This window comes from Streptomyces sp. Qhu_M48, from assembly GCF_051305195.1.
GTDB lineage: Bacteria > Actinomycetota > Actinomycetes > Streptomycetales > Streptomycetaceae > Streptomyces.
Genome location: NZ_CP195432.1, coordinates 2,702,643 through 2,757,861, shown reverse-complemented (window position 1 = coordinate 2,757,861; position 55,219 = coordinate 2,702,643). Strand labels below are relative to the sequence as shown.

Annotated in this window: 52 protein-coding genes, 1 pseudogene and 1 riboswitch (2 of these 54 only partly in view); of the genes and pseudogenes, 31 read left to right on the top strand and 22 right to left on the bottom strand. The window is 74.0% G+C overall.

Annotation, left to right across the window (positions count from 1 at the left end):
* The 4 genes from ACRRSS_RS12800 to ACRRSS_RS12785 form a co-directional block, all read left to right on the top strand.
* Positions 1 to 534, top strand: partial view of a type 1 glutamine amidotransferase gene (locus ACRRSS_RS12800; RefSeq protein WP_435971320.1) — the 3' portion only. Its footprint begins 195 nt before the window's first position; only the last 534 of its 729 coding nucleotides appear in the window; its start codon lies off the left edge, out of view; it ends in the stop codon at positions 532 to 534.
* 158 nt (positions 535 to 692) lie between these two features.
* On the top strand, positions 693 to 1,718 hold the full coding sequence (locus ACRRSS_RS12795) for a 6-phosphofructokinase (RefSeq protein ID WP_435971319.1): 1,026 nt from the start codon (positions 693 to 695) through the stop codon (positions 1,716 to 1,718).
* 104 nt (positions 1,719 to 1,822) lie between these two features.
* Positions 1,823 to 2,773 (top strand): cytochrome c oxidase assembly protein, encoded by a 951-nt coding sequence (locus ACRRSS_RS12790; RefSeq protein ID WP_435971318.1) that lies wholly within the window; start codon positions 1,823 to 1,825, stop codon positions 2,771 to 2,773.
* Between the two features lie 164 nt (positions 2,774 to 2,937).
* A complete protein-coding gene (locus ACRRSS_RS12785; RefSeq protein WP_435975521.1) occupies positions 2,938 to 3,147 on the top strand; it encodes a hypothetical protein in 210 nt (69 codons plus the stop codon).
* A gap of 43 nt (positions 3,148 to 3,190) precedes the next feature.
* Here ACRRSS_RS12785 and ACRRSS_RS12780 read toward each other — a convergent pair whose 3' ends face one another.
* A complete protein-coding gene (locus tag ACRRSS_RS12780; protein ID WP_435971317.1) occupies positions 3,191 to 4,240 on the bottom strand; it encodes a DUF3048 domain-containing protein in 1,050 nt (349 codons plus the stop codon).
* 79 nt (positions 4,241 to 4,319) lie between these two features.
* On the opposite strand from ACRRSS_RS12780, the gene ACRRSS_RS12775 reads away from it, so the two are divergent.
* Both ACRRSS_RS12775 and ACRRSS_RS12770 read left to right on the top strand, forming a co-directional pair.
* Positions 4,320 to 5,045: a lysophospholipid acyltransferase family protein gene (locus ACRRSS_RS12775; RefSeq protein ID WP_435975314.1), complete on the top strand. Its 726-nt coding sequence runs from the start codon at positions 4,320 to 4,322 to the stop codon at positions 5,043 to 5,045.
* Positions 5,046 to 5,109: 64 nt separating this feature from the next.
* Positions 5,110 to 6,144: an NAD-dependent epimerase/dehydratase family protein gene (locus ACRRSS_RS12770; RefSeq protein ID WP_435971316.1), complete on the top strand. Its 1,035-nt coding sequence runs from the start codon at positions 5,110 to 5,112 to the stop codon at positions 6,142 to 6,144.
* A gap of 55 nt (positions 6,145 to 6,199) precedes the next feature.
* Here ACRRSS_RS12770 and ACRRSS_RS12765 read toward each other — a convergent pair whose 3' ends face one another.
* From ACRRSS_RS12765 to ACRRSS_RS12725, 9 genes are all read right to left on the bottom strand, one after another.
* Positions 6,200 to 7,780 carry an alpha/beta hydrolase gene (locus ACRRSS_RS12765; RefSeq protein ID WP_435971315.1) on the bottom strand — a complete coding sequence of 527 codons (1,581 nt, stop codon included), beginning with the start codon at positions 7,778 to 7,780 and terminating at the stop codon, positions 6,200 to 6,202.
* Between the two features lie 202 nt (positions 7,781 to 7,982).
* Complete coding sequence (locus tag ACRRSS_RS12760) at positions 7,983 to 8,726, bottom strand: urease accessory protein UreD (RefSeq protein ID WP_435975313.1); 744 nt, start codon at positions 8,724 to 8,726, stop codon at positions 7,983 to 7,985.
* Positions 8,723 to 9,400 carry an urease accessory protein UreG gene (gene ureG, locus ACRRSS_RS12755; protein ID WP_435971314.1) on the bottom strand — a complete coding sequence of 226 codons (678 nt, stop codon included), beginning with the start codon at positions 9,398 to 9,400 and terminating at the stop codon, positions 8,723 to 8,725. Before ureG ends, ACRRSS_RS12760 begins: the two co-directional genes overlap by 4 nt.
* 36 nt (positions 9,401 to 9,436) lie before the next feature.
* The gene (locus ACRRSS_RS12750) at positions 9,437 to 10,099 is read right to left on the bottom strand and encodes an urease accessory protein UreF (protein WP_435971313.1); all 663 of its coding nucleotides are present in this window, start codon (positions 10,097 to 10,099) and stop codon (positions 9,437 to 9,439) included.
* 13 nt (positions 10,100 to 10,112) lie between these two features.
* Complete coding sequence (locus ACRRSS_RS12745) at positions 10,113 to 11,834, bottom strand: urease subunit alpha (protein WP_435971312.1); 1,722 nt, start codon at positions 11,832 to 11,834, stop codon at positions 10,113 to 10,115.
* Positions 11,827 to 12,216: an urease subunit beta gene (locus ACRRSS_RS12740; protein ID WP_435971311.1), complete on the bottom strand. Its 390-nt coding sequence runs from the start codon at positions 12,214 to 12,216 to the stop codon at positions 11,827 to 11,829. The genes ACRRSS_RS12745 and ACRRSS_RS12740 overlap by 8 nt, the downstream gene beginning before the upstream one ends.
* 14 nt (positions 12,217 to 12,230) lie before the next feature.
* Positions 12,231 to 12,533: an urease subunit gamma gene (locus ACRRSS_RS12735; RefSeq protein WP_351897893.1), complete on the bottom strand. Its 303-nt coding sequence runs from the start codon at positions 12,531 to 12,533 to the stop codon at positions 12,231 to 12,233.
* Between the two features lie 163 nt (positions 12,534 to 12,696).
* Entirely contained in the window at positions 12,697 to 13,041 is a 345-nt protein-coding gene (locus ACRRSS_RS12730; RefSeq protein ID WP_435971310.1) for a hypothetical protein, read from the bottom strand.
* Between the two features lie 302 nt (positions 13,042 to 13,343).
* Positions 13,344 to 13,622 carry a type II toxin-antitoxin system Phd/YefM family antitoxin gene (locus ACRRSS_RS12725; RefSeq protein WP_435971309.1) on the bottom strand — a complete coding sequence of 93 codons (279 nt, stop codon included), beginning with the start codon at positions 13,620 to 13,622 and terminating at the stop codon, positions 13,344 to 13,346.
* Positions 13,623 to 13,687: 65 nt separating this feature from the next.
* Here ACRRSS_RS12725 and ACRRSS_RS12720 point away from each other — a divergent pair, with 65 nt between their 5' ends.
* The 3 genes from ACRRSS_RS12720 to ACRRSS_RS12710 all read left to right on the top strand — a co-directional run bounded on the left by ACRRSS_RS12720 (position 13,688) and on the right by ACRRSS_RS12710 (position 15,625).
* Positions 13,688 to 14,311 (top strand): ClpP family protease, encoded by a 624-nt coding sequence (locus tag ACRRSS_RS12720; RefSeq protein WP_435971308.1) that lies wholly within the window; start codon positions 13,688 to 13,690, stop codon positions 14,309 to 14,311.
* Positions 14,312 to 14,318: 7 nt separating this feature from the next.
* A complete protein-coding gene (locus tag ACRRSS_RS12715) occupies positions 14,319 to 14,624 on the top strand; it encodes a hypothetical protein (RefSeq protein ID WP_435971307.1) in 306 nt (101 codons plus the stop codon).
* Between the two features lie 390 nt (positions 14,625 to 15,014).
* A riboswitch (cyclic di-AMP (ydaO/yuaA leader) is annotated at positions 15,015 to 15,145 on the top strand.
* Between the two features lie 3 nt (positions 15,146 to 15,148).
* Positions 15,149 to 15,625 (top strand): C40 family peptidase, encoded by a 477-nt coding sequence (locus tag ACRRSS_RS12710; RefSeq protein WP_351897909.1) that lies wholly within the window; start codon positions 15,149 to 15,151, stop codon positions 15,623 to 15,625.
* Between the two features lie 69 nt (positions 15,626 to 15,694).
* Here ACRRSS_RS12710 and ACRRSS_RS12705 read toward each other — a convergent pair whose 3' ends face one another.
* Positions 15,695 to 16,132: an ATP-binding protein gene (locus ACRRSS_RS12705; RefSeq protein WP_435971306.1), complete on the bottom strand. Its 438-nt coding sequence runs from the start codon at positions 16,130 to 16,132 to the stop codon at positions 15,695 to 15,697.
* Positions 16,133 to 16,459: 327 nt separating this feature from the next.
* Positions 16,460 to 17,647, bottom strand: a complete 1,188-nt coding sequence (locus tag ACRRSS_RS12700) for an 8-amino-7-oxononanoate synthase (RefSeq protein ID WP_435971305.1) — start codon at positions 17,645 to 17,647, stop codon at positions 16,460 to 16,462.
* Between the two features lie 143 nt (positions 17,648 to 17,790).
* On the opposite strand from ACRRSS_RS12700, the gene bioB reads away from it, so the two are divergent.
* From bioB to mug, 11 genes are all read left to right on the top strand, one after another.
* Positions 17,791 to 19,053, top strand: a complete 1,263-nt coding sequence (gene bioB, locus ACRRSS_RS12695; protein WP_435971304.1) for a biotin synthase BioB — start codon at positions 17,791 to 17,793, stop codon at positions 19,051 to 19,053.
* 65 nt (positions 19,054 to 19,118) lie between these two features.
* A complete protein-coding gene (locus tag ACRRSS_RS12690) occupies positions 19,119 to 20,339 on the top strand; it encodes an adenosylmethionine--8-amino-7-oxononanoate transaminase (protein WP_435975312.1) in 1,221 nt (406 codons plus the stop codon).
* A 20-nt stretch (positions 20,340 to 20,359) separates the two neighbouring features.
* Positions 20,360 to 21,160: a dethiobiotin synthase gene (bioD, locus tag ACRRSS_RS12685; protein ID WP_435971303.1), complete on the top strand. Its 801-nt coding sequence runs from the start codon at positions 20,360 to 20,362 to the stop codon at positions 21,158 to 21,160.
* A 9-nt stretch (positions 21,161 to 21,169) separates the two neighbouring features.
* Positions 21,170 to 21,514: a VOC family protein gene (locus ACRRSS_RS12680; protein WP_435971302.1), complete on the top strand. Its 345-nt coding sequence runs from the start codon at positions 21,170 to 21,172 to the stop codon at positions 21,512 to 21,514.
* An 11-nt stretch (positions 21,515 to 21,525) separates the two neighbouring features.
* Positions 21,526 to 22,197: a class I SAM-dependent methyltransferase gene (locus ACRRSS_RS12675; RefSeq protein ID WP_435971301.1), complete on the top strand. Its 672-nt coding sequence runs from the start codon at positions 21,526 to 21,528 to the stop codon at positions 22,195 to 22,197.
* Positions 22,198 to 22,274: 77 nt separating this feature from the next.
* Complete coding sequence (locus ACRRSS_RS12670) at positions 22,275 to 22,700, top strand: GNAT family N-acetyltransferase (RefSeq protein ID WP_435971300.1); 426 nt, start codon at positions 22,275 to 22,277, stop codon at positions 22,698 to 22,700.
* A 285-nt stretch (positions 22,701 to 22,985) separates the two neighbouring features.
* The gene (locus tag ACRRSS_RS12665) at positions 22,986 to 24,329 is read left to right on the top strand and encodes a hemolysin family protein (protein ID WP_435971299.1); all 1,344 of its coding nucleotides are present in this window, start codon (positions 22,986 to 22,988) and stop codon (positions 24,327 to 24,329) included.
* The gene (locus ACRRSS_RS12660; protein WP_435971298.1) at positions 24,326 to 25,345 is read left to right on the top strand and encodes a hemolysin family protein; all 1,020 of its coding nucleotides are present in this window, start codon (positions 24,326 to 24,328) and stop codon (positions 25,343 to 25,345) included. Before ACRRSS_RS12665 ends, ACRRSS_RS12660 begins: the two co-directional genes overlap by 4 nt.
* 108 nt (positions 25,346 to 25,453) lie before the next feature.
* Positions 25,454 to 26,236: an SGNH/GDSL hydrolase family protein gene (locus ACRRSS_RS12655; RefSeq protein WP_435975311.1), complete on the top strand. Its 783-nt coding sequence runs from the start codon at positions 25,454 to 25,456 to the stop codon at positions 26,234 to 26,236.
* Positions 26,237 to 26,343: 107 nt separating this feature from the next.
* On the top strand, positions 26,344 to 27,786 hold the full coding sequence (gene purB / locus ACRRSS_RS12650; protein ID WP_435971297.1) for an adenylosuccinate lyase: 1,443 nt from the start codon (positions 26,344 to 26,346) through the stop codon (positions 27,784 to 27,786).
* Between the two features lie 62 nt (positions 27,787 to 27,848).
* Positions 27,849 to 28,346, top strand: coding sequence for a G/U mismatch-specific DNA glycosylase (gene mug / locus ACRRSS_RS12645; protein WP_435971296.1), 498 nt, complete (start codon positions 27,849 to 27,851; stop codon positions 28,344 to 28,346).
* A gap of 66 nt (positions 28,347 to 28,412) precedes the next feature.
* On the opposite strand, the gene ACRRSS_RS12640 is transcribed toward mug, so the two are convergent.
* Complete coding sequence (locus ACRRSS_RS12640) at positions 28,413 to 28,823, bottom strand: hypothetical protein (protein WP_435971295.1); 411 nt, start codon at positions 28,821 to 28,823, stop codon at positions 28,413 to 28,415.
* 186 nt (positions 28,824 to 29,009) lie between these two features.
* Between ACRRSS_RS12640 and ACRRSS_RS12635 the strand changes: the two genes are divergently transcribed.
* Positions 29,010 to 30,167: an ROK family transcriptional regulator gene (locus ACRRSS_RS12635; RefSeq protein WP_435971294.1), complete on the top strand. Its 1,158-nt coding sequence runs from the start codon at positions 29,010 to 29,012 to the stop codon at positions 30,165 to 30,167.
* Between the two features lie 93 nt (positions 30,168 to 30,260).
* Here the strand turns inward: ACRRSS_RS12635 and ACRRSS_RS12630 are convergent, their stop codons facing one another.
* Both ACRRSS_RS12630 and ACRRSS_RS12625 read right to left on the bottom strand, forming a co-directional pair.
* Entirely contained in the window at positions 30,261 to 31,001 is a 741-nt protein-coding gene (locus ACRRSS_RS12630; protein WP_435971293.1) for a GntR family transcriptional regulator, read from the bottom strand.
* Between the two features lie 305 nt (positions 31,002 to 31,306).
* Positions 31,307 to 32,212, bottom strand: a complete 906-nt coding sequence (locus ACRRSS_RS12625; RefSeq protein ID WP_435971292.1) for an RNA polymerase sigma-70 factor — start codon at positions 32,210 to 32,212, stop codon at positions 31,307 to 31,309.
* Between the two features lie 135 nt (positions 32,213 to 32,347).
* Between ACRRSS_RS12625 and ACRRSS_RS12620 the strand changes: the two genes are divergently transcribed.
* Positions 32,348 to 33,178, top strand: coding sequence for an alpha/beta fold hydrolase (locus ACRRSS_RS12620; RefSeq protein ID WP_435971291.1), 831 nt, complete (start codon positions 32,348 to 32,350; stop codon positions 33,176 to 33,178).
* Between the two features lie 45 nt (positions 33,179 to 33,223).
* Here the strand turns inward: ACRRSS_RS12620 and ACRRSS_RS12615 are convergent.
* Positions 33,224 to 34,060, bottom strand: a pseudogene (locus tag ACRRSS_RS12615) (EamA family transporter); the annotation flags it as partial.
* A gap of 48 nt (positions 34,061 to 34,108) precedes the next feature.
* Positions 34,109 to 35,113: a helix-turn-helix domain-containing protein gene (locus tag ACRRSS_RS12610; protein ID WP_435971290.1), complete on the bottom strand. Its 1,005-nt coding sequence runs from the start codon at positions 35,111 to 35,113 to the stop codon at positions 34,109 to 34,111.
* A gap of 113 nt (positions 35,114 to 35,226) precedes the next feature.
* Between ACRRSS_RS12610 and ACRRSS_RS12605 the strand changes: the two genes are divergently transcribed.
* From ACRRSS_RS12605 to ACRRSS_RS12580, 6 genes are all read left to right on the top strand, one after another.
* Positions 35,227 to 36,354 carry a saccharopine dehydrogenase family protein gene (locus tag ACRRSS_RS12605; RefSeq protein ID WP_435971289.1) on the top strand — a complete coding sequence of 376 codons (1,128 nt, stop codon included), beginning with the start codon at positions 35,227 to 35,229 and terminating at the stop codon, positions 36,352 to 36,354.
* On the top strand, positions 36,351 to 37,979 hold the full coding sequence (locus ACRRSS_RS12600) for a PLP-dependent aminotransferase family protein (RefSeq protein ID WP_435971288.1): 1,629 nt from the start codon (positions 36,351 to 36,353) through the stop codon (positions 37,977 to 37,979). Before ACRRSS_RS12605 ends, ACRRSS_RS12600 begins: the two co-directional genes overlap by 4 nt.
* 110 nt (positions 37,980 to 38,089) lie before the next feature.
* Positions 38,090 to 39,679: an alkaline phosphatase D family protein gene (locus ACRRSS_RS12595; RefSeq protein ID WP_435971287.1), complete on the top strand. Its 1,590-nt coding sequence runs from the start codon at positions 38,090 to 38,092 to the stop codon at positions 39,677 to 39,679.
* A gap of 70 nt (positions 39,680 to 39,749) precedes the next feature.
* The gene (locus ACRRSS_RS12590; RefSeq protein WP_435971286.1) at positions 39,750 to 41,183 is read left to right on the top strand and encodes an SWIM zinc finger family protein; all 1,434 of its coding nucleotides are present in this window, start codon (positions 39,750 to 39,752) and stop codon (positions 41,181 to 41,183) included.
* Positions 41,180 to 43,972: a DUF7824 domain-containing protein gene (locus tag ACRRSS_RS12585; RefSeq protein WP_435971285.1), complete on the top strand. Its 2,793-nt coding sequence runs from the start codon at positions 41,180 to 41,182 to the stop codon at positions 43,970 to 43,972. The genes ACRRSS_RS12590 and ACRRSS_RS12585 overlap by 4 nt, the downstream gene beginning before the upstream one ends.
* Positions 43,973 to 44,060: 88 nt before the next feature.
* Positions 44,061 to 45,503 (top strand): GNAT family N-acetyltransferase, encoded by a 1,443-nt coding sequence (locus ACRRSS_RS12580; RefSeq protein ID WP_435971284.1) that lies wholly within the window; start codon positions 44,061 to 44,063, stop codon positions 45,501 to 45,503.
* Here ACRRSS_RS12580 and ACRRSS_RS12575 read toward each other — a convergent pair.
* The gene (locus ACRRSS_RS12575) at positions 45,415 to 46,641 is read right to left on the bottom strand and encodes a trans-sulfuration enzyme family protein (protein ID WP_435971283.1); all 1,227 of its coding nucleotides are present in this window, start codon (positions 46,639 to 46,641) and stop codon (positions 45,415 to 45,417) included. The two genes, ACRRSS_RS12580 and ACRRSS_RS12575, sit on opposite strands and share 89 nt — an antisense overlap.
* 59 nt (positions 46,642 to 46,700) lie before the next feature.
* On the opposite strand from ACRRSS_RS12575, the gene ACRRSS_RS12570 reads away from it, so the two are divergent.
* The 3 genes from ACRRSS_RS12570 to ACRRSS_RS12560 all read left to right on the top strand — a co-directional run bounded on the left by ACRRSS_RS12570 (position 46,701) and on the right by ACRRSS_RS12560 (position 49,490).
* Positions 46,701 to 47,198, top strand: a complete 498-nt coding sequence (locus ACRRSS_RS12570; RefSeq protein WP_435971282.1) for an Lrp/AsnC family transcriptional regulator — start codon at positions 46,701 to 46,703, stop codon at positions 47,196 to 47,198.
* A 49-nt stretch (positions 47,199 to 47,247) separates the two neighbouring features.
* The gene (locus ACRRSS_RS12565) at positions 47,248 to 48,951 is read left to right on the top strand and encodes a DUF885 domain-containing protein (RefSeq protein ID WP_435971281.1); all 1,704 of its coding nucleotides are present in this window, start codon (positions 47,248 to 47,250) and stop codon (positions 48,949 to 48,951) included.
* 89 nt (positions 48,952 to 49,040) lie between these two features.
* Positions 49,041 to 49,490: an Lrp/AsnC family transcriptional regulator gene (locus ACRRSS_RS12560; protein WP_435971280.1), complete on the top strand. Its 450-nt coding sequence runs from the start codon at positions 49,041 to 49,043 to the stop codon at positions 49,488 to 49,490.
* A 27-nt stretch (positions 49,491 to 49,517) separates the two neighbouring features.
* Here the strand turns inward: ACRRSS_RS12560 and ACRRSS_RS12555 are convergent, their stop codons facing one another.
* The 4 genes from ACRRSS_RS12555 to ACRRSS_RS12540 form a co-directional block, all read right to left on the bottom strand.
* A complete protein-coding gene (locus ACRRSS_RS12555) occupies positions 49,518 to 52,598 on the bottom strand; it encodes an AAA family ATPase (RefSeq protein ID WP_435971279.1) in 3,081 nt (1,026 codons plus the stop codon).
* The gene (locus ACRRSS_RS12550; RefSeq protein ID WP_435971278.1) at positions 52,595 to 53,779 is read right to left on the bottom strand and encodes an exonuclease SbcCD subunit D; all 1,185 of its coding nucleotides are present in this window, start codon (positions 53,777 to 53,779) and stop codon (positions 52,595 to 52,597) included. The genes ACRRSS_RS12555 and ACRRSS_RS12550 overlap by 4 nt, the downstream gene beginning before the upstream one ends.
* A 189-nt stretch (positions 53,780 to 53,968) precedes the next feature.
* On the bottom strand, positions 53,969 to 54,595 hold the full coding sequence (locus ACRRSS_RS12545; RefSeq protein ID WP_435971277.1) for a YigZ family protein: 627 nt from the start codon (positions 54,593 to 54,595) through the stop codon (positions 53,969 to 53,971).
* Between the two features lie 134 nt (positions 54,596 to 54,729).
* A protein-coding gene (locus ACRRSS_RS12540; protein ID WP_435971276.1) for a helix-turn-helix domain-containing protein crosses the window boundary here: on the bottom strand, positions 54,730 to 55,219 show its end. The gene runs 974 nt beyond the window's last position; only the last 490 of its 1,464 coding nucleotides appear in the window; the start codon falls outside the window, past its right edge; its stop codon occupies positions 54,730 to 54,732.

Genomic DNA, 55,219 nt, shown 5'->3' with positions numbered 1-55,219 from the left:
CCGCAGCGGCTCGCCGCCGAGCGGCTGCGGCGGGACGGCGGCCTGAGCCGCGCCGCCTCCAACGGCGCGATCATCTTCTCGGTCTGCGCCGGCTACCAGATCCTGGGCCACGAGTTCATCAACGACCTCGGCGAGCGGGAGGCCGGCCTCGGCCTCATCGACGTGATCTCGACCCGCGGCGAGGGCGAGCGGTGCGTCGGCGACGTCCTCGCGGACATCGACCCGCGGCTCGGCCTGCCCCAGCTGACGGGCTTCGAGAACCACCAGGGCATCACCCATCTCGGCCCGACGGCCCGGCCGTTCGCCCGGACCGTCCTCGGCAAGGGCAACGGCACCGGCGACGGCACCGAGGGCGCGTACAACGACACCGTCTTCGGTACGTACATGCACGGCCCCGTCATGGCCCGCAACCCGCAGATCGCGGACCTGCTCCTGAAGCTGGCCCTCGACGTGAACGCGCTGCCGCCGACCGACGACCGCTGGTACGAGGCGCTGCGCGCCGAGCGCATCGCGTCCGCCACGCAGCCCGCCTGAGACAACACACGCACCGCCGTTGGTCCCTCGTACGAACGTACGTTGTCCACTGTGCGGACATCCGGTTCGGCCCCGCCACCCTGCACCGATAGGGTGGCGGGAATCCAGCCGGACGACGTGGTCCGGGAGTCGGCCCACGTTGCAAAGGTTTTTGGGCTATGCGCATTGGCGTGCTCACCTCCGGCGGAGACTGCCCCGGTCTGAACGCTGTCATCCGTTCCGTCGTGCACCGCGCCGTCGTCGACCACGGCGACGAGGTCATCGGCTTCCTCGACGGGTGGAAGGGCCTCCTGGAGTGCGACTACCGCAAGCTCGATCTCGAGGCGGTCGGCGGCATCCTGGCCCGGGGCGGCACCATCCTCGGCTCCTCGCGGGTCCAGCCCGCGCACCTGGTCGACGGCGTCGAGCGCGCCCGCGGCCACGTGGCCGACCTGGGACTCGACGCGATCATCCCGATCGGCGGCGAGGGCACCCTGAAGGCGGCGAACCTGCTCTCCGAGGCGGGTCTCCCGATCGTCGGCGTCCCGAAGACCATCGACAACGACATCGCCTCCACCGACGTCACCTTCGGCTTCGACACCGCCGTGACCGTCGCCACCGAGGCCCTCGACCGGCTGAAGACCACCGCCGAGTCCCACCAGCGGGTCCTCGTCGTCGAGGTCATGGGCCGTCACACCGGCTGGATAGCGCTGCACTCCGGCATGGCCGCCGGCGCGCACGCCGTCGTCGTCCCGGAGCGCCCCTTCGACATGGACGAGCTGACCGCCCGGGTCGGCGCCCGCTTCGAGGACGGCAAGCGCTTCGCGATCGTCGTGGTCGCCGAGGGCGCGAAGCCGCGCGAGGGCTCGATGGAGTTCAAGACCGCCGGCACCGACATCTACGGCCACGAGCGCTTCACCGGCGTCGCCAACCAGCTCTCCGTGGAGCTGGAGCGCCGGCTCGGCAAGGAGGCCCGCCCGGTCATCCTCGGCCACGTCCAGCGCGGCGGCACGCCGACCGCGTACGACCGCGTCCTCGCCACCCGCTTCGGCTGGCACGCGGTCGAGGCGGCGCACCGCGGCCAGTTCGGCATGCTGACGGCGCTGCGCGGCACGGACATCACGATGGTCCCGCTGGCCGAGGCCGTGGAGACCCTCAAGACGGTCCCGGCCGACCGCTACGCCGAGGCCGAGTGCGTGCTCTGACGCACCCCGTCGCCCGACACCCGCCCCCGGTCGCGATCGCGACCGGGGGCGGTTCTAGTCTGGTGCGGACAACAAGCGCGAATCGGGCTCCAGGAGTGCACACGATGGATCACAGCGGGCACGGCATGACCACGGATCTGCCGCCGTTCACGCTGGGGCGGGGCCTGGAGTTCTCTCCCGACCTCTTCTTCCTGATCGGCTGCCTCACGGCGCTCGGTCTGTACGGCTGGGGCGTGGCTCGGCTGCGGCGGCGCGGGGACGCGTGGCCGGTGAGCCGGACGGTGTTCTTCACGGTCGGCGTGCTGACCATCGCGCTCGTCACGTGCACCAAGCTCAACGACTACGGCATGGTCATGTTCAGCGTGCACATGGTGCAGCACATGGTGATCTCCATGCTGTCGCCGATCCTGCTGCTGCTCGGCGCGCCGATCACGCTGGCGCTGCGGGCGCTGCCGGTGGCGGGCCGGGGCTCGACCGGGCCGCGCGAGCTGCTCCTGAAGCTGCTGCACAGCCGGTACATGAAGGTGATCACGCACCCCGGCTTCACGATCCCGATGTTCATCGCGAGCCTGTACGCGCTCTACTTCACGCCACTCTTCGACTTCCTGATGGGTTCGAAGCCCGGCCACCTCGGGATGATGGTCCACTTCCTGATGGTGGGCGTGGTCTTCTTCTGGCCGATCATGGGCGTGGACCCGGGCCCGCACCGGCCGGGGTACGTGATGCGGATGCTGGAGCTGTTCGCGGGCATGCCGTTCCACGCCTTCTTCGGCATCGCCCTGATGATGGCGTCGGAGCCGATGGTGCAGTCGTACGCGAGCCCCCCGGCGTCGCTGGGGATCGACGCGCTCACCGATCAGAACGCGGCGGGCGGCATCGCCTGGGCGTTCAGCGAGATCCCGTCCGTGCTGGTGCTGATCGCGCTGGTCTACCAGTGGTACCACTCCGAGCAGCGGCAGGCGGTCCGCATGGACCGCGCCGCCGACCGGGACGGCGACAAGGAGCTGGAGGCGTACAACGCGTACCTGGCCTCGCTCCGGACCGGGAGCGGGTGACGCTCCACGCGCCCCCCCTTCCGGGCCCCGCGCCGATCACGGCGCGGGGCCCGGTTCCCGTTCCGGCGCTCGCCGGAGCGTCCTGGGAGTAGCGCGCGCCCCCCTCGGGGGGTCACGATGGGCTGGACGGCTTCCGCGAGGTCGGTCGGGAGGAGGGCGGACTGATGTCCGGTCCCACGAAGACGATGGCGGTGCTCACCTGCGCCGCGCTGGTGATGACGACGGCGTACACGGTGGCACTCGGCAGCAGCGGCTGGCTCTGGTTCGGCTGGATCGTGCTGGGGGTGGTGACGATCGGCATGGCCGCCTCGGACAGCGCCGCCGCCGGTCCGCGCCGCCGCCCACCGACGGGCCCGGGCGCCGCGCGCCCCTGAGCGCCCCTGAGCCCCGCAAGGTCCTCAGGCGGCAGCCCGGACTCTAGGCCCGGGGCGCCAGCACCACCCAGACCTGCCCCGGCGCGAAGGCCAGCGGCGCTCCGCCCGGGGTCGTGAACGCGGTGCCCTCCGTCGCCGCCGGCCGGGACCAGCGTGCCTCGTGGGCGCGCCCGTCGCGCAGGACGACCGCGGTGCCGCTCCCGACGCTCTCCGTGTACGGCGAGACGCTGCCGAGGAAGTCGTGGAAGCGCGACGGGCGGATGTCGACGTACTGGATCACGACGGTCGCGGGCTTCAGCGGCCCGGTGTCGGTGGTACGGGCGGGCCGTCCGTCCATGGCGACCCGCCAGGCCTTGTCCGGGGCGGACCAGGTGAAGGCGTACCGGGCAGCGGGGTAGCGGACCGTGCGCTCGCGGACCGGGGTGCCGCCCTCGGGAGCGGGTCCGAAGCGGAAGCCGATGTCCTGGGCGGGGCCGGTGCCCGGGGCCGCCGCGAGGGCCCGTCCGGGGAGCAGGTACAGGTTGTGGGGCGCGGCGCGGGCGGCGCTGCGGACGAAGGCCCTGGGGGCGTCCTCCTGCGGCAGGGCGTGCAGGGGCGCGGCCCTGAGCAGCGGCTTCAGGGCGGTCTGGGAGCCGGAGTAGGCGAGCGCCGGGTCGCCGAACTGGGTGAGCAGCTCGATGTCGGACTCACGGGCGCTGCGGACGGGTCCGACGCGGTCCGGCAGCCGGGACGAGTAGACGGCGAGGAGCCGGGTCTGGCCGGCCTCGACCTGTTCGACGTAGATCAGGTCGGCGGCGCCGAGGCCGGTGTGCGGCCGGGCGGGCCCCACGTTGTCGATCTTGACGGCGAGGACCGGCGCCGGGCGGGCGGGCAGCCCGGTGAAGGGCGAGCGCGCGGGAGGCGTGGGCGCGGGCGTCGTGGGCAGACGGGTGGTGGGAGCGGGAACGCTCGGGGTGGCGGGCGCGGGAGTCGGCGTGGGTGCCGGTTCCGGCGGGCCCGGGTCGGAGCAGCCGTACAGCCCGGCCGCCGTCAGCACGCACAACAGCGCGGTGAGGAAACGGCCGGGACGCCTGACTCCGCGCTCGCCGGTCATGGTGACGCTCCCCCACCAGTGGACCACGGGCCCGCGCACGGATACAACGGGCTTGACGGACGACGAACGGGGGCCGCGGGTGTTCTACCACCTGATGAAGTACGTACTGCTCGGACCGCTCCTCAAGCTGCTGTTCCGGCCGCGGATCGAGGGTCTGGAGCACATCCCGGAGGAGGGCGCGGCGATCGTCGCGGGCAATCACCTCTCCTTCTCCGACCACTTCCTGATGCCGGTCGTGCTCGACCGGCGGATCACGTTCCTGGCGAAACAGGAGTACTTCACGGGGCCCGGGATCAAGGGCCGGCTGACGGCCGCGTTCTTCCGGGCCGCCGGACAGATCCCGGTCGACCGCTCGGGGAAGGAGGCCGGGAAGGCGGCGATCCGCGAGGGGCTCGGGGTGCTGTCGAAGGGCGAGCTGCTCGGCATCTACCCGGAGGGGACGCGGTCGCCCGACGGCCGGCTCTACAAGGGGAAGGTGGGGGTGGCGGTGATGGCCCTGACGGCCGGGGTGCCGGTGGTGCCCTGCGCGATGGTGGGGACCTTCGAGATCCAGCCGCCCGGGAAGGTGGTGCCGAGGATCCGCCGGGTCACCATCCGGTTCGGGGCGCCGCTGGACTTCTCCCGGTTCGCGGGGTCGGCGGGCGAGCGGGCGGTGGTCCGCGCGGTGACGGACGAGATCATGTACGAGATCCTGCGGCTCTCCGGGCAGGAGTACGTGGACGACTACGCGGCCGCGGTGAAGGCCGCGGAGGCGGAGGGCGGGGGCGGGGCATCCGAGCGGGAGTTCCCCCGAGGGGAACGCTGAGGGCGGATCCGCGCACGGCGCAATCCCATGGGACACCGGGCGGGAGCGCCGTAGCGTCGCGCCCATGACCAAGGGAAACGCGTTCGTGCTGGGTGCGTCGGGACAGGTGGGGCGGGCGGCCGTGAGGGCCCTCGTCGCGGACGGCTGGGAGGTGACGGCCGCCTCGCGGGGCGGCGGCAGGGACGGGAGGTGGCCGGACGGGGTCCGGTCGGTGGCGCTCGACCGGACCGAGGAGGGCGCGCTCGCGGCGGGCCTGAGCGACGGGTGCGACGTGCTCGTCGACATCGTCGCGTACGACCGCGGGCACGGCAGGCAGCTGACCGGGCTCGCCGACCGGATCGGTTCGGCGGTGGTGGTGTCGAGCGGCGCCGTCTACGAGGACGAGGCGGGCCGCGGCTTCGACACCCAGGACCGGCCGGACGGCTTCCCCGCGTACCCGGTGCCGATCCCGGAAGGGTGGCGGACGGTCGCGCCGGGCGACGGCACGTACGGCACGCGGAAGATCGCCCTGGAGCGGGAGTTGCTCGCGGCGGGCGACGCGCTGCCGACGACCCTGCTGCGCGCGGGCGCGATCCACGGACCGTACAGCCCGGGACCGCGCGAGCTGTGGTTCGTGAAGCGGGCCCTCGACGGACGGCCGGTGCGCCTCCTCTCGTACGGTGGCGCCTCACGGTTCCACCCCGTGCACGTGGACAACCTCGCGGAGCTGGTCCGGCTCGCGGCGGCGAACCCGGGCAGCCGGGTGCTCAACGGGGGCGACCCGGAGGCGCCGACCGTGGCGGAGATCGGGGCGGCGATCGACGCGGTCCTGGGCGTCGAGAGCGAGACGGTGCTGCTCGAAGGGGCGCCCGAGGGCACCGTGGGACTCACCCCGTGGACGGCTGCGCATCCCATCGTCTACGACATGACGGCGGCGGAGCGGGAGTTGGGGTACCGGCCGGTGGTCTCGTACGCGGAGTCGCTGCCGGAGACGGTCGCCTGGCTGAGGGAGCGGGCGGCCGGACGGGAGTGGCGGGAGGCCTTCCCGGGGCTCGCGAAGTACGGGGTGGACCTCTTCGACTACGCGGCGGAGGACGCCTGGCTCGCGTCGCGGGCGTGACATCCGGTGAGGGGAGGGGCGGTTCGCCCCTCCCCTCACCGGCCCGCCGGCGCCGTTACGGCTGCGGCGTGGCGTGCGGGGCGCAGGTCTGGTCCCTGGCGTCCAGCTTCCCGGTCAGCAGGTAGGCCTCGACCTTGGTGTTGAGGCAGGGGTTGACCAGGTTGGTGATGCCGTGCGAACCGGCGCCCTTCTCCGTGATCAGGCGCGAGCCCTTGAACCGCTTGTGCAGTTCGACGGCGCCGGCGTACGGGGTGGCGGCGTCGCGCTCGGCCTGGGTGATGAGCACCGGCGGCAGACCCTTGCCGGTCCTCACCTCGGTCGGACGCTGGCGCGGGGTGGACCAGGTGGCGCAGGGGAGGTTCATCCACGCGTTGGCCCAGGTCATGAAGGGGTACTGCTGGTGGAGCCGGCTGTTGTCCCGGTCCCAGGTCTTCCAGCTGGTCGGCCAGGGGGCGTCGGCGCACTCGACCGCTGTGTAGACGGCGTTGCCGTTCTCCGAGGCGGCGTTGCCGGCGGTGTCGGTGGGGTCGGCGGCGGCCGAGTCGATCAGCGGTCGCGGGTCACCGGCGGCGTAGGCGCTCCAGGCCTCGGCCACCGGGGCCCACATGGAGTCGTAGTAGGGGGCGTTCTGGAAGAAGCCGACGAGCTCGGCCGGACCGACCTTGCCGCCGAGGGGTGCCTTCTTGGCGGCGGCGCGCAGGGTCGTCCACTGCTGCCGGACCTCCGCGTAGGTGTCACCGAGGTGGTAGGTGGCGTCGTGCTGGGCGACCCAGGTCATCCAGTCCTTGAGGCGGCCCTCGAAGGCGATGTCCTGGTCGAGGTTGACCTCGTACCAGATCTTGCGCGTCGACGGGTTGACGACGCTGTCGAGGACCATGCGGCGGACGTGGGTCGGGAAGAGGGTGCCGTAGACCGCGCCGAGGTAGGTGCCGTAGGAGACGCCGACGAAGTTGAGCTTCCTCTCGCCGAGGGCGGCGCGGACGACGTCGAGGTCACGCGCGGTGTTGAGGGTGTTGATGTACGGCAGGATGTCGCCGCTCTTCTCGGCGCAGCCCTTGGCGTACTCGGCGGCGAGCTTGCGCTGCGCGCGCTTGTCGGCCTCGCTGTCGGGGACCGGGTCGGGCTTGGGGCCCGTGACGAACTCGGTCGGGTCGACGCAGGAGATGGGGGCGGACCTGCCGACGCCGCGCGGGTCGAAGCCCACGAAGTCGTAGGCCTTGGCGGCGCTCGCCCAGATCGCGTTGCCGGTGGTGACCCGGCGCGGGAAGCGCAGGCCGGAGCCGCCGGGGCCGCCCGGGTTGTAGAGGAGCGCGCCCTGGCGCTCGTCGGGGGTGCCGGTGGCGTCGATCCGGTCGACGGCGATCCTGATCTTCTTGCCGTGGGGCTTCGCGTAGTCGACGGGGACGGTGACCCAGCCGCACTGGATCGGCTTCTCCAGGCCCCAGTCGGCCGGACAGTCCTTCCAGTCGATGCCCGCCCGCGCGGCCCGCGCCGCGGCGACGGTGACGCCGACCGACTCGGCGTCGCGCAGGTGACGGGTGCTGTCGGCGTTCGCCGCCGGGGCCGCGAGCGCGCCCGCGACGAGCGTGCCCGCTATCAGGGTGCCGGCCGAGCCGAGCACTGCCGTACGTCTCACGTGTCCTACCCCCTGTGGGGGCGCCACCCCCCGTGGCGGCGCCGTGTGTTGGCTGTCCGGGAGATCCTTCCGTCACGGCGGCTTCCGACGAAAGGGCGTACACGTGTTTCTTTGCCGAACCAATAACCGGTGAGGGTGTACCGCTGAGCGGTGACCTCGTGGAGCGGTACGGGTCCGGTCTCAGAACGGGGCGGGTTCGGTCTCAGAACGGGGCGAGTTCGGCGAGGGCCGTGTCGAGGAGCCGTCGCACCGTGAGCGCGTCCGGGGCGACGACGGTGACGAGGGCCGCCGGCCCCGCGAGCGGGGTGACGGCGGCGTGCTCGCCGAGCAGCCGCGTCTCCACCGGCTTCCCGGCGAACGCCGGGTCGACGAGGAGGAGTTGGCCGGTGGCCCGGTGCCCGCCGAGGACCGCGCCGCCGTCCCAGCCGCCGGGGGCGCCCGGGCCGAAGGCAAGCTCCTGGTCGAGGAGGGGGCGCCCGGCCCGGCGGACGGTGAGGCGGGTGGTGAGGGTGCCGGGCGCTTCGCCGTGCCGGCCGAGGATCTGCTCCTCGCGGAGGACAAGCCGTGCCGTGGCGGCGAGTTCGACGACCGTACGCGTCCGCAGGTCCGAGCCGTGCACGGAGACCAGCTGTTCGGGCAGCCAGCGCAGCACGCCCTCCTCGCCGACGGTGATCCGGACGTCGTACGCGGCGGGCGCGGCGCTCCTGCCCGGGAGGGCGAGGGTGGCGGCGGCCGAGTCGACCAGGAGCCGGGCCCCGTCCCGTACCTCCGTCTCGATCGCGAGCCGGTCACCGCCGAGCGGGGCGCTCATCGCCCCGACGACGGTGACCCGCGTGTACGGTCCCGCGGCCCTGGTGCGGCGCAGGGCGAGCGGCCCGTCGCTCACCAGGAGGGGCAGGCCGCCGTCGGCGTCCGCGGTGATCCGGGCGGTGGCGCGCAGGCTCACGCGGTCCATGCCCCGAGCTGGGCCCTGACCCAGTCGGCGACCGGGCCGACGCCGTTCTCGGCACGCAGGGAGGTGAAGGCGACGGGTAGTTCGCCGCGCTGCTCCTCGGCGTCGCGGGCCATCCGCTCCAGGTCCGAGCCCACGTAGGGGGCGAGGTCGGTCTTGTTGACGACGAGGAGGTCGGCGGTGGTGACGCCGGGGCCGCCCTTGCGCGGGATGTCGTCGCCGCCGGCCACGTCGATGACGAAGATCTGGGCGTCGACGAGCCCCTTGGAGAAGGTGGCGGTGAGGTTGTCGCCGCCGGACTCGACGAGGATGAGGTCGAGCGGGCCCACCGTGTCCTCCAGTTCCTCGACGGCTTCGAGGTTGGCGGAGATGTCGTCGCGGATGGCGGTGTGCGGGCAGGCGCCGGTCTCCACGGCCTGGATGCGCTCGGGCGGCAGGACGGCGTTGCGGAGCAGGAACTCGGCGTCCTCGCGGGTGTAGATGTCGTTGGTGACGACCGCGAGGGAGAGCGTGTCGCGCAGGACCCGGCAGAGGGCGGCGACGGTGGCGGTCTTACCGGAGCCGACCGGTCCGCCGAGCCCGATGCGCAGCGCGCGGCGGGTCCCGTCGGGGCGCTGGGCGTCGGCGGAGACGGCTCCGTGGTGGTCGTGGTCGTGTCCGAGGTGCATGGAGCGGCTCCCGTGGTTCGTGGGGCGGAAGGGGCGTCAGGAGGCGAAGAGGCGGACCGGCCAGGCCGCGTGCTGTTCGGCCGTGAGGTCGAGCAGCGGCGCGGAGGCCGCGGGCAGGGCGTCGATCCCCTGCCGGGCCGCCGCCGCCGCACGCTCGGCCACCTGGTCCATCTCCGGTGCGAGGCGGGCGAGGACGGCGGTGGCGCGGTAGGGGTCGAGGCCGAGGAGACGTACGACGGCGGTGGCGGGGCCGCCGACCGTCTCGTACGCGACGCAGTACGCGGCGTCCTCGGGTCCGAGGCCGGCGGCGAGGGCGGTGGTGCCGAGGACGACGGGCTGGTGGGCGCCGCGCGGGAACCGGGCGGCCAGCGCGTCGAGCCGGGGGTCCGGCCAGGTGGAGCGGGCCGCCCGCATCATCTGGCGGCCGAGCCTGCGGGCGGCGGCGCGCAGGGCGGGTGAGGGCGTGCGGGCGTCGGCGGCCGCGTCGAGATCGTCCGGGTCGAGTCCGTACGCGGCTCCGGCGGCGAGTGCGGCGGAGGTGAGGCCGGTGGTGTGCAGCCGGCCCCGGCAGAAGGATTCGAGTCCGGCGGCGTCCTTGACGCGGCCGGCCCGGACGGCGGCCTCGGCGCCGCCGGAGTGGGCGTGCCCGCCGGCGGGGAAGCGCCCGTCGGCGAGCACGAGGAGTGCGGAGCGTGTCATCGGAGCGGCGCCGTTAGAAGAGGAAGTAGCGCTGGGCCATGGGCAGTTCGGCGGCCGGGGCGGGTTCGACCGCCTCGCCGTCGATGGTCACCGTGAAGGTGTCGGCGTCGACCTCGACCCGGGGCAGGGCGTCGTTCTCCCGCATGTCGGCCTTGGTGACGCGCCGGGTGGAGCCGATGGCGGCGAACTCCTTGTGCAGACCGAGCCTCGTCGGCAGGTCGTCCTCGATCGCCGCCCGCGCGACGAAGTTGACCGATCCGGCCGCCGCCGCCCTGCCGAGCGCGCCGAACATCGGCCGGGGAAGCACGGGTTGGGGGGTGGGGATGGAGGCGTTGGCGTCGCCCATCTGCGCGTACGCGATCTGACCGCCCTTGAGGACGGTGAGCGGCTTCACCCCGAAGAAGGCGGGCTCCCAGAGGACCAGGTCCGCGAGTTTGCCCGGTTCGACGGAGCCGATGAGGTGGTCCATGCCCTGGGCTACGGCCGGGTTGATCGTGTACTTGGCGACGTAGCGGCGCGCGCGGTGGTTGTCGGCGCGGCCGTCCCCGGGCAGGGCGCCGCGTCTCTTCTTCATGACGTGGGCGGTCTGCCAGGTGCGCATGATCACCTCTCCGATCCGGCCCATGGCCTGGGAGTCGGAGGAGATGATCGAGATCGCGCCCAGGTCGTGGAGGACGTCCTCGGCGGCGATGGTGGAGGGCCGGATGCGGGACTCCGCGAAGGCGAGGTCCTCGGGGACGGCCGGGTTGAGGTGGTGGCAGACCATCAGCATGTCGAGGTGTTCCTCGATGGTGTTGACGGTGTGCGGCCGGGTCGGGTTGGTGGAGCTGGGCAGGATGTACGGCTCCGAGACCACCGTGATGATGTCGGGGGCGTGCCCGCCTCCGGCGCCCTCCGTGTGGTACGCGTGGACCGTGCGTCCGGCGATGGCCGCGAGGGTGTCGCCGACGAAGCCCGCCTCGTTCAGGGTGTCCGTGTGGAGGGCGAGCTGGGCGCCCGTCTCCTCGCACACGCCCAGGCAGGCGTCGATGACGGCCGGGGTGGCGCCCCAGTCCTCGTGGATCTTGAATCCGAGGGCCCCGCCGCGCAGTTGGGAGTACATGGCCTCCCGGGACATGGTGTTGCCCTTGCCGAGCAGACCGATGTTGACGGGGAAGGTGTCCAGGGCCTCGAACATCCGGGCCGTGTGCCAGGGGCCGGGGGTGACCGTGGTCGCCTTGGTGCCCTCGGCCGGCCCCGTGCCCCCGCCGACGAGGGTGGTGACGCCGGTGGCGAGGGCCTGCTCGACGACGGTGGGCGAGATGAAGTGGACGTGGGCGTCGACGGCTCCGGCGGTGACGATCCGGCCGTTGCCCACGATGATCTCGGTCTCGGGGCCGATCACGAGGGCCGGGTGGACGCCGTCCATGGTGTCGGGGTTTCCGGCCTTGCCGAGGGCCGTGACGCGGCCGTCCCGGATGCCGATGTCGGCCTTGACGATCCCCCAGTGGTCGATGATCACGGCGCCGGTGATCACCGTGTCGGGGGCGCCCTCGGCGCGGGTGGTGCGGGCCTGGCCCATGGACTCGCGGATGACCTTGCCGCCGCCGAAGACCGCCTCGTCGCCGGCGCGGCCGGGGCCGCCGCTGCGGTCCTCCTCGATCTCGACGAGGAGGTCGGTGTCGGCGAGCCGGATACGGTCTCCGGTGGTGGGGCCGAACAGGTCGGCGTAGACGGCGCGGTGCAGCTCAGGCACGGGGGTCTCCGTTCACGTCCGGTGCGGCGGCGGGGGCGGGCTCGGCGGCCGGGCCGGACGCGGGGGCGGGGGCTCCGTCCAGGGGACCCGCCGTCTCGCCGCGCAGGCCGGGGACGACGCGGCGGCCGGCGAGCGGGACGAGTTCGACCTCGACGGGGATGCCGGGTTCGAAGCGGACGGCGGTGCCGGCCGCGATGTGCAGCCGCAGCCCGTGGGCGGCGGCGCGGTCGAACTCGAGGCCGGGGTTGACCTCGGCGAAGTGGTAGTGGGAGCCGACCTGGACGGGCCGGTCGGCGGCGTTGAGCACGGTCAGGCGGGTGACGGGCCGCCCCTCGTTGAGGGCGACGGGGCCGTCCGCGTACAGGATCTCTCCGGGGATCATCGGCGGCGGCCCGTTCAGTGGATGGGCTCGTGGACGGTGACGAGCTTGGTGCCGTCCGGGAAGGTGGCCTCGACCTGGACGTCGTGGATCATCTCGGGGATGCCGTCCATGACCTCGTCGCGGGTGAGCACCTTGCGCCCGGAGGCCATCAGCTCGGCGACGGTCCGGCCGTCGCGGGCTCCTTCGAGGATGTGGGAGGTGAGGAGGGCGACGGCCTCGGGGTGGTTGAGCCTCAGGCCCCGGGCCCGGCGCTTCTCGGCGACGTCCGCCGCCACATGGATGAGCAGGCGTTCCTGTTCGTGCGGGCTCAGTTGCACTCTTCCACCTCACAGTCGTCGACCGGGACGGCACCCGGACAGCTGCGGACCCTACCGACCGTCAACACTCTGTTGAGCTGCGGAGAAGCGGCGCGCGGCCAGACATTGCACGTTAGGGCGGAAGTTTTTCCGGCTCGTTAACTACGGCTTTGCGTTTCCATGATCATCCGACCGGATCGACGGATATGGACAGCGGACTGCGGAGCCCGTCCTCCCGGACGTCCATGACGACGTCGCCGAAGAGGGCCCGCTGGCCGATGAAGCCCCGCGCGACCGCGATCAGGGTGCGGGCCACGTGGTCGGCGGGGACGTCCCCGCGCGGCAGACCGCTCGCCCGGTGGGCCGTGACGAGGTCCGTCCAGGCGGCCCGCATCCCCCGGTAGCGCTCGGTAGCCCTCGGCGAGGGTCTTCGCCGCTCCTCGTTCCGCAGGATCTCGGTCCACACCTGGACGATCATTCGCGCGAAGGCCTGCCGGTCGCCGCCGAGGAGCGGGGGCTCACCCGCCACGGCGGGCCTTCGGGGTCCACCGCTCCGCGGACGCCACCGCTGCCCGCGCCGCGATAGCGGACCGGGATGTATACGGATCGGGCCTCGGGCTCGGACCGCCCCGGGAATGACGGACAGATCCGCCCGGGAGGCACGACCCCCAGGAGGCAGGGCCCCCGGGCGTGAGGACGGACCACCCGGCACAGAAGGCGGCCGCGTGCCCCGCTGCAGCGGACGGGGCATGCGGGTCTTCCGTTTCCGGGGGGCGCACGGGTTCCGCGAGGGCCTGGGAGACGCCGGGGGCGCTCGGGGGCCGCGAGGTCTCAGGAGACGCCGGGGTCGCGGTGGTGGGCGGCGATGCCGAAGCGGCGCTGTTCGCCCGTGGCGGAGTCGAGCGGCCGGAGCCCGGAGACCGAGCTGATCACCTGTTCGTCGACGGGCTTCTCCGCCGCTTCGAGTTCTTCCAGGTCAGCGGCGGAGACCAGGGCGACCAGCGGTTTCCCGTGGCGGGTGACGACGACGCGCTCACCGCCGTACACGACGCGGTTGATGAGGTCGGCGAGCTCAGCCCGCGCTTGCGTCACCGGGATCTCGTAGGTCATGCTCCCCATCTTACGGGCTGTACGTCCTGTACATTTTTGACAGATGGCAGATGGAGGTACCCGCCATGGACGCTCGCCACGTCCTGCCCGAGTTCACCGAGCGGACCAGCTACGGAAGCCGGACCCTCGACCCCTACTCGAAGCTCCTCGAATCCCGGATCGTCTTCCTCGGCGCCCCGATCGACGAGACGTCGGCCAACGACGTCATCGCCCAACTCCTCCACCTGGACCACGCGGCACCGGACCGGGACATCGCGCTCTATCTCAACTCCCCCGGCGGATCCGTCGACGCGATGACCGCGATCTACGACACGATGCGCTCGCTCCACTGCGACGTGGGGACCACCTGCCTGGGCCAGGCCGCGTCCACCGCCGCCGTCCTGCTCGCCGCCGGCACCCCGGGCAAGCGCATGATGCTGCCCGGCGCCCGCGTCACCCTCCAGCAGCCGGCCATGGACGAGCCGCTCCGGGGCCAGCCCAGCGACCTCGACCTCCAGGCGCGCGAACTGCTCCGGCTCCGCTCGCTGGTGGCCCGGCTGCTCGCCGAGGACACGGGCCGGGACCGGGACCGGATCGACGCCGACCTCGACCGCCTCACGGTCCTGGACGCGCCGGCGGCACTCGCGTACGGCCTGGTGGACCACGTGATCGCCGGCCGGGGCGCGGCCGCCGACGGCCCGGCACGGTGAGCGGGCCGTGGTTCCCGAGCTGCCGCCGCTGCCCGCCCTGACCCGGGCCGAGGGTCAACTCGTCGACGCCTACCTCGAAGTGGTCGACCTCCTCGGGAAGATCAATCCATCCAGGGGCACGCATACCTATGGCGCCCTGCGCGCGGCCCAGGCCCTGCTGGGGCGCGCCGAGGCGCTGCGCGAGGCCCTGACGCTCATGCACGAGCGGGGCGAGAGCGAGGTGCACGCGGACACGCTGGCGCGCGCCCTGCGGGTGCTCGACGGAGAGCGCAGATGCGGCCGCGTCACCATCGCGCGAGCCCGGGCGAGTTGACATTCCGGCGTGTCGTGTCCAGGTCCGGACGGCCGACGCGCACCGCAGAATCGCTCCCCCGTTCGGCGTAGTCGACGAGTCGACATATGTGCGGGGCGAGTTGCGCAACAGGTGTACACATCTAGCGGAATCGAGCGTTCCATCGCTGGTGCGGGGCTCGTCGGCCAAACCTCCGAAGATCACAAAGACTGCCTGTCCACCTGAATGGATCAGTCGTGAGGAGCCTCACATATCGCCGTTTCAGCTCGGATTTCGCCCCTGGTGTGGGTCAAGATCCCTGTCGACGACAAGCCCCCGCCACCACGGCGGGGCGGTCCGGGCGGACGCCGAGTCCTGCCGCTGTCCCGGACGTCTGGTCGACAGGAGTGGATCGGCAGGAGTGGAGGACCCGATTTTTACGGGACGAACGCGCTGTTTCGGCAGCGGGTCCGTTCCTTGGGGTGAAGCCGCGTCAGCGGCCGGGCATCTTCGCCAGCCCGAACCCGACAGGTCATCCTTCGCAGGCGGCTGACGAAGGGTTGCGCATGACTGCGCAGATGCATGTCCCGTCCCTGCTGTCCCGGGCCGGAGCCGTCTCGGCTCTCACCCTCGCCGCCGTCGGCGGCACGCTGTTCGCACCCGGTGCGGCGTCGGAGGCCCAGGCAGCGACCACACACGCGAACAAGGCACTGAGCGTCGCCGCGGCCAAGAAGGGAGCTCCGTACCGGTACGGGAGCACGGGACCCTCCAGGTTCGACTGCTCCGGTCTGACGCTCTACGCGTACAAGAAGGCGGGCAAGTCGCTGCCCCGCACCGCGCAGCAGCAGTACAACAAGACCCGGCACATCTCCGCCTCCAGCAGGCAGAAGGGGGACCTGGTCTTCTTCCACTCCGGCGGAAGCGTCTACCACGTGGGCATCTACGCCGGCAGCGGGAAGATCTGGCACTCGCCCAAGAGGGGGTCCTGGGTGAAGCTCGACAAGATCTGGTCGTCGAAGGTCTACTACGGCCGCGTCCGCTGATCGGGCGGCGGTGACGGTCCGTTCGTGAGGGGTGCGGTGGCACCGCCGCACCCCCTCACGCGTCCCGGGCTAACAGCTGGGGACCGGGGCCGCGCACCACGGGACCGTGATCCAGACCGTCTTGCCACCGTCCTCGGTCGGGGTGACGGAGAGGCGCCCACCGGCCTCCGCCGCCAGGACACGGATGATGACCAGGCCGCGGCCGTTGTCCTGCTGGACCGCGGCCGGAAGGCGGCGTGGCCGGCGGGGGTGGCTGTCGGTGACGCCGATGTGGAGCCGCTCCTCGCGCTCCAGACGGACCTCGACCGTGAACGTGGGCGACTGGCCGAGGGTGTGGAGCACGGCGTTGGTGGCCAGTTCGGAGACCACCATGCGGATCGAGTCGGCGAGGTCCGCGGCGTCGTCGAGGCCCCATCCGGCCAGGACCTCCGCGACGAACCGCCGGGCCGTGGGGACCGAGGCGGGGTCGCTCGGCAGCGTGACGGATGCTTCCTGGTGATCTGCCATGGCGACGCTGTCCCTTTCCCGCCGGGGCGGCTGCCCCGGATTGCGCTTCGCGTCAGAGTGCCACCGATCGTGCCGCCCCGGGTGGCGTTCCACCAAGATATGTCCCCATCTGTCGCTCGAAGCGGTGAACTCTGCTGCCCGGGAACGCTCTTGGGCCGCACGGGACGATCGAGGGAGCGGGCGGGCGAGGGAGCGGGCGTGCGGGGCGGGCGAGGGAGCGGGCGGGCGAGTGGGGGTGGCCGTGCGAAGGCGGCGGCGTCGGGGTGGCTGCGCGGGCGGCCGTGCCCGGGCGACCGTGCGGGGCGGTCAGCGACCGCCCCGTTCCCCTCACCCCCGCCGGGCGGCGGGCGCGGTGCGCAGGATCGTCTCCACGGCGTGCCCGATCTGCGCGTCCGTCAGGTCGGCGCGGGCCGTCAGGCGCAGCCGCGAGATGCCGTCGGGCACGGACGGGGGCCGGAAGCAGCCGACCACCAGGCCCTGCTCCCTGCAGTCCGCCGCCCAGCGCAGGGCCGCCTCCGGGGAGGGGGCGCGCACCGAGACGACGGCCGCGTCGGGGCGGGCCGCGGTGAGGCCCGCCTCCGTGAGCAGCCGGTGGAGCGTGGTGGCGACGGTCCGGGCCCGCCCGGCGAGGCCCGGCTCGGCCGCGAGCAGGCGCAGGCTCGCGAGCGCGCCGCCCGCGGCGGCAGGCGCGAGTCCGGTGTCGAAGATGAAGGTGCGGGCCGCGTTCACCAGGTGCTCGATCACCCGGGCGGGGCCGAGGACGGCGCCGCCCTGGCTGCCCAGGGACTTGGAGAGGGTCAGGGTGGCGACGACGTCCTCGTCGCCCGCGAGCCCGGCCTCGTGGAGGGCGCCCCGGCCCCCGTCGCCGAGGACGCCGAGGCCGTGGGCGTCGTCGACGACGAGTCCGGCGCCGTGCGCGCGGCAGGCGGCGGCGAGCTCGGGCAGCGGGGCCTTGTCGCCGTCGACGGAGAAGACGGAGTCGCTGACGACGAGGGCCCGCCGTCCGCGGTGCGCGTCGAGGGTCTTGCGTACGGCCTCGGGGTCGGTGTGCGGCACCACGGCGGTCTCGGCGCGCGCGAGGCGGCAGCCGTCGACGATGGAGGCGTGGTTGGAGGCGTCGGAGACGACGAGGGAGTCCCGGCCGCCGAGCGCGGTGAGCGCCGCCAGGTTGGCGGTGTAGCCGGAGGAGAAGACGAGGGCCGCCTCGAAACCGCAGAACTCGGCGAGTTCGCGCTCCAGGCGGGTGTGCAGCCGCGTGGTGCCGGTGACGAGCCGGGAGCCGGTGGAGCCGGCGCCCCAGCGCCTGGCCGCCTCGGCCGCCGCCTCGGTGACCTCCGTACGGCGGGTGAGGCCGAGGTAGTCGTTGCTCGCCAGGTCGAGGAGCTCGGACTCGGCGGCCCGGGGGCGCAGCGTGCGGACGAGACCGGCGTCGGCCCGGCGGCGTGCCTCGGCGTCGGTCCAGTCGAACGCGGTACGGCGCGGGCCCGCGGCCCGCACGTCGTCGGCCTGTGGCATGCGGCGATCCTTTTGTAGGCAGCGCACAGACCCTAACCGGAGGACGCCGAGGTCGGGATGTGGTCATCCACACACCTCCATCGGAGGCGTTTGTTCGGATCCTCCTTGGCCCGGGGGTGCGCGGTAGGCAAGGATCAGCGGTTATGGACCTGCTGAACACGCTCGTGGAGAAGGGGCTGCGGCGCGAGCTGCCGACCCGCGAAGAAGCGCTCGCCGTCCTGGCGACGTCCGACGACGAACTGCTCGATGTGGTGGCGGCGGCCGGCAAGGTGCGCCGTCAGTGGTTCGGGCGCCGGGTGAAGCTCAACTACCTGGTGAACCTGAAGTCGGGGCTGTGCCCCGAGGACTGCTCGTACTGCTCGCAGCGACTCGGCTCCAAGGCCGAGATCCTCAAGTACACCTGGCTGAAGCCGGACGAGGCCTCCCAGGCCGCCGCGGCGGGTGTCGCGGGCGGGGCCAAGCGGGTCTGTCTGGTGGCGAGCGGCCGCGGTCCGACGGACCGGGACGTCGAGCGGGTCGGCAGGACCATCGAGGCCATCAAGGAGCAGAACGAGGGCGTCGAGGTCTGTGCCTGCCTCGGTCTGCTCTCGGACGGCCAGGCGGAGCGGCTGAAGGACGCCGGCGCCGACGCGTACAACCACAACCTGAACACGTCCGAGGCGACGTACGAGGGGATCACCAAGACCCACACGTACGCGGACCGGGTGGACACCGTGCAGAAGGCGCACGCCGCCGGTCTGTCGGCCTGCTCGGGCCTGATCGCGGGCATGGGCGAGACCGACGAGGACCTCGTCGACGTCGTCTACGCGCTGCGCGAGCTGGACTCCGACTCGGTGCCGGTCAACTTCCTCATCCCCTTCGAGGGGACGCCGCTCGCCAAGGAGTGGAACCTCACCCCGCAGCGCTGCCTGCGGATCCTGGCGATGGTGCGGTTCGTCTGCCCCGACGTCGAGGTCCGGATCGCCGGCGGCCGTGAGGTGCACCTGCGGTCGATGCAGCCGCTGGCGCTGAACATCGCGAACTCGATCTTCCTCGGCGACTACCTGACCAGCGAGGGCCAGGCCGGTCAGGCCGACCTCGACATGATCGCGGACGCGGGCTTCGAGGTGGAGGGCGCGGGCACGACCACGCTGCCGAAGCACCGCGCGGACGCGCTCGCCGCGGCCGGTGCGACGGGCGGCTGCGGCTCCGGTGCCTCGGCGGGCTGCGGCTCGCACGGGTCGGACGAGGGCGCGGGCTGCGGTGCGCACGCGGAGGCGGGCGGGGGCTGCGGTCCCTGCGGCGGTCACGCGGTGCCCGCGCCGGCCGAGGCGCCGGAGGCCGGGGCCGGCCCGAACCAGGCGCGTACGGACCTGGTCGCGGTGCGGCGCCGGGGTGCCGGCACGGACCTGGCCCCCAACGCGTGACGGCCGTGCGTACCGACGAACTCGTCGCCCTGGACCGGGCCCACGTCTGGCATCCGTACGGCCCCATGCCGGGCCGTACGGACCCGCTGGTCGTGGAGTCCGCCTCCGGTGTGCGGCTCCGGCTCGCCGAACCCTCCGAGGGACAGGGCGAGTTGATCGACGGCATGTCCTCCTGGTGGTCGGCGGTCCACGGCTACAACCACCCGGTGCTCAACGAGGCGGTCCGCGACCAGCTGGGCCGGATGAGCCACGTCATGTTCGGCGGGCTCACCCACGAGCCCGCCGTGCGGCTCGCCGCACGGCTCGTCGAGATCACCCCCGAGCCGCTCCGGCACGTCTTCCTGAGCGACTCGGGCTCCGTCTCCGTCGAGGTCGCGGTCAAGATGTGCCTGCAGTACTGGCGCTCGCTGGGCCGCCCCGAGAAGCAGCGGATGTTCACCTGGCGCGGCGGGTACCACGGGGACACCTGGCAGCCGATGTCGGTGTGCGACCCGGACGGCGGGATGCACGAGCTGTGGGCGGGGGTGCTCCAGCCGCAGGTCTTCGTGGACGCCCCGCCGGCCACGTACGAGGAGTCGTACGCGGAGCTGCTGCGGACCGCGATCGCGGAGCACGCGCACGAACTGGCCGCGGTGATCGTGGAGCCGGTGGTGCAGGGCGCCGGCGGCATGCGGTTCCACGCCCCGGAGTACCTGCGGGTGCTGCGCGAGGCCTGCGACGCGCACGACGTGCTGCTCGTGTTCGACGAGATCGCCACCGGGTTCGGCCGTACGGGCACGCTGTTCGCCGCCGACCAGGTGGGCGTCTCCCCCGATGTGATGTGCCTGGGCAAGGCGCTGACGGGCGGCTATCTGTCGATGGCGGCGACGCTCTGCACGAGCCGGGTCGCCGACGGGATCTCGCGGGGGGAGGTCCCGGTGCTCGCGCACGGGCCGACCTTCATGGGCAACCCGCTGGCGTCGGCGGTGGCCTGCGCCTCGATCGACCTGCTGCTCTCGCAGGACTGGCAGGTCGAGGTCAAGCGGATCGAGGCGGGACTGCGGGAGGGGCTCGCGCCCGCCGCCGAACTGCCCGGCGTCCGCGAGGTGCGGGTGCTCGGCGCGATCGGTGTCGTCCAGCTCGACCACCCGGTCGACATGGCGGCGGCGACACGGGCCGCTGTCCGGGAGGGCGTGTGGGTACGCCCGTTCCGCGACCTCATCTACACGATGCCGCCGTACGTGACGGGCGACGAGGACCTGGCCCGGATCTGCGCCGCGGTACGCGCGGCGGCGGCCGCGGGCTGACCGGAAGAGCGAGGACAGCAGTGGGAATCATCGTCGTCAGCGGTACGGGCACGGAGATCGGCAAGACGGTCGTGACCGCGGCGGTGGCCGCCGTGGCCACGGCCGCGGGCCGGTCGGTCGCCGTGCTGAAGCCGGCGCAGACGGGTGTCGGCCCCGAGGAGCGCGGGGACGCGGACGAGGTCGTCCGGCTCTCGGGCGCCGTGGGCTCGGCCGAACTGGGCCGTTTCCCGGAGCCGCTGGCCCCGGGCACGGCGGCCCGGCGGGCCGGGCTCGCCCCGGTCGGACCCGGCGAGGTCGCCGAGGCAGCCAGGAAGCTGGCCGCCGCGTACGACCTGGTCCTCGTGGAGGGAGCGGGCGGACTGCTCGTCCGCTTCGACGAGGAGGGCGGCACGCTCGCGGACGCGGCGGCGCTGCTCGGCGCACCGGTCCTGGTGGTCGTCCCGGCCGGCCTGGGGACGCTCAACACGACGACCCTGACGGCGGAGGCGCTGCGGGCGCGCGGGATCGAGCAGCTGGGTGTGGTGATCGGAAGCTGGCCGGACGCGCCGGACCTGGCGATGCGCTGCAACCTGGCGGACCTGCCGGAGGCGGCGGGCGCGCCGCTCCTCGGGGCCGTACCGGAGAGGTCGGGGGCTCTGGACCCGGCGGAGTTCCGGGCGGCGGCGGGCGGCTGGCTGGGCCCGGCCCTGGGCGGCGACTGGGACGCGGGGGCGTTCGAGGAGCGGTTCGCGGAGCGGTACGTCGCGCCTGCCACGGCCGACGTCACGGAGCAGGCCGCGCCCGTCATGGCCGGGAGCACGGACGGGGCGGCGACTCCGTAGGCTGGGGGCATGCGCGCTCACGTTCAGGAGATCGTCCTCGACTGTGCCGATCCGGCCGCACTCGTCCGCTTCTGGGCCGGGCTCCTCGGGGGTACGCCGGTCGACCGGAGCGGTGACTGGTCGTACGTCGACCCGCCGGAGTCCGTCCGTCTCGCCTTCCAGCGGGTGGCGGAGGGCAAGACGGTGAAGAACCGGGTCCATCTCGATCTGGCGGTGGCCGATCCGGACGCGGCCGCCCGGGAGGCGGTGGGTTCGGGCGCGGCCCGGGTCGGTGACGTGGTCACCGACGAGCAGGGCTCCTTCCAGGTCATGAGGGACCCGGAGGGCAACGAGTTCTGCTTCGTGACGGGCTGAGGTGGAGCACGATGACACCCTCGCGCCCGGTCCGGCCGGAAGCCTCGTCGCCCCGTGTCCACCATCCGCTGTTCGCCCGCTTCTACGCCCGGTTCAGTGTGTCCGCCGACACCAGGGGCGGTCTCGGGGAGCTGCGGGAGGAGCTGCTCGCCGGGCTCTCCGGCCGGGTGCTGGAGATCGGGGCCGGGAACGGTCTGAACTTCTCGCACTACCCGGCCGGGGTCACCGAGGTGGTCGCCCTCGAACCCGAGGCCCGGCTGCGCCGGCTCGCCCAGGAGGCCGCGCCGGGAGCTCCCGTGCCGGTGACGGTGCTGCCGGACACGGCCGAGGCGCTGCCGCTGGAGGACGCCTCCTTCGACGCGGCGGTGGCCTCGCTCGTGCTGTGTACGGTGCGGAGCCTGCCGCAGGCCCTCGCCGAGCTGCACCGGGTACTGCGCCCCGGCGGCGAGCTGCGGTTCTTCGAGCACGGCCTGGCGCGGACCCCCGGCCTGGCGCGCGTGCAGCGGGGTCTCGACCGGACGGTGTGGCCGCGGCTCTTCGGCGGCTGCCACACCTCCCGCGCGCCGCTCGCGGCGATCGAGGCGGCCGGGTTCACCCTCGGCCCCTACCGCTCCTTCGACGTCCCCGAGAAGGGGCCTCGGCTGCCGTCCTCCCCGTGTGTGCTCGGTGTGGCGCGGCGGTAGCCCGCGGCGGGCGGCGTCCGTCCCGGCACCTGGAACTCCGTGGCACCGGCTCGGCCCCGCGTGATGGGATTCCGGCCATGATCGAGCTACGGATACGCACCGCCTCCCCCGACGAGGCCGAGGCCGTCCTGGCCTTCTGGAAGGAGTCCGCCGAGGGGACGTCCGTATCGGACGACGTGCACGGGGTGACCCGGCTCATCGCACGTGACCCCGAGGCGCTCCTGCTCGCCGTCGCCGACGGTCTGATCGTGGGGTCCGTGATCGCGGGCTGGGACGGCTGGCGCGCCTGCCTCTACCGGCTCGCGGTCCTCCCCTCGTACCGTCGCCGGGGCATCTCGACCGCGCTCCTGCGGGCGGCCGAGGAACGGTTCGCCGCCCTCGGCGGGCGGCGGGCGGACGCGATGGTCCTGGAGGCCAACGAGAGCGGACAGCGGCTGTGGACGGCCGCCGGGTACGCGCGCGAGGAGCGCTGGCGCCGGTGGGTGAAGCCGCTCACGGATTGATCCCCCGTTACCGGGTACAACGGTCTCGGGGTGCTCCCCGGCGCCGGGTACGCCCGTCTCGGGGTTCCCCCACCACCGGGTCCGACAGCCCCGGGGCGATCACCCGCCTCGGAGCACAGCACCTCCGGGGCCGAGCGTGACCTGCTTTGCCCATCCTTTACCATGGTTCTTCATTCCGACGACCGAAAGGTGTGAGCGTCCGCCCATGGGCGAGCCTCCCAGTAGCACTGGTTCCAAGCGAGCGATCCTCTTCCCCCTGGCTGATCATGGGACGGAGGTGAACCGATGACCGAAGTGCTTCTGCTCCTCCTGGCGCTCCTCCTCTCCGTGGCGTGCGGCGCCTTCGTCGCGGCCGAGTTCTCGCTGACGACGGTCGAGCGCGGCGAGCTCGAAGCCGCCGTGGACCGCGGCGAACGCGGCGCGGCGGGAGCGCTCAAGGCGGTCAGGTCGCTGACCTTCCAGCTCTCCGGCGCGCAGCTCGGCATCACCGTCACCAACCTGGTCGTCGGCATGCTCTCCGAGCCGTCGATCGCCAAGCTGATCCGGGGCCCCCTGGAGGACCTCGGCATCTCCTCCTCGGTCGCCTCGTCGGTGGCCCTCGTCCTCGGCACCGCCCTGTCGACCGTCGTCCTGATGGTGGTCGGCGAGCTGGTCCCCAAGAACTGGGCGATCTCCTCGCCCCTCGCGGTCGCGAAGGTGGTCGCCACCCCGCAGCGGGTTTTCACCGCCGCCTTCAAGCCACTGATCAGCCACCTCAACAACACCGCCAACCGGATCCTGCGCCGCCTCGGCATGGAGCCGACCGAGGAGCTCGCCTCCGCGCGCTCCCCGCAGGAACTGGTGGCGCTCGCCCGGCACTCCGCCAAGGAGGGCGCCCTGGAGGCGGACACGGCCGAGCTGTTCGTCCGTACCCTCAACCTGGCCGAGCTGACCGCGGAGAACGTGATGACGCCCCGCGTGCAGGTCACGGCCCTGGAGGTGCAGGCCACGGCCGAGGACGTCGCCAACGCGACCCGTGCGACCGGCCTGTCCCGCTTCCCCGTCTACCGGGGCAGCCTCGACGCCGTCGTCGGCATCGCCCACATCAAGGACGTCCTGGCCATACCGGCCGAGGAGCGGCCCCACCGGCGGATCGCCGAGCTGATGCGCGAGCCGCTGCTCGTCCCCGAGACGCTGACCGTGGACCGGCTCCTGGACCGGCTGTCCGGGAAGCAGACGATGGCCGTCGTCATCGACGAGTACGGCGGTACCGCCGGGGTCGCGACCCTGGAGGACATCGTCGAGGAGGTCGTCGGCGAGGTACGCGACGAGCACGACCCGCACGAGACGCCGGACCTGGCGCGGGCGGGCGAGGACGCGGACGGGCGTGAGCTCTGGTCCGCGGACGGCGCGGCCCGTACCGACCAGGTGGAGGCGATCGGCCTCCGCGTGCCGGACGGACCGTACGAGACGCTCGCCGGCTTCGTCGCCCACGAGCTGGGCCGTATCCCGGCCGTCGGCGACAGCGTGGAGCCGGCCGGCTGGCGTCTGGACGTCGTGGACGCCTCGGGCCGCCGCGCCGCGCGCGTGCTGATGCACGCCCCCGTCGCCCAGCACGCGGAGAACGAGACCGGGGAGGCCGGCCGATGATCGCCGTCCAGCTGTTGATCGGGTTCCTCACCCTGGTCGTGAACGCCTTCTTCGTCGGCGCCGAGTTCGCCCTGATCTCGGTCCGCCGGAGCCAGATCGAGCCGCTGGCCGAGTCCGGCGACCGCCGGGCGCGCAGCGTCATATGGGGCCTGGAGCACGTCTCCGCACTCCTCGCCGCCGCCCAGCTCGGCATCACGCTCTGCACCCTGGTGCTCGGCATCGTCGCCGAGCCCGCGATCGCGCACCTCCTGGAGCCGGTCTTCGACGCGGTGGGCGTGCCGCACGGCCTGGTCCACCCGATCTCGTTCGTGATCGCGCTGTCCGTGGCCACGTACCTGCACATGCTCCTCGGCGAGATGGTGCCGAAGAACATCGCGCTCGCCGAGCCGACGCGCACCGCGCTGCTGCTCGGTCCGCCCCTGGTGACGATCGCGCGGGCGCTGCGGCCGGTGATCTTCACGATCAACGCCTTCGCCAACACCCTGCTCAAGCTGTTGCGGGTGGAGGTCAAGGACGAGGTCTCGGCGACCTTCTCGGACGACGAGCTGGCCCGCATGGTCACGGACGCGGGCGACGCCGGTCTCCTGGACGACCGGGCCGCCGAGCGGCTGCACGACGCCCTGGAGCTGGGCCGGCGTCCCGTACGGGATGTCGTCATGCCGGTGGAGAAGGTGGTGTACGCGCAGGTCGGCACCACTCCCGAGGAGCTGGAGGCGCTGGCGGCGCGGACCGGTTACTCGCGTTTCCCGGTGGTCGACGAGGAGCGGCGGATCCTGGGCTATCTGCACGTCAAGGACGCCCTGGACGTCTTCCCGCGCGATCTGCCGTTCCCGGTGTCGTCGCTGCGGCCGATCGCCCGGGTCCGGGCGGCCGCGCCGCTGGACGACGTCCTGACGGCGATGCGCCGCAGCCGGACCCATCTGGCGGCGGTCCTCGACGAGGGCGACAAGCCGAGCGGGCTCGTGACGATGGAGGACGTGCTGCGGGAGCTGGTGGGGCGCCCGGCTGCGCCCTAGCGGCCGCGCACGGAGCAGAACGGAACAGGAGGGGCCCCGGGTGTTCCCGGGGCCCCTCCCCGTGCTCCACGGGGCCCGCCCATACCGCGCGGTATGATCTCTTCCGCCATGGAGATCAATGCTACGTACAACAGTTTCGTCGCTCTGGGCGACAGCTTCACCGAGGGCATGTCGGACCTGAGGCCCGACGGTTCCTACCGGGGCTGGGCCGATGTCCTCGCCGACCGGCTGGCCGCCCGCACCCCCGACTTCCGCTACGCCAACCTCGCCGTGCGCGGCAAGCTCATCGGCCAGATCGTCGAGGAGCAGGTCGAGACCGCGGCCGCGATGAAGGCGGACGTGGTGACCCTCGTCGGCGGACTCAACGACACCCTGCGGCCCAAGGTCGACATGGGCCGGGTGCGCGGACTGCTCACCGAGGCCGTCGAGCGGCTCGCGCCCTCCTGCGGCCGGCTGGTCCTGATGCGCAGCCCCGGCCGCAACGGCCCCGTCATGCAGCGCTTCCGCCCCCGGATGGAGGAGCTCTTCGCGCACATCGACGAGCTCGCCGCCCGGCACGGCGCACTGGTCGTCGACCTGTACGGCGCCCCGTCGCTCGGCGACCCCCGGCTCTGGGACGTGGACCGGCTCCACCTGACCGCCGACGGGCACCGGCGGGTCGCCGAGGCCGTCTGGCAGGCGCTCGGCCTGACCGCCGAGGAGGACTGGCGGACGCCGCTGCCCCCGTCCGCGCCGCCCGGCTGGGCCAGCCGCCGGGCCGCCGACGCCCGCTTCGCCAGGGAGCACCTGGGCCCGTGGATCGGGCGGCGCCTCACCGGCCGCTCGTCGGGCGACGGCCGCACCCCGAAGCGCCCCGAGCTGCTGCCGTACGAGCCGTCCGCGGGGCGCTAGCCGGTGCGGGGCGCCGCCGCCCGGCCCCGCGTGAGCTGCGTCTCGTAGCAAGCTCCACACGGGGCCGTGGCGCTGGCCTGCAGAAACCACCAGTAGAATTCATCCACGTGACTGCTGTGACTGCGAAGCCCCGCATCCCCAACGTTCTGGCCGGCCGCTACGCCTCCGCGGAGCTCGCCGTCCTCTGGTCCCCCGAGCAGAAGGTGAAGCTGGAGCGTCAGCTGTGGCTCGCCGTGCTGCGTGCGCAGAAGGACCTCGGGATCGAGGTTCCGGAGGACGCCCTCGCCGACTACGAGCGCGTCCTCGACCAGGTCGACCTCGGCTCCATCGCCGAGCGCGAGAAGGTCACCCGGCACGACGTGAAGGCCCGGATCGAGGAGTTCAACGCCCTCGCCGGCCACGAGCACGTCCACAAGGGCATGACCTCGCGCGACCTCACCGAGAACGTCGAGCAGCTGCAGATCCGGCTCTCCCTCGAGCTGATGCGGGACCGTACGGTCGCCGTCCTCGGCCGTCTCGGCAAGCTCTCCGCCGAGTACGCCGAGCTGGTCATGGCCGGCCGCTCGCACAACGTGGCCGCCCAGGCGACCACCCTCGGCAAGCGCTTCGCGACCGCCGCGGACGAGCTGCTCGTGGCGTACGCCCGGCTGGAGGAGCTCCTCGGCCGCTACCCGCTGCGCGGCATCAAGGGCCCGGTCGGCACCGCGCAGGACATGCTGGACCTGCTCGGCGGCGACGCCGGCAAGCTCGCCGACCTGGAGCGGCGGATCGCCGGTCACCTCGGCTTCGCGCACGCCTTCACCTCGGTCGGCCAGGTCTACCCGCGCTCCCTCGACTACGACGTGGTCACCTCGCTGGTGCAGCTGGCCGCCGCCCCGTCGTCGATCGCCAAGACGATCCGCCTGATGGCGGGCCACGAGCTGGTCACCGAGGGCTTCAAGCCGGGCCAGGTCGGTTCCTCGGCGATGCCGCACAAGATGAACACCCGCTCCTGCGAGCGCGTCAACGGCCTCATGGTCATCCTGCGCGGCTACGCGTCGATGACCGGCGAGCTGGCCGGCGACCAGTGGAACGAGGGCGACGTGTCCTGCTCCGTGGTCCGCCGGGTCGCGCTGCCCGACGCGTTCTTCGCGCTCGACGGTCTCCTGGAGACCTTCCTCACCGTGCTCGACGAGTTCGGCGCCTTCCCGGCCGTCGTGGCCCGCGAGCTCGACCGCTACCTCCCCTTCCTGGCGACCACCAAGGTCCTCATGGGCGCCGTGCGCGCCGGAGTGGGCCGTGAGGTCGCCCACGAGGCGATCAAGGAGAACGCCGTCGCCTCCGCCCTCGCCATGCGCGAGCAGGGCGCCGAGCGCAACGAGCTGCTCGACAAGCTGGCCGCCGACGAGCGCATCCCGCTGGACCGGGCGCAGCTCGACGAGCTGATGGCGGACAAGCTGTCCTTCACCGGCGCCGCCGCCGACCAGGTCGCGTCCGTGGTCTCCCGTGTCGAGGAGATCCTCAAGCAGCATCCGGAGGCCGCCGCCTACGCCCCCGGGGCGATCCTCTGACCGGGAGCCCCCGGTTCACCAAGGAGCAGCTGGAGGCCGCCCGTGACCGCGTCGTTCCCGACGTGGTGGCGGGCGGCCTCTCGGTGTTGTTCTGCGGGATCAACCCGGGTCTCATGACGGCGGCGACGGGCCACCACTTCGCCCGCCCCGGCAACCGCTTCTGGCCGGTGCTCCACCTGTCCGGGTTCACGCCGAGGCAGCTGCGGCCGGACGAGCAGGAGGAGCTCCTGACGTACGGCCTCGGGATCACGAACGTGGTGGCGCGGCCGACCGCCGGGGCCGACGAACTGAGCCGGGAGGAGTACGTCGAGGGCGGCCGGATCCTGGCCGCGAAGGTGGAGCTGCTCGCGCCCCGCTGGCTCGCGGTCGTCGGTGTCACCGCGTACCGCACGGCCTTCGGCGAGCCGAAGGCCGTCATCGGGCCGCAGGAGCGCGTGATCGGGTCCACCCGGGTCTGGGCGCTGCCCAACCCGAGCGGGCTCAACGCGCACTGGACGGCGGCGACGATGGCCGCGGAGTACGCCCGTCTCCGGGAGGCAGCCGAGAACCCCCGGGGGTGAGCGGGCCGTGCGCCGCGTGGGGGACCACCGGCGTTCCGGCCGGATGCCCGGTGGGCGGGTGGGCCGTCACGTCGGCGGTTCGACCGGGGTGAGGACGGCGAGCAGCTGGAACGGCAGTTCCTTGTCCCACTGGGAGACGCCGAGGCCGATCCACAGCCCGTCGGCCCGCCACAGGCGCAGGTCGGGGGTGTGGCAGCTGAGGGTGGACCAGGGCTCGGGTATCGACTCGCCCTCCATGCTCCGCTCCAGGACCGGCCCGAGGTCGAGCACCCGCGGCTCGCCCCAGCGCGCGGTGAGCAGGGCGCCGAGCCCGTCCCGTTCCGCTTCGTACTGGTCCTCGACGAGCGGGCGGCGGGTGCCGTCGTCCTCCCAGAAGTCCTCGCTGGTGTCGAGCTCCGCCAGGTGGAACTCCGGACCGCCGCCGAAACCGCGGGTGCGGAGCAGGTCGATCGTCGCCAGCCGGTGTGCCGTGGTCATGAGGCCAGTAAACCGCCCGCCACCGACAGTTGGCGGTCCGTCAGGCGGAGTCGCGGGGGCCGCGACCCGCACCGGCCGGCGGACGGCCCCGGGATGTCACGCAAGCGTGACAGGGGCGGCACTCGCCGCGACCGGGACCATTGAGTACCATCCGCCGAAGAGGTGCACGAGCTGGGAGGACACACTGTGGGGCGGCTGACCGGCGGGGATCCGTCTCTGCTGCGGCGGATCAACTCCGCGGTGGTACTCCATGCGCTACGGGGCGCCGACGCGCCCACGCTCACGGATCTGACCCGGATCACGGGCCTCTCGCGGCCCACGGTCGAAGGGGTCGTCGAAGGACTCATGGAGGGCGGGCTCGTCGTCGAGGCGGCGCCCGAGGAGGGCGAGGCCCGACGGCAGGGCCGCCCGGCGCGGAGGTTCCGCTTCCGGGCGGAGGCCGGCCATCTGCTCGGCATCGAGATCGGCCCGCACCGCGTGGCCGCGCTGCTCTCCGGTCTGGACGGCCGGATCATCGGCGCCGGATCGCGCGAGGTGTCGGAGACGGCACCCGAGGACGAGCGCCTGGACCGGGTGCGTACGGTCGTCGCCGACGTGCTGCGCCGGGCCGGGGTCGCCCGGTCCAATCTGCGGGCGGTCGGCGTCGGTACCCCCGGCATCGTGGAGGCGGACGGCACGGTCCGCCTCGGCACGGCCCTCCCGGGCTGGACGGGCCTCGCCCTCGGCGAGCGGCTGCGGCGCTCCTTCAAGTGCCCGGTCATCGTGGAGAACGACGCGAACGCGGCGGCCGTCGCCGAGCACTGGAAGGGTGCCGCGACCGACTCCGACGACATCGTCTTCGTCCTCGCCGGGCTGAGCCCGGGGGCCGGTTCGCTGATCGGCGGCCGGCTGCACCGCGGCTTCGGCGGGGCGGCCGGGGAGATCGGCGCCCTGCACCTGCTGGGTCGGGGTGTCACCCCCGAACACCTCCTGTCGACCACGGACGAGCCGCTGCACCCGCTGGACGAGCAGGCGGTGGCCGAGGTCTTCGCGCTGGCCCGCAAGGGTGACGCGCGCGCCGGGGCGGCGGTGGAGCGGTTCATCCAGCGGCTCGTGCACGACGTGGCGGCGCTGGTCCTGGCGATCGACCCGGAACTGGTGGTCGTCGGAGGCTGGGCGGCCGGCCTGGACGGCGTGCTCCAGCCGCTCCGTGAGGAGCTGGCCCGGTTCTGCCTGCGGCCGCCCCGGGTGGTGCTGTCCCTGCTCGGCGAGGCCGCGGTGGGCACGGGCGCGCTGCGTCTCGCCCTCGACCATGTCGAGGAGCAGCTCTTCGCGGTCGACGGCACGGTGACGGCCCGCCGCTAGAGGCCCCTTCGAGGGGCGCCGTGCGACGGGCCGTGCCCGCTGGTCGCGGGGTGGTCTCGCGGTGTTCCGGGGGTGCGGGGTGGTCTCGCGGTGTCAGGAGGCCATGACCAGGTCGACCGAGTCGCCGAAGGTGAGGCGGCAGGTGTCGGCGCGGTAGGTGGCCACGGAGACGGCGGCGGTGCGCCCTCCGGAGAGGTAACGGGTCGTCACGACGAGGACGGGCGCGCCCGGGAGCCGGTCGAGTTCCCTGGCGTCGTCCGCGCGGGCGGAGCCGAGCTCCACGGAGCGGTCCTGGCCGTCGAGGGCGAGGTGCTGGAGTTCGCGGAGCACCGCGCGGGCGCGGGCCGGTCCGGCGGGCGCGTCGATGGCGGTGAGGCCGGGGACGGAGCCGTCGGGCACGTACAGCAGCTCGGCGGCGACGGGCTGGCCCTGGCTGACACGGATGCGGCGGACGATGTGCACCCGCTCCTCCGCGCCGCTCTCCAGGACGCGCGCGACGGCGGCCGGGGCCACGTCGCCCGCGGAGTCCAGGCACTGCCAGGCCTCGTCGCCGACGCCCGGCCAGGCGTGCTGCGTGGTGGAGACGTCGACGCCGACGCGCGGCGGGGCGACGGTGGTGCCGACGCCGCGGCGTCGCTGCAGGCGGCCCTCCAGCTCCAGCTGCTCCAGGGCCTGGCGGAGCGTGGCACGGGCGACGCCGAAGCGTGCCGCGAGCTCCCGTTCGTTGGGAAGGATCTCCCCGACCGCGAAGTCCGAGTCGAGCGCTTCACCGATGACTGTCTTGAGGTGCTGGTACTTCGGTTCCGGTACCGATGCCAGCTGCGTGGTCCCCACCCTGATCCTCCGCAATTCGCCGTGTCCCGCGGCGTTTTTCCGCGCCCTTGTTTATTAAAGGTTCCTGCACTAACTCTGCGACCATAAGGCGGGCCGATCCCTTGGTCAAGACCAATCCTCCGTCGAACGCCCCCGAATGTGACCCTCTGACCTAGATCGTTCACAGGACGTTCGCGCCCCCGTGTGCCCCGCGCAGCAAAACACCCCGCCTCCCGGGGTGGTCAGCGGGGTGTTTTCCGGCCGATCGGCGTGATCACGACGGATGGTGAAGCGTCACGCACGGACGGTGGGGGCGGGGTCCGGCCTCAGAGCCCGGCGGAACCGAGGAGTCCCTGGAGCTTGTCGGGATTCCGGATGATGTAGACGCACTGGACGCGCCCGTCGCGCACCTCGATCTGGACGAGGGAGTCGACCCGGTCGCCGTCGAGGGCGAGCAGGGCCGGGGCGCCGTTGATCTCGACGAAACGGAGTTCGAAGCGCTCCTCCGCCTTGTAGGAGGTGGCGGCGAGGAAGCGGCCGACCTTGTCGGCGCTCTCGATGATCCGCAGCGGCGTCTTCGCCTTGCCGCCGGCGTCGCCGACGAGACGTACGTCCGGCGCGAGCAGGGCGAGGAGTCCGCCGAGGTCGCCGCCCGCCGCCGCGGCGAGGAAGCGTTCGGTGAGGTCGCGACGCTCGACGGGGTCGACGTCGTAGCGCGGCTTCCCCTCGTCGACGTGTCGCCGGGCGCGCCCGGCGAGCTGGCGCACGGCCGCCTCGGAGCGGTCGAGGGCGGTGGCGATCTCGCCGTACGGGAAGCCGAAGGCCTCGCGCAGCACGAAGACGGCCCGCTCCAGGGGGGAGAGGGACTCGAGGACGACGAGCACGGCGAGCGAGACGGAGTCGGCGAGCAGGGCGCGCTCGGCGGTGTCGGGCGCGGACGGGCCGAAGTCGGTGACGACGGGCTCGGGCAGCCACGGGCCGACGTAGGACTCGCGGCGCGCCTGCGACTGCCGCAGCCGGTCGATGGCGAGCCGTGTAGTGATCCGTACGAGGAAGGCGCGGGGCTCGCGGACCTCGGCCCGGTCCTCGGCGGTCCAGCGCAGCCAGGCCTCCTGGACGACGTCCTCGGCGTCGGCGGCGCGGCCGAGCATCCGGTAGGCGACGCCCAGGAGCATCGGGCGGTGCTCCTCGAACAGATCGGTCAGCGTGTCGGTCGGGGTATCGGTAGGCACGTGTCCATCCCAGCCCAGCTTCCTCACCCTGTCCAGTTTCGGACGGGGTCTTGAACTCCATCCTACTGATCGGTAATTCTCACGGACAGGTTGGCTGACAGGTTGTCTGACGAGGCTTCAGGAAAGGGAGTTCGCATGCCCCAGCGGATCGCGTGCACGATCGACACCCCGGCGGGACCCCGCACGGCGTCCCTCGCGTACGAACGCCGGGGCGCGGGCGAGCCGCTGCTGCTCCTGCACGGCATCGGGCACCACTGGCAGGCCTGGGAGCCCGTCCTCGGCATCCTGGCCGCCGAGCGCGACGTGATCGCCGTCGACCTGCCGGGCTTCGGGGCCTCCGACGAGCTGCCCGAAGGCTGCCCCTACGACCTGTCCACCATCGGCCGCGTGCTCGGCGCCTTCACCGGGGCCCTCGGCGTCGAACGGCCGCACGTGGCGGGGAACTCGCTCGGCGGGCTGCTCGCGCTCCAGCTCGCCAAGGAGGGGCTGGTGCGCTCGGTCACCGCCCTCTCCCCCGCCGGCTTCTGGTCCGAGGGGGAGCGGCGGTACGCCTTCGTGACGCTCCGGGCGATGCGGGGCGCGGCCCGGTCGATGCCCCTGCCCGTGATCGAACGCCTCTCCCGCACCCCCGCCGGGCGCACCGTCCTCACCGGCAGCATCTACGCGCGCCCGGGCCGCCGTTCACCCGAGGCCGTCTACGCCGAGACGCTCGCGCTGCGCGGAGCCACCGGCTTCCGGGAGACCCTGGACGCCGGCGGGTCCGTGCGCTTCCGCGACGACCTCCCCACGGTCCCCGTCACGGTCGCCTGGGGCAGCCGCGACCGGCTGCTCCCGCCCCGCCAGGGCGTCCGCGCCAAGCACACCCTGCCGGGCGCGCGGCTCGTCCGGCTGCCCGGCTGCGGCCACGTGCCCATGAACGACGACCCGGCTCTCGTCGCGCGCGTCGTCCTGGACGGCAGCCGCTGAGGCCCGCCGGGGGCGCGTGAACAGGCCGGTGCCCACGGCGGCGCCGGCCCCCACGAGCAGGCTCCCGGCCGCCTGCGGCAGCCCGAAGGCGGCGCCCGCGACCAGAGCGGCGCTCAACGCCGCCGCGACCGGGATCGCGCCGGTGAAGAGGGTGGCCCGCTCCATCCCGACCCGCTGGACACCCATGTAGAACAGGACGAACCCGACCACCGTGGCCAGGGCCGCCTGCCAGGCCAGGGCCCCCGCCTCCACCGCCGTCGGCATCCGGACCAGGTCGGCGCCGTCCACGACCAGACCCACGAGCGCCGCCTCGACCGCGCCGACCCCGCACACGACCGCCGTCAGGAGCTTCGGCCCGAGCAACCGGAGGACCGGGACGGCCAGCACCGTGAAGCCGACCTCGCCCGCGAGCGCGGCGACCGACCAGCCGATCCCCGCGAGGTCCGTCCGCCCCCACCCCTGCACGGTGAAGGCACCCGCGGCGACGAGCAGCGCCCCGTACAGCACGGCGGGGGCGGGCCTGCGGCCCTCGACCAGTGGGACGAGGACGGCGACGACGACCGGGGCGCACCCGACCAGGACGCCCGGCACGGCAGGCTCCGCGGTCCGCTCGGCGGCGAGGACCGCCAGGTTGAAGCCGACCATGCCGACGCCCGCGAGGGCGGCGAGCCGCAGCCAGTGACGGGCGGTCAGGTTCCGCAGCGGGGCGAGCCCGCCACGGCCGAGCAGGGGGAGGAGGAGCAGGCAGGCGGCCCCGTAGCGCAGCGCCTGGCCACCCGCGTACGGATACGCGCCGAGCAGGCTGTTCGCGGTGAAGGAGGCGCCGACGAGGGCGTAGGCGAGGGTCACGAGGAGGACCCCGCGCAGGGCGTTGGCGTTCATGCCTCCGACGTTAGGAAGGGACGTGGCCCGGGTGGAGGTCCACTTCCCTCACGGCATCGGGGACCACTTCGGGGCGCCCGGGTCCGGGGTGGTGCGGGCGCGGGCGCGGAAGGTGCGGCGGTAGGTGTCCGGGGGCACGCCGACCGTGCGGTTGAAGTGCCGGCGCAGGGTGGTGGCCGTGCCCATGCCGGTGGCCTCCGCGATGGCCTCGACGCTGTCGTCGGTGGCCTCCAGCAACTCCTGCGCGTGGCGGATCCGTTGGGTCAGGAGCCACTGGAGCGGGGTGGTGCCGGTCACCGAGCGGAAGTGGCGGCCGAGGTTGCGCGAGCTCATCCGCGCCCTGCGGGCCAGGTCCTCGACGGTCAGCGGCCGGTCCAGCCGGGCCACCGCCCAGGGCAGCAGGTCGGCGAGCGGGTGGTCGTCCCTGGCGGGCACCGGGGCGGTGACGAACTGGGCCTGGCCGCCCGCGCGGTGGGGCGGTACGACGAGGCCGCGGGCGACCGTGTTGGCGACGGCCGAGCCGTGGTCGGAGCGGACCAGGTGCAGACAGAGGTCCATCGCGGCGGCCTTGCCCGCGGAGGTGAGGACGCTGCCGCTGTCCACGTAGAGCACGTCCGGGTCGACCTCCACCCGGGGGTGGCGGGCGGCCAGCTCCTCGGTGTGGGCCCAGTGCGTGGTCGCCCGCCTGCCGTCGAGGAGCCCCGCCGCGGCCAGGACGAACGCGCCCGTGCAGAGCGAGGCCACCCGCGCGCCCGCCTCGTGGGCCGCGCGCACCGCGTCGACGAGGTCGGCGGGCGGCTCCTCGTCGGAGTCCGCGAGCGCGGGGACGATCACCGTGTCGGCGCGCGCCAGCAGGTCGAGGCCGCCGTCGGGTTCGAGACGGAAGCGGCCGAGCCGCGCGGTGGCCGGTCCGCAGAGGGAGACGTCGTACCAGGGGCCGGTCACGGCGGCCGGAGCGGGCCCGAACACCTCGTACGCCACGGCCAGTTCGAAGTGCCGCATTCCCTCGGTGACGGCCACCGCAACAGTCTTCACGTCCGTAATTGTACGCATGACGTCGTTCCGGACACTCGTGCGCGGGGTCTTCCGCGACCAGGATGGTCATCACGGAGCGGGCCGCGGAAGGCACCGGACCGTTCGAGTACGTCGGGAACAGGGGAGAAGTCATGGAATCGGGTCTCACGGTCACGGTGTTCGGCGCGTACGGACACACCGGCCGTTTCGTCGTCGCGGAGCTGCTCGACCGGGGGTTCGTGCCGGTCCTCTCCGGCCGCGACGCCGACAGGCTGCGGACCCTCGCCGCCTCCCACGGGGGGCTCGACGTCCGACCCGCGTCGGTCGACGACCCGGGCTCGCTCGACCGCGCCCTCGTCGGGGCGGCGGCCGTGATCAACTGCGCGGGACCCTTCGCGACGACCGGCGCCCCCGTGATCGAGGCGGCGCTGCGCGCGGGGATCCCGTACGTGGACGTCGCGGCCGAGATCGAGGCCAACGTCGACACGTTCGCGCACTTCGCGGAGCGGGCCCGCGCCGCCGGAACCGTGATCGTCCCCGCGATGGCCTTCTACGGCGGCCTCGGCGACCTGCTCGCCACCGCCGCGATGGGCGACTGGACGGAGGCCGACGAGGCCCACGTCGCGTACGGGCTGAGCAGCTGGCACCCCACGGCCGGGACCCTCGCCGCGGGCAAGGTCTCCCGGGAGCGGCGCGACGGGCGCCACGTCCGCTTCACCGGCGGCGAGCTGGAGTACCACGACGACGAGCCCTCCGTGGTCGAGTGGTCCTTCCCCCCCCCGCTGGGCACCCGGCCCGTCATCGGCGAGTTCACGATGGCCGACGTGGTCACCATCCCCAGCCACCTGGCGGTGCCCGAGGTGCGCACCTACATGGCGGTCGGCGCAGCCCAGGACCTGTCGGCGCCCGACGCGTCGGCCCCGGCCCCGGTCGACGAGCGCGGCCGGTCCGCCCAGACCTTCCTCGTGGACGTCGTCGTGCGCTCCGGGGGCGTCGAACGACGGGCCGTCGCCACCGGCCAGGACATCTACGCCGTCAGCGCGCCGCTCGCGGTGGAGGCGGTCCACCGGATCCTCGACGGCCGGACCCGGACGACGGGCGTCGCCTCGGCCGGAGCGGTCTTCGACCCGGCCGACTTCCTCCGCGCGCTCTCCGCCCACGTCTCCGTCGACCTGCCCCACCAGCGCGCCGCACGGCGGCCGGACTCGGCATCATGGGTCCGGCGGGGGCGGACCGAGGAGCCCCCGGCGCGGAACGGCGGGAGGGGCGACACCGAATGAGGAGCCACGGACAGCCGGCGTGGGAGCTGCTCCTCCCGGCCGCCGGAGCCCCGGCGCGGGGGCGCGGCCGGGCCCTCCAGGAGGCCCTCCGGGAGGCGGTGCGCTCGGGGCGGCTCGCCGCCGGGACCCGTCTGCCGTCGACCCGCGCGCTCGCGGCCGACCTGGGTGTCTCACGGGGTCTCGTCACCGAGGCGTACGAACAGCTCACCGCCGAGGGGTACGTGCGCAGCGACCGGGGGTCCGGCACCTGGGTGGGCGACGCGGCACGGGGGCGGCTCGCCGGCTCCACGCGCGCGCGTGGCGTGGCTCAGGGCCCGGTCCGTGGGGAGACGACGGTGTCCGGCTCGACGCCGGGGGGCTCCGGCCCGGTGCCGGGAAGGCCGGGCTCGCGGCCAGGGGCGTCCGGCTCGACGCCGGGGGTGTCGGGCTCGACGCCGGGGGTGTCGGGCTCGACGCCGGGGGTGTCGGGCTCGACGCCGGGGGGCTCCAGCTCCGGGCCGGGGATGTCCGGATCCCTGCCGGGAGGGTCCGGTGCGCGGGTGGACTTCCGTCCCGGGACCCCCGATCTGTCGCTCTTTCCCCGGTCCGCCTGGTCGACGGCGCAGCGTGCCGTGCTGGCCCGGCTGCCCCACCCGGCACTCGGGTACCCCGACCCTCGCGGGCTGGCCGAACTGCGCGAGGCGCTGGCCGGGATGCTGACCCGGCGGCGGGGTGTGGTGGCCGATCCCGAGCGGCTCGTGGTCTGTTCGGGCGTGGCGCAGGCGTCGACGCTGCTGGGCTTCGTCCTGCGGGCGCGGGGGCTGGACGCGATCGGCGTCGAGGACCCCGGCAGCCCCGAGCACGGGCGGCTGTTCGCGTCGACCGGTCTCGCCACGGTGTGGCTGCCGCTGGACGAGGAGGGTCTGCGGCCGGGGCCGCTCGCCGGCTCCGGGGTCCGGGCGGTGGTCGTGACGCCCTCGCACCAGTTCCCGTCCGGGATCAGCTGGTCGGCGGAGCGCCGTGCCGCGCTCCTCGACTGGGCGCGGGCGGTCGACGGCTACGTCCTGGAGGACGACTACGACGGCGACTTCCGGTACGACAGGGCCCCGGTCGGCGCGCTCCAGGGGCTCGATCCCGAGCGGGTCGTCTACGCGGGGTCGGTCAGCAAGTCGCTGGCACCCGGTCTGCGGCTCGGCTGGATGCTCGTCCCCGAGGCGCTGCTGGGCGAGATCGTCGAGCGCAAGCGGACGATGGACCTCGGGAACCCCGTACTCGACCAGGCGGTGCTCGCGGAGTTCGTGGCGCGGGGCGGGTACGACCGGCAGCTGCGCAGCTGCCAACGCGCCTACCGGGAGCGGCGGGACGCCCTGCTGGCCGCGCTCGCCGAGCATCTGCCGGGGACGCGGGTGAGCGGTATCGCGGCGGGACTGCACGTCATCGCGCGCGTGCCGGGGCGATACGGGCCGCCGGAGCGGTTCCTGGCACGGGCGGCGGAGGCCGGGGTGGCCCTGCGCTCCCTCGCGGAGTACGGCACCGAGCGGCCCGGGGACGGGGACGTGCGGCTCGTCATCGGGTACGCGCATCTGACACCCTCGGCCGTGGCGGAGGGGGTACGGCTGGTGGCGAAGGCGGTCGGCGGCGGGTGACGGCTGCGGAGTGCGGCTGTTCACGCGGGGTTCGTGTGGTCGCCGTGCCCGGCCGTTAGGCATGGGGCGACGTACCGCTCCCGTCCGGACACCGCCTCGGAGGACCCTCCATGTCCCAGCCCGTACCCGGCACTTCCCCCACCCCCGCCCGGCGCAGCGTGCTGCGCGGTTCGCTCGCCGCCTCGGCGGCGCTCACCCTCGGTGGCACCGGTCTCGCCGCCCCCGCCTTCGCGCTCTCGGGCCGGCCCCGGGCCGCGTGGGGGGTGCAGACGGGCGACGTCACGTCCTCCTCCGGTCTGGTGTGGGTGCGGTCGGACCGGCCCACGCGCATGACCGTCGAGACCTCGGCGAGCGAGTCGTTCCGGCGGGTGCGCCGCCACCACGGGCCGCTGGTAGGCGCGGGAACGGACTTCACCGGCACCACCGCGCTGCGCGGTCTGCCCGCCGGCGAGCAGATCCACTACCGGGTCACCCTCGCGGACCCGGACGATCCGCGCCGGACGGGCGAGCCGGTCGTCGGCACCTTCCGTACGGCCCCCGACCGGCGCCGTGACGGGGTCCGCTTCCTGTGGTCGGGGGACATCGCGGGGCAGGGCTGGGGCATCAACCCGGACATCGGCGGCTTCCGCGCCTACGAGGAGATGCGCCGCCTCGACCCGGACTTCTTCCTGTGCAGCGGGGACTCCATCTACGCCGACGGGGTCGTCGAGCCGAGCGTGACGCTGCCCGACGGGCGGATCTGGCGGAACGTCACGACGCCGGAGAAGTCGAAGGTCGCGGAGACGCTGGCCGAGTACCGGGGCAACTTCCGCTACAACCTCCTCGACCACAACGTCCGGGCGTTCCACGCGCAGGTGCCGTCCGTGGTGCAGTGGGACGACCACGAGGTGCGCAACAACTGGTATCCGGGCCAGATCCTGGACGACGCGCGCTACACGGAGAAGAACGTGGACGTGCTCGCAGCCCGCGCCCTGCGCGCCTTCGGGGAGTACACGCCGGTTTCCACCTCGCACGCGCGCGCGGGCGGGCATGGGCGGATGCACCGCGTGGTGCGGTACGGGCCGCTGCTCGACGTGTTCGTGCTCGACATGCGCTCGTACCGCAACGCCAACTCCCCCGGCCGGCAGGCCGACGACACCACCGGGATCCTCGGCGCCGAGCAGCTCGCCTGGCTCAAGAAGGAGCTGGCCGCCTCCACCGCCGTGTGGAAGGTGCTCGCCGCGGACATGCCGCTCGGTCTGGTCGTCCCGGACGGCGCGGCGAACTTCGAGGCCGTCGCGCAGGGCGACCCCGGCGCCCCGCTGGGGCGTGAGCTGCAGATCGCGGAGCTGCTGCGGTTCGTCAAGCACCGGCGGATCACCGGCACGCTGTGGCTGACGGCGGACGTGCACTACACCTCGGCGCAGCACTACGCGCCGGAGCGGGCGGCGTTCAAGGACTTCGCGCCGTTCTGGGAGTTCGTGTCCGGGCCGCTGGCCGCGGGCGGGTTCCCGGCGAACGCGCTCGACGCGACCTTCGGCCCGGAGCGGGTGTTCGTCCGGGCGCCCGAGCGGGCGAACCTGTCGCCGATGGAGAGCCCGCAGTACTTCGGGGAGGTCGACATCGACGGCCACAGCGGGGAACTGACGGTGCGCCTGCGGGCCGAGGGCGGCGCTGTGCTGTTCAGCAAGGTGCTGCGGCCGGGCCGAGTGGGGCAGTAACGCCTGGTCGGACGTGGTGCGGAGGCTTCCGTCCGGATGATTGTCAGTGGCGGGTCCTACCGTCTTTTCCATGACGCGATCCGTACAGGCACTCGCCTACGTCCGCCCTTCCGCGCTGGAGTCCACGGGCTCCGGCCGGCTGCTCGGTCTGGAGACGGCGGGGGGTCTCACGCCCCGGGGGGCCGAGGCCCATCCCCGCTTCTTCTCCGGCTTCCTGGCCTCGCCGCAGGTCGCCGCCCGCGGTCTGCTCGCGGTCGCCGACGTGGCAGCGGCCCGGTACCACCAGCGGATACGGCCGGGGTCGCTGGATCCGGTGGTGACGGGGAACGGGGACCGGCTGCGGTTCGAGTCCTTCTCCGGCTGCGGCGGGGTGTACGCACGCCTCGACGTACTGGACGAGGGCCTCGGCGGTACGGAGACGGGGCACGGCACCACCAACGTCGACGTGAACAACCCGCTGCGCGAGGCGCTGTCGCGGATGGCGGGCGACGATCAGCTGCATCTGCGGGTGGGCCCCGAGGAGATGGCGGTGACCACGCTCGCGGGGGCGGTCGTGGAGAAGAAGGTCCCGCTGCCGGACCGCTGGCTGCGGGGGTTCGCCGAGGCGCAGGTCGCCTCGGCCCGGTTCGATCTGCGGGCCGAGCTGAGCGGGGCGGAGGCCGTCCGGTTCCTGCGGTCCCTGCCGCGGAACCAGGCCCGCGGGCGGGGTCCTCTGTGGATCACGCAGTCCGGGCGGACGCTGCGTCCGACGACCCGGCCGGGCGCCGGGGCGGTCTGTCTGCCGGGGCCGGACCGGCTCGTCGCCCTGGAGCGGGTACTGCGGCACGCGACGGGTCTCCGGGTGTACGGACCGGTGCCGGACGGCACCCTGCCCACGGCGAGTGCCTGGGAGGCGGTCCTGCCGGGCATGCGGCTGACGCTGACCCTGTCGCCGGACTCCGCGCGGGGCTTCTCCGGCGAGGGCGGGGTCCTGGAGGCCCTGGCGACGGAGGAGGCCTCGCAGGACGCCGAGCTGGTCGCGGTCCTGCTGGCCTGGGAGCCGCGGATCGACCTGGCCGATCTCGCGGCGCAGGCGGGACTCACGGTCGACCGGGTGCGTGCGGCGCTGACCCGGCTCGGTACGGCGGGCCGGGTGGGGTACGACGTGGCGGACGCGGCCTACTTCCACCGCGAGCTTCCGTACGACGCCGACCGGGCCGAGCGGCACAACCCTCGCCTGGTGAGCGCGCGCCGGCTGGTCGCGGCGGCCGCGGTGACGCTCGAAGGGCCCGTGGCGACGGTGGCCTCGGGCGAGCGGCGCTACCGGGTGAGGGAGTCGGACGGAGTGCTGAGCTGCACCTGCCAGTGGTGGGCGGACTACCGGGGGCGGCGCGGCCCGTGCAAGCACGCCCTCGCGGTACGGATGGTCCGCCGGGGTGCCACGGCCGACGGGGCGGCGGTCCGGGGCCCGGTGGCCGAGGGTGCGACGGCGGAGGGCGCGGCGGGCGCGGCGGCCGTCCGATGACCGACGACGGGGCGGTGACCGGGGTGGGGAGCGAGATGACGACCGGGGTGGGGAACAGCATGACGACCGGGGTGGGGGACAGCATGGGGAACGACACGGTGAAGACGGTCGGCTCGGTCGACGAGCCGGTGCGCGTGGGCGGTTCGGGGGACGGCGAGGCGGTCGAGAAGCTGCTGGAGGCGGTGCGCGCCGGGCACGCCGGGCAGGTGCCCGCGCTCCTCCTTCCCCTGGACGCCGCCGCGCGCAAGGCCGCCCTCGGGAAACTGAAGGCGCTGCGCTCCGAGGTGCGTGCCTGGGACTGGAAGCGGTGGAACGAGGCGGCCCGGGTCCGGCGGGGTCTGTACGTGGCCGGGGCGGGCTGCCAGACCGGCGCGGCCGCGGCGGCGACCTGGCTCGGCGGACGCGACCTGATGGGCTGGCGCCCGGAGGACGGGGTCCTGGTCCTGAAGGTGCTCGGCGACCGGGACGCGGCGTGGGCGGCGGACGTGGCGCAGCGGCTGGCCCAGCGGCCGACGGTGGCGGAGAACAGCTACCCGCTGATCCACGGACTCGTGACGCGCTCCGGATGCGCGGTGCCCGCGACCGACGGCTATGTCCTCGCCTGGACCCGGCAGATCACGGACTCGCGGCTCCTGGAGCGGCTCCGGGAGGACCCGCAGACGCCGGTGCTCGTGCCGCACGCGCTCACGATGGCCGAGACGCCCGACCGGCTGACCTGGTCGGTCGGTCCCGAGGCGCCGACGCACTGGCCGACCGCTCTCGCCGCGCTGGTCGCCGAGGGGGTTCTCGACCGTGCCCGGGTGGTGGACCTGTGCGTCTCCCGGTTGCTGCGCGGCGGGCGCCCCCGGGACCTGCGGTTCCCGATGGAGGTGCTGCGGCTGGTCGAGCCGGACGCGGCCGAGCGCCGGGAGCGGGTCGCGGACTGGATCGGGATGACGGCCGACGCGCCGTCCCCGGTCGCGGGGTACGCGCAGGAGGTCCTGGCGGGGCTCGCCGCCGAGGGGGCGCTGTCGACCGGCGCGCTCGCCGAGATGACGGGCGGGGTGCTGTTCCGGACCGAGAAGAAGCTGGTGCGGGCCCAGTTGACCCTGGTGGGGAAGGTGCTCGCGCGGGAGCCCGGCGCGGCGGACGAGCTGCTGCCCGCCGTGGCCGAGGCCTTCGGGCACGAGGACACCACGATCCAGGAGCGGGCGCTGAAGCTGGTGGGCCGTCACGCGGCGGCGGTGGACGTGTCCGTACGCCGTGAGCTGGCGGAGCAGGCCGGGCTGCTGAGTCCGGTGCACCGGCCCGCCGCCGCCGCGCTGTTCGGGGACGACCTGGGCGACGCGTCCGTGGGCCCGTACGAGGAGATCCTGCCGCCGGTGCCGGAGCCCCAGCCGGTCGGGCCGACGGCGACGACGGTCGAGGCGCTCGTCGAGGAGCTGCTGACGCGGGAGCTTCCCGAGGACCCGGTGGCGTTCGAGCGGGCGCTCGACGGTCTCGTGCGGCTCGCGCGCCAGGACCGGGCGGCGCTGGAGGCGGCGGTGCGGGAGTCGTTCAGCACGGAGTCGTGGCCGCAGGAGTACTACTTCACCCATTCCACCCACGGGGTGGAGGTGGTGCTGGCCGGGTTGCTGGGTCTGCTGCCGAAGGCGGTGACCGGGAGCCGCCGGGAGCGGACGCTGCCCGAGTCGGCCTGTCACCACGAGGCGCTGACGGCCGTCCTTGAGGCGCGCCTGTGGGAGGCCGCCGCTCTGATCGGCACGGACGAACTGCCGTTCCTGCTCGCCTCGCCGACCCTGCACACCGGCGAGATCGATCCGTCGGTGCTGGTGGAGCGGTTGCGGGCCTACCGGGACGCGCGGGTCGAGCCCGCTCCGGCCGACTTCGCCCAGGCCCTGCTGCGGGTCGGGCGGGCGGGCCCGTCGGCCGGTCCCGCGGCCGACGCCGCGGCGGCGCTCGACACTCCGGCGGGGCGGCGGCTCGCCTCGTGGCTCCGGACCACGGGCCCCCTCGGGGCGAAGGTGCGGTTCCTGCGGCGGGGGGCGGACCGGCCCTCCATGAAGTGGTGGCTGTTCGACCGGATCGTGGTCGAGATCGACGAGTCGCCGGTGGTGCGCGCGGAGTTCCCGCCCGCCTTCCGGTGGGTCGGCGGCGCGCTCGACGCGACGCCCCGCCGCTGCCACCACTGGATCGGCAGCCGGGCGCTGTGGGCCTCGGTGCTGCCGGTCGACCGTGAGTTCCTCGCGGCGTGTGTCCTGCCGTCTCTGGCGTGGGGTGTCGACGGGTCGCAGCGCGGGACGGCCGAACCGTTGATCGCGCTGGGGGAGAGCGAGGGTCCGGTCGGCCGGGCCGTCGCCCTCGCCCTGGCGTTCGGCATCGGCGGCCACGATGCCGACGACCGGCTGCGCGCGGTGGACGCGGTGCTCGTCCTGGCGTCGCGGGGCTCGCTGGACGCCCGGGGGCTCGGGACCGAGCTCGCCTGGCTGGTCGCGGAGGGCTCGGTGAAGCCGAACCGGCTGGCGGACGCGCTCCGGACGGCGGCGGCCAGCGGTGCGTACGCCACGGTCTGGGCGGTCCTGGAGGCGGCGCTGCCGGAGCTGCTGGGGGCGGAGAAGCCGGTCCGGGGTCTCGGGGAGGTGCTCGCGGTGGCGGCGGACTGCGTGGAGCGGTGCGGGGCCGGCGGTGAGCTGTCCGGGCTCGACGCGGTGGCCTCGGCGCGGGGTTCCTCGCAGCTCCTCGTGCAGGCCAAGCGGCTGTCGGGCGCACTCCGCCTGGTGGCCGGTCAGACTCTGACAGAAACGGCCTGAATCATTCTTTAAGCCGCCAGATCGGCGCTTAACCCGTCAGTCACAAAGCGTTCGTGATCACGCAACACCACTGGGTCACAGTGAGGTCATGACCGATGTGACGTCCTCGAAGAGCACCCGCCGCCCGCACCACTGGCGGCACGACCTGATCGAACTCGCCGCCCTGTTCACCGCCGTGGTGGTGGCCGACACGATCGCCAAGACCATCGCCAAGGGGCCCGACGGCGCCTACCTGCTGGTGTTCTCGGCGATCGCGCTGGTCGCCACCGCCGCCTTCCACACCTGGTGGGCCCGGAGGCACAGTCATGCGAGCCATGCCCCACCCGCCGGTCGCACCGGCGGGCACTCCCCCGCGGCCCCCGGGTCCGACGCCACCCCCGTGGCACACGACGAGAGGGAGCCCGGGGTGCCCGTCGAGACCACGCTGTGGCGGATGCGGACCACCGTCGCGGACACGCCGGGCAGCCTCGCCGCGCTGTGCACCGTCCTCGCCCGCCTGGGCGTGGACATCCTCACCCTGCAGACGCACCCGCTGGCCGACGGCACCGTGGACGAGTTCCTGCTGCGTGCCCCCGCCGACCTCACCGCCCAGGCCCTCGCCCGTGAGACGGCGGCGGCCGGCGGCCGCGACACCTGGACCGAGCGGGCCGACGCCCACGACCTGGTCGACACCCCCACCCGGGTGCTCGGCCTGGCCACCCGTACCGCCCTCGACGCGGCCGAACTGCCGCTCGCGCTGCGCCAGCTCCTCGGCCGCTGCACCCTGCACTCCGTGCCCGCCGTCTCCCTCACCGGGCGCCCCACCGGCGAACCCGCCCCGGTCGAGGGCGTGCTGGAGGAGACCGTGATGCGGCTGCGCGACCCCAACGGCGGCACGCTCATCGTGGAGCGGCCCTACCTGCCCTTCACCCCGACCGAGTTCGCCCGCGCCCGCGCCCTCGTCGAGCTCGACGCGCGACTCGGCCACCGCGTGCCGCGCAGCCAGGACGTGCTCACCCTGCCCGAGGGCAACGAGATCACCGTCCGCCGCGCCGACCAGCGCGACCTGTCCGCCGCGCGCGCCATGCACGACCGCTGCTCGGCCCGCACCCTCGGACTGCGCTACCACGGCCCGGTCGGCGACGCCGACCGCTACCTCGACCACCTGCTCAGCCCCCGCTTCGGGCGCACCCTCGCCGTGCAGACGACCTCCGGCCGTCTCGTCGCCCTCGGACACCTGCTGTGGGACGGCGACGAGACGGAGGTGGCGCTGATGGTGGAGGACGACTGGCAGCGACGCGGTATCGGCTCCGAGCTCCTCGGCCGGCTGGTGGCCATGGCGGAGGAGGCCGGCTGCGCGAGCGTGTACGCCGTGACGCAGTCGTCCAACACCGGGATGGTGGCCGCGATGCGGGCGCTCAACCTGCCGCTCGACTACCAGATCGAGGAGGGCACGCTGGTGATCACCGCGCGGCTGGCCTCGGCACCTCGACCGGGCGCCCACTCGCGGCAGGAGCAGCGACCCGGAGGGGTGCGGCGGGCGGAGCGCTGAGCGCCTGGGTCAGATCCCGCCACAGGTCCTCGACGTCCTCCAGACCGACCGACATCCGCAGCAGGCGGTCGCTGACGCCCGCCGAACGCCGGTCGCCCTCGGCCACGATGCGGTGGCTGATGGAGGCCGGGTGCTGGATCAGGGTGTCGACGCTGCCGAGGCTGACGGCGGGGGTGATCAGCCGTACGCCCGCGATGACGTCGTGCGGCTCGCCGTACACCTCGAAGGCGATCATCGCGCCACCGATCCGCGGGTAGTGGACCCGGGCGATCCGCGGGTCGGTGGCGAGCCGCCGTACGAGCTCCGCCGCCGTGCCGGACGCCGCCCGCACCCGTACCGGAAGGGTCGCGAGACCGCGCAGCAGCAGGTAGCCGGCGAGCGGGTGGAGCACCCCGCCGGTGGCGAAGCGCACCTGGCGGAGGGTCCGGGCGAACTCCTCGTCGCAGGCGACGATCCCGCCCATGACGTCGCCGTGCCCGCCGAGGTACTTGGTGGCGCTGTGCAGCACCATGCGGGCGCCCTGTTCGACGGGCCGCTGGAGCACCGGGGTGGCGAAGGTGTTGTCGACCAGGAGCGGCACCGAGCCGCAGGAGTGCGCGAGGGCACGGATGTCGGCCTCGGCGAGGGTCGGGTTGGCCGGGGACTCCACCATGACGAGGCCGGTGTCCGGCCGGATCGCGTCCGCTATCCCCGCCGGGTCGGTCCAGGTCACCTCGGTGCCGAGCAGTCCGGCGTCGAGGAGGTGGTCGCTGCAGCCGTACAGCGGGCGGACCGCGACCACGTGGCGCAGGCCCTGGCTCGCCCGGGCGAGCAGGACGGCGGTGAGCGCCGCCATGCCGCTGGCGAAGGCGACGGCGGACTCGGTGCCCTCCAGACGGGCGAGGGCCTCCTCGAAGCGGGCGACGGTGGGGTTGTCGAGCCGGGCGTAGACGGGCGGGCCGTCGAGCCGGGCGCCGGTGGTGGCGAACTCGTCGATGCGGGCGGCCTCCGCCCGGGCGTCGTACGAGGGGTAGGTGGTGGACAGGTCGATGGGCGGGGCGTGCAGTCCGAGCGGGGCGAGGTCTTCGCGTCCGGCGTGCACGGCTTCGGTGGCGAGGGCCCTCGGGGTGGCCGAGGGGCCGTAGTCCATGGCGTCCATGGCGGCACTGTGAACGGATACCGGAAAGTAGCGGGAAACAGCCGTGCTACGTTCGGCCAATGGCCGATTCTGTCGTACTGGACACGGTCGATCTGCACATTCTTCGCCTCCTGCAGAACGACGCCCGGACCACCTACCGTGAACTCGCCGCCGAGGTCGGGGTGGCACCCTCCACCTGCCTGGACCGAGTGGCGCGGCTCCGCCGCACAGGCGTGATCCTCGGACACCAGCTACGACTGGATCCGGCCAAACTCGGCCGTGGGCTCGAAGCGCTCCTTCTCGTCCAGGTCCGCCCGCACCGGCGCGAACTGATCGGCCCGTTCGTCGACCGGATCCGGGCCCTCCCGGAGTCCCGGGCGCTGTTCCATCTGACGGGACCCGACGACTACCTGGTGCACGTGGCCGTCGCGGACCCCGCCGACCTGCAACGACTCGTCCTCGACGAGTTCACCTCGCGCCGCGAGGTGGCCCGCGTCGAGACGCGGCTCATCTTCCAGGAGTGGGAGTGCGGCCCACTTCTCCCGCCTTCCTCGGGCCCTTCCTTGTCAGCCGACTGAGGCCGGACGAGGGTGACGGGGAGCTGCCGAAGGCGTCAGGATGGCCCCCATGCCAGAGACTTCCAGCAGCCCGCTGCCCCGCCAGGTCGCCGACGACCACGTCGACGCACTCATCGCCCTCGACCCGATCATCGGTACGTACCTGGGAGTCAAGGAGAGCGCCGGACTGCTGCCCGACTTCTCGCCCGCCGGCCAGCGGGCCGTGGCCGACCTGGCCCGCCGTACACTCGCCCGGCTCGACGAGGCGGAGCGTGCCCCGGGCGCGGACAGCGAGGCCGAGCAGCGGTGCGCCAGGCTGCTGCGGGAGCGCCTGACGGCGGAACTCGCCGTGCACGAGGCCGAGGAGGGCCTCTGTACGGTCAGCAACATGCGTTCGCCCGCGCACAGCGTCCGCATCGTCTTCACCGTGACCCCGACGGAGACGGAGGAGGACTGGGCGGCGGTCGCCTCCCGGCTGCGCGCGGTCCCGGCCGCCCTGGAGGGTTACCGTTCCTCGCTCGCGCTGGGACTGGAGCGGGGGCTCTTCGGGGGCCCGCGCCCCACGGCCACCTTCGTCGACCAGCTCACCGAGTGGGCCGGCGCGGAGGGCGGAAGGCCTGGCTGGTTCGAGGAGTTCGCCGCCGCCGGCCCGGACACCCTGCCCGAGGACCTCCGCGCCGAGCTCGCGAAGGCGGGCCGGGGCGCCACGGAGGCCGTCGCCGCGCTGCGGGACTGGATGCGGGACGTGTACGCCCCGGCGGTCGTGGGCGCCCCGGACACGGTGGGCCGCGAGCGCTACCAGCGCTGGACCCGCTTCTTCAACGGCACCGACCTGGACCTCGACCAGGCCTACGCGTACGGCTGGACCGAGTACCACCGGCTGCTCGGCGAGATGCGGAGCGAGGCCGAGCGGATCCTGCCGGGCGCCGGCCCCTGGGAGGCGCTGGCCCACCTCGACGAGCACGGCGCGCACATCGAAGGGGTGGAGGAGGTCCAGGGCTGGCTGCAGCAGCTCATGGACGAGGCCATCGAGGCGCTCGACGGCACCCACTTCGAACTGGCCGACCGGGTGCGCCGGGTGGAGTCCCGCATCGCCCCGCCGGGCGGCGCCGCCGCGCCGTACTACACCGGCCCGTCGGAGGACTTCTCGCGCCCCGGCCGCACCTGGCTGCCGGTGGACGGCACGACCCGCTTCCCGGTGTACGACCTGGTGTCCACCTGGTACCACGAGGGCGTCCCGGGCCATCACCTCCAGATCGCGCAGTGGGTGCACGTCGCCGACCGGCTCTCCCGCTACCAGGCGACCATCGGCAAGGTCAGCGCCAACATGGAGGGCTGGGCGCTCTACGCCGAGCGCCTGATGGACGAACTCGGCTTCCTGCCCGACGCGGAGCGGCGGCTCGGCTACCTCGACGGCCAGATGATGCGCGCGTGCCGGGTGATCGTGGACATCGGCATGCACCTGGGCCTGGAGATCCCGGCGGAGTCACCGTTCCACCCGGGCGAGCGGTGGACACCGGAGCTCGCGCAGGAGTTCTTCCAGCGGCACAGCAGCCGTCCGCCGTCGTTCGTGGAGAGCGAGATGACCCGCTATCTGTCGGTGCCGGGACAGGCCATCGGCTACAAGCTCGGCGAACGCGCCTGGCTGCTCGGCCGGGCCAAAGCGCGGGCGGCGCACGGCGAGGCGTTCGACGCGAAGGCATGGCACATGGCGGCCCTCTCGCAGGGCCCGCTGGGCCTCGACGACCTGGTCGACGAGCTGTCGCGTCTCTAGGGGGCGTTCGCGGCGCCGGCCCGTACAGCGGGCGGGATTCCCCGGTCGATCACTTGATCAACCGGGGAATCCCCTGCTATCCCTCGGTCATGACCACCGACTACACCCCCGACGCCACCGACTGGCGCATCCTCGAAGCCCTCCAGGCCGAGGGCCGCGCCAGCTTCGCCGACCTCGCCCGCACCGTGTCGATGTCGCCGTCCGCGGTGACCGAGCGGGTGCGGCGTCTCGAGGAGGCCGGGGTGATCAGCGGGTACACGGCGATCGTCGACCAGGACCGGCTCGGGCTGCCCATCCTCGCCTTCGTACGGCTCCGCTACCCCCACGGCAACTACAAGCCGTTCCACGACCTGCTCGGCGCCACTCCGGAGATCCTGGAGGCCCACCACGTCACCGGCGACGACTGCTTCGTCCTGAAGGTCGCCGCCCGCTCGATGCGGCACCTGGAGGAGATCACCGGGAAGATCGCCACGCTGGGCGCGGTGACCACCAGCGTGGTGTACTCCTCGCCGCTCCCCCGGCGCTCGCTCGGCCGCTGAGGGCGTCCCCGTGCCTCCCCCGTTCCCTCAGCCGGTGAGCGCGTCCCCGCCGGTGCGCAGCCGCACCGCCGAGCCCTGCCGTGCCTTGACGACCTCCAGTTGGGCCGGGATCCGGCGGCGCAGGTCGCCGACGTGGCTGACGATGCCGACGCTGCGGTCGCGCTCGCGCAGCGAGTCGAGGACGTCCAGGACCTCGTCGAGCGTCTGCTCGTCGAGGCTGCCGAAGCCCTCGTCGATGAAGAGGGTGTCGAGCCGGACGCCGCCCGCCTCGTCGGTGACGACGTCGGCGAGGCCGAGGGCGAGCGCGAGCGAGGCGAAGAAGGTCTCGCCGCCGGAGAGGGTGGCGGTGTCGCGCTCGTTGCCGGTCCAGGCGTCGACGACGTGCAGGCCGAGGCCGGCCCGCTTGCCGCCGGAGCGCGCGTCGGAGTGGACGAGGGTGTAGCGGCCGGAGGACATCCGCTGGAGGCGGGCGGTCGCGGCGGCCGCGACCTGTTCGAGGCGGGCCGCCAGGACGTACGACTCCAGGCGCATCCGGCGCTCGTTCTCGGCGGAGGTGCCGGCGGTGAGGGCGGCGAGGCGGGCCACCCGGTCGTACTCCTCGCGGAGCGGCCCGAGGCGGCGGACCTCGGTGACCGCCTGGCGGGAGAGCACGGCGAGGCCGTTGCCCCGCTCACGGGCGGCCGCCAGGACGGACGCGGCCTCGCGCAGGGCGCGTTCGGCGGCCGCGTGGGCCGCTGCCGCGACCGCCGGGTCGGCGGGCGGGAGCGCGGCGGCGGCAGCGGTGCCCGGCTCGGCGAGCCGGTCCTCGACGGCGGCGGCCTCGGCCTGCCACGCGTCGACGCGGTGCTGGTGGTCGCGGCGCTCGCTCTCGCGCAGGAGGGCGGCGGCGGCCTCGGCCGGGGTGGTGAAGCCGGCGCGGTAGGCGGCGTCGGCGAGCCGGTCGTCGGCCTCCTTGAGGCGCTGGGCGGCGAGTTCGGCGGAGCGTACGGCCCCGGTGGCGTCGACCAGGAGGGCGATCCGGCGCTCCAGGCGGGTGGCGTGTTCGGCCACGCTGGCGAACGCGCCGCGTCCCCGCCCGAGTTCCTCGTCGAGCGCGGTCTGTTCCCGGTCCAGGGCCTCGCGCCGCGAGGTCCGCGCGGCGACCCGCCGCTCGGCCTCCCGCTGGGAGCCGACCCGCTCCTCGTACTCCCGCTCGGCGCGCGCGAGCGCCTCCCGCGCCCGGTGGGTCTGCCCGGCGAGCGCGTGCGCGTCGGCGTGGAGGCGGTTCAACTCCTCGACCTCACGGGCGAGTTCACCGACGGTCGGCTCGGCGGCGGACGTCTCCGGCTCATCCGGCGGCTCGGTCCCGTCGGCCGGCTCCGGCCGGCTGCCCTCCAGGACGTCTTCGCGCGCCGATGACCAGGACTCGCGGGTGACGGCCAGGTCGCGTTCGGCGGCCGTACGGGCCTCCTCGGCGCGGGTGTAGGCCGCGTAGGCGGCGTCCTCGGTGGCACGGTCGACGTGGTCGGCGGTGGTCCGGGCGGGCGCCGGGTGGGTGGTGGAGCCGCAGACCTGGCAGGGACCGCCCGGGGTGAGGGTGACCGCGAGTTCGGCGGCGATGCCCTCCAGGCGACGGGACTTGACGTCGAGCCAGCGCTCGTGGGCGGTGTTCCGGCCCTCCCGGGCGTCGGCGAGACGGGCCTCGGCTTCCCGGGTGTCCTCGGCGAGGGCATCACGGCGGCGGGCGGCGGCGAGCCTGCGGCGGGCGGGCTCCAGGCGGCCCGCGAGGTGCTCGGCGCGGGCGGCCGCGTCCCGGGCGGCCTCGACGTGCTCGGTGAGCGCGGTGCGGCGCGGTTCCCAGCCGACGAGCCAGTCGGCGGCGTCCCGCAGGACGTCGTCGTCGGCGCGTGCCTCGCGCGCGAGGACGGCGCGTTCCTCGGCGATCGTGGCGGCTCGGCGCTCGGCGCGGCGGGCAGCCTCCAGGCCGCCGAGGTCCGCGCGGAGCCGGTGCTCGAAGGCGGAGAGCTGCTCGGCCCCGGCGTCGGCGAGGTCGGGGGGCAGCAGGGCACGGGAGCGTTCGCGGGCGGCGTGCGCGGTGGCGTGCTCGCGCTCGGCGTCCTGCCGCAGTCCGAGCGCGGGTGCCACCCGGTCGGCCTTGAGGCTGCGGTCGAGGGCGGTCTGGAGGCGGTCGCGCTCCGGGGCGTGCGCGGTGAGCCGCTCCTGACGCCGGAGCGCGTCGGCGTGCCGGGCCTGGCGCGCGGCGAGGTCGTTCTCGGCGTCCAGCGCGGCGCGCGCGGCTCCCTGCCGGGCCTCGGCCGTGTCGAGCCGTACGCGCGCGGTGTCGAGCGCCTCGCGGGCCTCGGAGCGGGCGACGGCGGCCCAGGTGAGGACCGCGTCGGCGAGCCCGGGGTCACCGGGCCGCCCCTCGACGGAGGTACGGGCGACCCCGAGGCCCCCGGCGGCCTGCCCCATCCGGTGGGCGAGGGCGAGGAGCCGCTCGTCGCCCTCCTCGACCTGCTGCTGTGCGGCGCGCCTCAGTTCGGCGAGGCGCTCCTCGACGGCGGCGAAGCGACGGGTGTCGAAGAGCCGGCCGAGGAGCTTGCCCCGTGCCTCGGCGTCGGCACGCAGGAAGCGGGCGAAGTCGCCCTGCGGGAGGAGGACGACCTGGCAGAACTGCTCGCGGCTCATGCCGACGAGCTGGGTGATCTCCTCCCCCGTCTCCTGGTGGGAGCGGCTGAGGCCGACCCAGGCACCGGTGGCGGAGTCGTACTCGCGCAGCCAGGTCTGGGCCTTCTCGGTGGTGAAGCCGCCGCCGCGCTTCTTGGGGCGCTGCTGCGCCGGGCGCCGGGTGATCTCCAGGCGCCGCTCCCCCACGGTCAGTTCGAGGACGACCTCGGTGGTCGTGCCGACGGGGGCGTGGTCGCTGCGCAGCGAGGCGCCGGGGGTCTGCCGGACGCCGGGCACGCTCCCGTACAGAGCGAAGCAGACGGCGTCGAGGACGGAGGTCTTGCCGGCGCCGGTCGGTCCGTGGAGGAGGAAGAGGCCGGCGGAGGAGAGGGCGTCGAAGTCGACGCTCTGCCTGCCGCCGAAGGGGCCGAACGCGGTGATCTCCAGGCGGTGCAGCCTCACCGGCCCACCTCGCGCTCGGCCGCGTCGACCCGTACGTCGTCGAAGGCGCCGTACAGGACCGTCCGCTCGGCGCCGTCGAGGGACGCGCCGCCGCGCACATGGGCCACGAAGTCCTCCGCGATCTGCTGGTCGGTGCGGTCCCTGAGCCGCTGGGCGTAGGAGGCGCCCGGGTCGTTCCCGGTCCGCTCGGGGTCGAAGACCAGGTTCAGGGTGTGCGGGAAGCGTTCGGCGAGCCGGGTCATCGGCTCGGCGGGCCGCGCCGGATCGGTGAGCGTGGCCTCGACCCAGGACTGTTCGTGGGGCGTGAGAGCCGGGTCGGCGAGCAGGTCGTCGAGGCGTCCCCTGATCCGGGCGAGGGGGCGGGGGACGGGGCAGTCGAGCCGTTCGGCTCCGGTGATCGCCCCGTCGGGCCCGCCGTCGCCCGGTCCCAGGTCGACGAGCCACATCGTCTTGCGGTGGTCCGCCTCGGAGAAGGAGTACGCGAGGGGGGAACCGGAGTAGCGCACGCGCGGAGTGAGGGTCTGGCTGCCGTGCAGGTGCCCGAGGGCCACGTAGTCGACGCCGTCGAAGACGCCGGCGGGGACGGCCGCGACGCCACCGACGGTGATGTCCCGCTCGCTGTCGCTGGCCGCCCCGCCCGCGACGAAGGCGTGGGCGAGGACGACGGAGCGGGTGCCGGCGGGCCGCGCGGCGAGGTCGGCGCGGACCCGGTCCATCGCTGCGGCGAGCACCGCCTCGTGACCGGCCTTCGTGGCGCCGAGCTGTTCCCGGACGAGGGCCGGTTCGAGGTAGGGCAGGCCGTAGAGGGCGACGTCGCCGTGGGCGTCGGAGAGGACGACGGGGGTGCCGATGCCGGCGGGGTCGGTACGGAGATGGATGCCGGCCCGTCCGATGAGTCCGGCGCCGACGCCGAGGCGGCGGGCGGAGTCGTGGTTGCCGGAGATCATGATGGTGGGCACTCCGGCCTCGGCGAGGCGGTGCAGGGCGGTGTCGAACAGCTCGACGGCGGGCAGCGGGGGCACGGCCCGGTCGTAGACGTCCCCGGCGACGAGGACGGCCTCGACCCGGTGGGCGTGGACGGTCGCCACGAGGTGGTCGAGGAAGGCGGCCTGGGCGTCGAGCAGGCCGACGCGGTGGAAGGACCGGCCGAGGTGCCAGTCCGAGGTGTGCAGGAGCCTCACGATGCCGTCCCACCCCGCATGTGCGCCGCTCCTCGCCGCTGGTTCCCGTTCGTGTGCGCCCTCCACGCTATCCCGCCGGGGGGTGTGGTCGGGGCGATCCGGCGGTACCGGGGGGACCCCGCTCGTCACACCTCGGGGCGGGTGTCCGCGTCGCGCCCCGCGAGGCGCAGGTCACCCGCCACCCGGGGCTCACACGTCCCCGTACGCCTCGCCGCCCGGTTCGAACGAGGCGGTGCCCGCCGTGGCGGCGGCGAGCCAGGCGCGGAAGGCGGGCACGTCGGCGTCCGGGAGGCCGATCTCGATCGTGACGGCGTCGGCGTACCGCACGTCACGGACGGCGCGCCCGGTCGCCCTCAGGTCGTTCTCCAGCTTGCCCGCCCGCTGGTGGTCGACGGTGACGGTGGCGAGGCGGAAGCGCTGCCGGGTGACGGTGCCGAGCGCGTCGAGCGCCTCGCCGACCGCCCCGCCGTACGCGCGGATGAGACCGCCCGCGCCGAGCTTCACACCGCCGTAGTAGCGGGTGACGACGGCGGCGACGTACCGCACCTCACGGCGCAGGAGCATCTGGAGCATCGGGACGCCCGCCGTGCCGCCGGGCTCGCCGTCGTCGCTCGCCTTCTGGACGGAGGCGTCGGCGCCGAGGACGTACGCGAAGCAGTTGTGGGTGGCGGTCGGGTGCTCCCGGCGGACGCGCGCGACGAACTCCTGCGCCTCGCGCTCGTCGGCGACGGGTGCGAGCGCGCAGAGGAAGCGCGAGCGGTTGATCTCGGTCTCGTGCACACCCTCACGGGCCGGCGTGCGGTACTGCTCCTGCATCCGGCCAGCCTACGTTCCACCGGACCCACCGCTCTCCGGCGGCCGGTCCGGGCCCCCGGTCGTCGTCCCGCGCTCGCCGCGGCCGGTCCGGGCCCCGGTCGTCGTCCCGCGCTCGCCGCGGCCGGTCCGGCGCCCTACGTACCCTCCGTCTCGCGCTCCCCCGCGGTCGGTTCGGGCGCCGTCGTGAGCCCGGCGTACGGCAGGGCGCGCAGGGCCAGGGCCCAGCCCAGGCGGGCCTCGCCGGACTCGCTGGAGCGGCCGGTGAGCTCGGCGATGCGGCCGATGCGGTTGAGGACGGTGTTGCGGTGGCAGTACAGCTGGTCGGCGGCCCGGGAGGCCGAGCAGCCGTGGTCGAGCCAGGCCCGGAGCGTGGTGAGGAGCGCCGCCCGCTCGCCCCCGGTGGCGAGCACCGGCCCGAGGTGCACCGTGACGATCCGCTCGGCGATGTCGGTCCGGCCGCTGAGCAGCACCTGCGCGAGCCGGTCGTCGAAGGAGGCCACCTCGCCGCTGCCTGCGGGGAGCGTACGGAGGGTCTGCTCGGCCAGTCGCAGGGCGCGCCCCGCCTGGGAGAGCCGCTCGAACTCCGGGGAAACGCCGGCGGTGGCCCCGGTCCGCTCGCGCAGC

What these genes read in the sequence shown, in the direction of transcription:
- ACRRSS_RS12740 (WP_435971311.1), bottom strand. Translation starts at nt 12,216, where the DNA reads ATGATCCCCGGAGAGATCCTGTACGCGGACGGCCCCGTCGCCCTCAAC.
- ACRRSS_RS12790 (WP_435971318.1), top strand. Translation starts at nt 1,823, where the DNA reads ATGGATCACAGCGGGCACGGCATGACCACGGATCTGCCGCCGTTCACG.
- ACRRSS_RS12610 (WP_435971290.1), bottom strand. Translation starts at nt 35,113, where the DNA reads ATGCGTACAATTACGGACGTGAAGACTGTTGCGGTGGCCGTCACCGAG.
- ACRRSS_RS12725 (WP_435971309.1), bottom strand. Translation starts at nt 13,622, where the DNA reads ATGACCTACGAGATCCCGGTGACGCAAGCGCGGGCTGAGCTCGCCGAC.
- ACRRSS_RS12565 (WP_435971281.1), top strand. Translation starts at nt 47,248, where the DNA reads ATGCCAGAGACTTCCAGCAGCCCGCTGCCCCGCCAGGTCGCCGACGAC.
- ACRRSS_RS12620 (WP_435971291.1), top strand. Translation starts at nt 32,348, where the DNA reads ATGCCCCAGCGGATCGCGTGCACGATCGACACCCCGGCGGGACCCCGC.
- ACRRSS_RS12720 (WP_435971308.1), top strand. Translation starts at nt 13,688, where the DNA reads ATGGACGCTCGCCACGTCCTGCCCGAGTTCACCGAGCGGACCAGCTAC.
- ACRRSS_RS12690 (WP_435975312.1), top strand. Translation starts at nt 19,119, where the DNA reads ATGCCGGGCCGTACGGACCCGCTGGTCGTGGAGTCCGCCTCCGGTGTG.
- ACRRSS_RS12590 (WP_435971286.1), top strand. Translation starts at nt 39,750, where the DNA reads ATGACGCGATCCGTACAGGCACTCGCCTACGTCCGCCCTTCCGCGCTG.
- ACRRSS_RS12585 (WP_435971285.1), top strand. Translation starts at nt 41,180, where the DNA reads ATGACCGACGACGGGGCGGTGACCGGGGTGGGGAGCGAGATGACGACC.
- ACRRSS_RS12660 (WP_435971298.1), top strand. Translation starts at nt 24,326, where the DNA reads ATGATCGCCGTCCAGCTGTTGATCGGGTTCCTCACCCTGGTCGTGAAC.
- ACRRSS_RS12785 (WP_435975521.1), top strand. Translation starts at nt 2,938, where the DNA reads ATGTCCGGTCCCACGAAGACGATGGCGGTGCTCACCTGCGCCGCGCTG.
- ACRRSS_RS12795 (WP_435971319.1), top strand. Translation starts at nt 693, where the DNA reads ATGCGCATTGGCGTGCTCACCTCCGGCGGAGACTGCCCCGGTCTGAAC.
- ureG (WP_435971314.1), bottom strand. Translation starts at nt 9,400, where the DNA reads ATGCACCTCGGACACGACCACGACCACCACGGAGCCGTCTCCGCCGAC.
- ACRRSS_RS12665 (WP_435971299.1), top strand. Translation starts at nt 22,986, where the DNA reads ATGACCGAAGTGCTTCTGCTCCTCCTGGCGCTCCTCCTCTCCGTGGCG.
- ACRRSS_RS12680 (WP_435971302.1), top strand. Translation starts at nt 21,170, where the DNA reads ATGCGCGCTCACGTTCAGGAGATCGTCCTCGACTGTGCCGATCCGGCC.
- ACRRSS_RS12560 (WP_435971280.1), top strand. Translation starts at nt 49,041, where the DNA reads ATGACCACCGACTACACCCCCGACGCCACCGACTGGCGCATCCTCGAA.
- ACRRSS_RS12705 (WP_435971306.1), bottom strand. Translation starts at nt 16,132, where the DNA reads ATGGCAGATCACCAGGAAGCATCCGTCACGCTGCCGAGCGACCCCGCC.
- ACRRSS_RS12600 (WP_435971288.1), top strand. Translation starts at nt 36,351, where the DNA reads ATGAGGAGCCACGGACAGCCGGCGTGGGAGCTGCTCCTCCCGGCCGCC.
- ACRRSS_RS12640 (WP_435971295.1), bottom strand. Translation starts at nt 28,823, where the DNA reads ATGACCACGGCACACCGGCTGGCGACGATCGACCTGCTCCGCACCCGC.
- ACRRSS_RS12595 (WP_435971287.1), top strand. Translation starts at nt 38,090, where the DNA reads ATGTCCCAGCCCGTACCCGGCACTTCCCCCACCCCCGCCCGGCGCAGC.
- ACRRSS_RS12700 (WP_435971305.1), bottom strand. Translation starts at nt 17,647, where the DNA reads ATGCCACAGGCCGACGACGTGCGGGCCGCGGGCCCGCGCCGTACCGCG.
- ACRRSS_RS12570 (WP_435971282.1), top strand. Translation starts at nt 46,701, where the DNA reads ATGGCCGATTCTGTCGTACTGGACACGGTCGATCTGCACATTCTTCGC.
- ACRRSS_RS12750 (WP_435971313.1), bottom strand. Translation starts at nt 10,099, where the DNA reads ATGACACGCTCCGCACTCCTCGTGCTCGCCGACGGGCGCTTCCCCGCC.
- ACRRSS_RS12605 (WP_435971289.1), top strand. Translation starts at nt 35,227, where the DNA reads ATGGAATCGGGTCTCACGGTCACGGTGTTCGGCGCGTACGGACACACC.
- ACRRSS_RS12575 (WP_435971283.1), bottom strand. Translation starts at nt 46,641, where the DNA reads ATGGACGCCATGGACTACGGCCCCTCGGCCACCCCGAGGGCCCTCGCC.
- ACRRSS_RS12670 (WP_435971300.1), top strand. Translation starts at nt 22,275, where the DNA reads ATGATCGAGCTACGGATACGCACCGCCTCCCCCGACGAGGCCGAGGCC.
- ACRRSS_RS12655 (WP_435975311.1), top strand. Translation starts at nt 25,454, where the DNA reads ATGGAGATCAATGCTACGTACAACAGTTTCGTCGCTCTGGGCGACAGC.
- bioB (WP_435971304.1), top strand. Translation starts at nt 17,791, where the DNA reads ATGGACCTGCTGAACACGCTCGTGGAGAAGGGGCTGCGGCGCGAGCTG.
- ACRRSS_RS12770 (WP_435971316.1), top strand. Translation starts at nt 5,110, where the DNA reads ATGACCAAGGGAAACGCGTTCGTGCTGGGTGCGTCGGGACAGGTGGGG.
- ACRRSS_RS12675 (WP_435971301.1), top strand. Translation starts at nt 21,526, where the DNA reads ATGACACCCTCGCGCCCGGTCCGGCCGGAAGCCTCGTCGCCCCGTGTC.
- ACRRSS_RS12580 (WP_435971284.1), top strand. Translation starts at nt 44,061, where the DNA reads ATGACCGATGTGACGTCCTCGAAGAGCACCCGCCGCCCGCACCACTGG.
- ACRRSS_RS12545 (WP_435971277.1), bottom strand. Translation starts at nt 54,595, where the DNA reads ATGCAGGAGCAGTACCGCACGCCGGCCCGTGAGGGTGTGCACGAGACC.
- ACRRSS_RS12710 (WP_351897909.1), top strand. Translation starts at nt 15,149, where the DNA reads ATGACTGCGCAGATGCATGTCCCGTCCCTGCTGTCCCGGGCCGGAGCC.
- ACRRSS_RS12780 (WP_435971317.1), bottom strand. Translation starts at nt 4,240, where the DNA reads ATGACCGGCGAGCGCGGAGTCAGGCGTCCCGGCCGTTTCCTCACCGCG.